The following is a 57,671-nucleotide window of genomic DNA, read 5'->3' on the forward strand; positions in this document are numbered from 1 at the left end:
CTCCGTAGTCTTTAAATTTTTGCCTGTTGGGATTTTCACATCTTGATTTCATCGAACACCAAACGCCATATAGTTCAGGGTAATCACAACACGCTCCGTGAATCCTGTGAGAGTAAGCTTGATATGGCTTTAATTCTTCCATTTCAATCCTCCTTGTCGATTTCCCATGCTGGCTGTGAGATATACAAAGTTCCGTCTATACTGCTGTTTACGTTGCCCCATGCATTTATAGGCTGTCCGTCACACTCAGAAACCCACGCACTCTTGCTGGGTTCAAGTCCGTGTTTTTTCATATCTTCAACATATTTTTCACGACTAAAAACTCTCATTGTTGCTCTCCTTTCCTGTATATTCCCACGGTCTTGTCCAACCTAGCAATCCAGCAGACGGAATCAACATCAATCCGCAAATGCGTGTCCACATGTCAGGCCACAAAAATATGGTCAGTATTACTGCTGCGAGCGTACACAATGCTGCGCTGATATGTCGGCGATAGGGGTTTACTCTCGGGCGGTAGGGCGTATGTATTTTTATGGGTTTCATACTTTTACCTTTCTAATTCCTTGGACTACCGGTTCTATTTCTTCAACAGTATTTCCGCTGGTGATATAATCAATAAGCATGTCCGCATCGACTAGCACTTTTCTGCCAACACGCACAACAGGAACGTTGCCTGACTTGATAAGTCTGCGGATAAAGTGCAACGTGATTTTGGTGTCGGGGTCAGTTTCTTTGATGATTGCCAATACACCCGGTGCGATTCTCATTCTTTTCATGGTTTGCCCTTTCTTTTTAAGCTGTTTTTTCGGACAAAAATTTTTCAATGAAATACTGCTGACCTTTTCCAGTTACTTTTGTCGTTTTGGTTGTAACACTCACTCCGTCACCATTAAAGTGTGTGCTTTCCTTGATGCGAAATAGTTCCATATCCATAGCTCTCTGTGTAGGCAAATTGTAGTTATTGCCTTTCTGACGGATAAGATAGCCATTTTGTCGCAGCCATTCGAATAAGCGGTTCTGACCAATGTCAATGCCATTCTGCTTGAGTAGTTTTGCCAACTGTCCGACAAGGATAGTTGATTGGGAAGTTGCCACAGCTTCAGCAAAAAGGACTTTTGGTTTGTCCTGCTCGATTTTTCCTAAGAGCAAATGATTTTCATCATGGAGAGAAGAAATTTGCGCCTGAGCAATGTTTAACGCTCGAGCCATAATCTTTTCAGGACTATTCCAAGCATTTTCAACAGCCACAAAATATTGTCTCGCTTGTTTGCCCCGCTCGTTTCTCTGAATCATGCAAACTTCTTTTGCCATATCAATGGTAAGTTGATAATCAGTAATTTCTGTCCAAGGATTCTTTGGATTATTGGTCGCTCTTTTTTGAGCGGGCAATTTTGCAAAGTCGCTTAGTTCCTCAAACCCATATTCCGTCATTCTTGGAAACCAGTCTTTGAAAGCAGTTTTTACTTCTAAAAACTGGTGTAGTTCTCGAGCAGAAACAGTAGGCTTGTCCGATTCATAATTAACGGGTATTAAATTATTCATGTGCTTGTCCTTTCTTTTAAAATTTCCTCCAAAGCAGCGTTGAATTTATTTATGTCGCAGAGACATATTCAATGCCCATGTTTCAGCAAACTGTCTAAATAACTCCGAACAGGATTCAGCATCTGAATGTGTCAGAACAAGATGTGTTACATTGGCTCGTCTTCCTGTTATTTGAGAATAAGCACCTCTTGCAGCATAGTCGCAAGAATCAAATAATCCCCATTCAGGAATACGATATTTAGTTGCTGTTTTAGCACAGATTTCTTTGCATAAAAGCTTGTAAACATACGAGGGTGTAAGCCCATATCGCTCACAATCTTTTATTTCAATAGTCAATGTCATACCGTTCTCCTTTCGTTTTCAAACTGCAAAATATCATCTTGTCGAACTTGATACTTCTTGCCAATCTTCATCGCAGGAAGTTTTTTTTCACGAATCCAACGCCACACAGTGACAATAGGAACACTGTATCTTTCAGCAATTTCGTCACAAGTGTATAATTTATCCATTTTGTCCTCCTTTTCTTTGTTAGTTATTGTTAGTTACACATACTTGCAATTACTTTAGATTTGTTGTATACTATCAGTGCTAACTTAAGTAATAAACAAAACAAAAGTATGAACGCAACTTTTAAAGAAATAGAACACATTTCTTTAGTACGCTCATACTATAACACAGCTATCTTTAGTAGTCAATAGGTTTGCTAAAGTTTTATTTAGTATTTCTATTGTTTGTGAAAGGTTGACAAAAAATGTATGAGATTTTTGAAAGAATAATCAGCGAAAAAGGTATAACACCTTATAAAGTATGGAAAGAAACAGGTGTATCTCAAACTACATTAAGTTCATGGAAAAAAGGTACTTATGTGCCTAAATTAGAAACACTTGAAAAAATTGCAAATTTTCTAGAAGTTGATGTTCACTATCTGAATGGAGAGAAACTGCCGTACTGCCATTTGTGCGGTTTGCAGTATCTTATGGATTCTAATGAAGATAAAAAAATTCATAAAATAAAACATAAAAAATGGGAACTTGCAGTAAAAAAATTTGGCTTTTGTTGGCCTTATCGAGTGAGAGAAAGTATAAAAAGTGCAAATGATTCTATCCAGCAGGATGAATCAAAAAATATTTCAGAGCGTTGTGAAGCAGCACTGAGAATGATTAAGGCGTATTTTTCAAGAAGTCTTGAAACAAATGATTATGATTTATCTCACATCTCTTTTGAAGAATATATTCCTTACTTCCTAGGTGAGCAAGTCAGTAGATTTGATTCAGCCGTTCAAAAAGCTTTGACTGAGAAATATGGAAAAAAAGAGGGAATGGAAGGGACGTATTGGAAAATTCCGAACAAGAAAGAATCCATTACCAATAAAATAAAAAAACTCGTCCCCAAAAGGGACGAGCCTGAAATAACTTTTGATGACTTCACTTATGCTTTTTTAGATGAATCGAAAGAGTTAACGGAAGAAAACAAGCAAAAACTCCTTGAAATGGCAAAATTCTTTAAACAACAACAAGAAAAAGATAACTGATTTATCGTGTGAGGACAACGCATGGTTGAATTGAATACTATATTTGCAGACATGGAGAAAGAAAAAGTTAGTCTTTTCCCGTATGAAGTTGGGGAAGAAAAAAGCGTTACTTTGGAAATGAACAATCGGTATGCTATATTTCTTGATACGTTTCGAGTGGAATCACTGTCCGAAACAAAATGGATACTAGCACACGAGCTAGGACACTGCGCAACAGGGTGTACACATAAAGTAAGTAGTTCGCTGGACTTAATAGAAAAGCACGAATACAAAGCTAACAGGTGGGCGATAGAGCGATACATACCTTTTGAAGATTTGAATATTGCCATACAGGGCGGATACACAGAACGTTGGCAGTTGGCTGAATATTTTGATATGCCTGAATCTTTCATTGAAAAGGCATTAAATTATTATTTTGTGACCAAACAGCGAAAGCTGGCTTAAAATAAAAAAAGCCCCCGGTACTGGAATACCGAAGGCTTACTGAATGAAATTAAGACAAGCTTAATAACAATCATCATCGAAGTTATTATACCACTTGTCTTTAGTTTCGTCTACTCAAAACTAAGAAAGACAGGTGATTTTTTTATGCCGATTTATATAAGAAGGATGTGGATTAAACTATGGCTACTGTGAGAAAGCAAGGCAAGGGATATCAGATAACTGCATCCAAGGGATATGATATCTATGGAAAACAACTGCGTGAGTACATGACATGGATACCGGAGCCGCATATGACAGACCTCCAGATCAAAAAAGAACTTGAAAGACAAAAGGTTCTTTTCGAAGAGAAGGTAAAAAACTCCTTTGTTCAAAACGGAAATATTCGGTTGATTGATTTTACGGACGTCTTTTTTAAAGACTACGGTAATTTTAAACTTAAAAGAAAAACTATCCGCAACTACAAAGAACGTATGCAAATCATAAATCAAGCTCTTGGACATATCAAATTAAAAGAGCTGAATGCAAGGCATATCAATTCATTTTATGCAAATTTGCGAGAAAAAGGGATACGCCGTCAAGATAAAGCCTTATGCAAAATAGATTTGGCAACATGGCTTAAAAAACATAAAACCACATCAGTAGCACTCAATGAGAAATATGGTATTTCTATGTGGGCATTTAAACAAGCAAAACACGGGAAACTAATTGATGTGAATAAAGCAAAAGAAATTGCGGTAGCTATTGGTGAGGACTTCAACAAAGTATTCACTGTGCAAAAGGACGAAAGGCCTTTAGAAGGGAACAGCGCCTTGAGTTATCACCGTACTTTATCGGCTGTACTGAGTAAGGCGGTAAAGTGGAATTATATCGAACAAAACCCTGCTGCTAGAGCAGAAATCCCCTCTAAGGGTAAGAAAGAAGCAGCATACTTAGAAGATGATGATGCACGAAAACTTCTTGAGTTGCTACAAGATGAACCTATCAAGTGGCGAACAATCATTACGCTTGATTTATTGTCAGGACTGCGCAGAGGAGAACTACTAGGCTTGTACTGGAACGATTTAGATTATAAGAATCAGCTCGTCAGGATTAGACGTACGCTGAATTATATTCCTGAAGAAGGAGTTTACGAAGATACCACTAAATCAGAAGAATCAGACAGAATACTAAAGCTACCCAAGTCAGCATTCTTGTTACTTAGCAAATATAAGGAATGGCAAAACCAACAAAGAGAGTTGCTAGGTGACGTTTGGGAAGACAAGGACGGAAGAATATTCACATCAAATACAGGTGGCTTTATGTTTCCTGATAGCATCACAAAATGGTTTTCCAGTTTTATTGATCGTAGTAATCTTCCAAAAGTAACGGTCCATTCTTTAAGACACACTTATGCCAGTTTGATGATCGCCGACGATATTCCTATTGTTACGGTATCAAAACAGCTCGGCCACGCACAAGTGAGTACCACAGCCAACATCTATGCTCATGCGATTAAATCGGCACAGGCAAAAGCAGTGGAAGTATTTGATAGGTTTGATGACGTTGTGATTCCTGCTGAAACGGTTGCAGACGAAGAGGACAATAGTGACCCAGCTGAAATTAACGTGAACTGTGGTTAATACGGGTTTTCACCTATACATTTTCTTCTGTATGAGCGTTAAATAAACGTTAATCCTACACTCTAGCCAAAAATCACCCATAATAAAGGCAAGCAAAACCCGCTTAAACGTAGTGTTTAAGCGGGTTTGTTATGGAGCTACTGGTCGGAATTGAACCGACGACCTGCTCATTACGAGTGAGCTGCTCTACCCCTGAGCCACAGTAGCATATTTAGTTTTCTCTTATAAAGGTCTAAACTGCCTAGTTATTATACTAGAAAAACATAAGGCAGTCAATACCTTCCCTTGAATTGAGCATTATTTTAAAAATACAAACCCCATTCTAAACAAAAATAAAGAGAGAGCGGAATCATTTTCCACTCTCTCTTTATTTTATGGCTAATTTTCATTTTCCTCAGAGAAAAGTTGAAATCAGTAAAGATAACTCTAGGGTTTAAATCAAAAGGCATTTCCTTCGTTATTGTCTGTTAAACCAAAAAACTCTAAAGATTTTTGCAAGCTCAAATCCCAAAAGCGCCACTCATGCGCATAGCCTTCTGTTTCCTCAAAAGTTGCCTCTAATCCGATTTCTTCAGCATATTTTTGGAATTTCACATAGCTATCATACAGGAGGGCATCTTTTGTACCACAGCTGAAATATAAGCGTGGTAGTTGTGGGTCATTTGCCTTTTCTTTTGCTAAACGCCACGTGTTTTGAACCCCGTCTAAATAGGCTTCTAATCCTCCTGTGTTTTGCAGCTGGTTCACCTTGCGGTGTTCAAACATTCCTCTCGCAGGGTTTTCATCATCGGCGCCCATATCCATTGGACAGCCTGACATTGCACTGGCAGCTGCAAATTTTTCAGGGTGATTGAGTGCATAAATGCAGGTGCCAAATCCACCCATCGACAGACCAGCAATGTAATTGTCTTCTTTTTTATCCGATGCTGGAAACCAGTTATAAATCAGTGGCATGAGTTCTTCTGTCAAATAATCATACATATTATACCCCAGACCAAACCCTGGCCAATTGGCATAATCAGCATTCAATCCGCTGGGCATGACAACAATCAAATTTCTCTCGCATGCATACAGCTCAACGTTCGATTTTCTAATCCAATCCGTATAATCGCCAAAAGTACCATGCAGTAGCCAAAGGACTTTATATTTTTTGCCGTTCCCATAAAATTCACTTGGTGATTTACTGCGCTCTCGGTCTGGCAAAATAACGTTAATATCTGTATTTCCGTTTAAATATAGACTTTCAAAATTCAAATGAACTAATGCCATACTCTTAATCTCCTAAAATTCAATATTTATTTTTATAAAAGAGCTCGTGTATTATTTGCTCTTTTCTACTATCTTTTTCTTGAGCTGCTCCTCAAAGTCAACCGGCACATCAGCAAAACTAGCCAAACTATGAATGGGAAATCCATCTAGCATAGCCAAAATAGCGGCCTTGCTTATCATAGCATCCTCGTTTTCCTCTTCTTCATTGGAATCAATCCCAAAGGCTTCACCCATAGAACGAAACGACTCTTGCATTTCATCTTGAAAACCGGATTGTATTAAATCTCCTATGGTCGTCCATTCATTCCATTCAAATTTTTTCTCTTGAGCAAGAATGGTTACCGTCTCTTTTAATAACAATTCTTCTACAGAAAATCCTAGTGCAACCGTATAGTCTCCTGCTAATTGATTCCAATCCTGAATAGATTCGTCATAATACGAGAAACTTCTCTTGTCTAATGTGAAACTAACCTTTTGTGTTTCACCCGGCTGCAATTTAATCTTCTCAAATCCTTGCAGCTCTTTTGCTGGCTTGAATCCTAGCAAATTTTCAGGCGGCATAACATAAAGCTGTACAGCCTGTGCCCCTGCACGCTCACCGACATTTGTAAGATCCACAGATACTGTTATCGTATCATTGCTGTTAAATTGTGTCTTCGAAAGCTGCATATTTTCAAGAGCAAACTTCGTATAGGTAAGTCCGTGACCAAAAGGGAATAAAACCGGCATATGACGGCTTTCATACCAACGGTAACCTACATATACACCTTCTGCATATTCTACTTGATGATTGTAACCGGGAAAGTTCAAATAACAAGGCGTATCTTCCAAATGTAAGGGGAACGTTTCTGCTAAATGCCCTGACGGCGACAACTTGCCAAACAGCAAATCAACGGTTGCTTGACCGACTGCCTGACCACCTAAATACATCTCTAAAATAGAAGAGACTTTATCTTTCCATGGCATTGCAACAGGGCTTCCATTGTGAAGCAAAACGACTACATTTGACTGTACTGCACAAACTGCTTCTATCAATTCATTTTGATTTTTAGGCAAATGCAAGTGTGTGCGGTCATATCCTTCACTTTCAAAGCTATCGGGAAGTCCCGCAAATATAACGACAGTATCCACTGTTTGCGCCAGCTGAACAGCTTCTTCAAATAATTCATTGTCATGTTCTTCGCCGTGGTGGCTCCAACCGGCAGCATAGCTTACATTCACCCTATCCTTGACTGCTTCTACGGCACTGGTCGTCTTATAGCTATTAATATGACTTGAGCCTCCACCTTGAAAACGCGGTGACTTAGCAAAATCTCCGATAAAAGCAACTTTTGCCGACGGTGGTAACGGAAGCAGCTCTCCCTCATTTTTCAGCAAAACAGCACTTTCGGCCGCACATTGGCTTGAGAAATTATGGTGTTCTTCTTTGTCATAGGGCACACTCTCTGCGTCCTGTAAACCTTTTTCAATCCATTTAAGCAGCTCTTCTACCGAATGATTCAGCTCCTCTATTGTGAGTGTACCGTCTTCCACTGCTTTCAGCAATTTTTTATCATTGTAGCCTTTACTGGCGGGCATTTCTAAATTCAAACCGGCTTTTAGTGCATCAACACGTCGGTTCATGGCGCCCCAGTCCGTCATTACAATGCCGTCAAATCCCCACTCTTTACGCAACACATCTGTTAACAGCCATTTATTTTCGCAGCAATATTCCCCATTAAGGCGATTATACGCACACATGACTGACCATGGTTTTGCTTGTTTAACTGCCTTTTCAAAAGCAGTGAGATAAATCTCTCGCAAAACTCGTTCACTGACAATAGTATCCGTACTCATGCGGTGATATTCCTGATTGTTGGCCGCAAAATGTTTGATAGAAGTACCCACCTGGCGGCTCTGCACACCGTTAATATAACTGGCAGCCAGTTCTCCTGCCACATAGGGGTCTTCAGAAAAATATTCAAAGTTCCTGCCGCATAAAGGACTTCTCTTGATATTAACAGCCGGGCCTAAAACCGTATGTAAGTTTTCTGCTCTCGCTTCTTCTCCCAAATGTTCACCAACCTGTCGCAAAAGCGCACGGTCAAAGCTAGAAGCCAGTGTAGCGCCAGACGGAAAACAAACGGCTTCGACACTGCCATTGATCCCTATATGGTCGGCCTCTCCAGCTTGTTTTCTCAATCCATGGGGCCCGTCACTGACCATAATAGAAGGTACACCCAACCTTGCAACCGCTTTTGTCCACCAAAAACCAGAACCCGAACATAACCCTGTTTTTTCTTCTAACGTAAGATTTTCCAAAAGATATTGAATGTCTAGTTTCATATACATTCTCCTTTATGGTACACGTGTACTATAATTTTATACCTTATATTATAATACAGAAAAATTGGTGAGTCAAGCTATATTTTCTCTGGTATAAAACTATTTAATTGGTGGTTTTATATAAGCCATCAGCATCATTAACATATCTTCTAAATATTCTTCTGCATAACCCTGCTCTTGCCGAATTAACTTTGCACGAGGCAAAATTCGTTGCGATAAACCAAACAGCACATTCATCAGAAATTTAGACGTATATTCTGCATTTTTAATCAGCTGAACTTCTCCCTCTTTGGCCGCTTGCTCTAAAACGACTTTTAAAGAATCATGGCGATTTCTTAATCTTTGAATATATCCTTCAGATAAATTGGGTGGATATTCGTGATAAAAACAGCTGTCGAAATCATCTAGAAATCTGACTGAAGGAATTGAGTCATACATTTTCTCGATATAAAAAGTTAAGCCGATTCTAACTTTTTCATAACCGGATACTTCTGCTTGAATGGCTTGATCAAATTCTTGATTCATTTTGTCGAGTAATTCGATAACTAACTCTAGTGCAATGGCCTCTTTCGATTCGAAATGGCGGTAAAGTGAGCTTCTGCCGATTTGGCTTTTGTCTGCTATTTCTTTCATTTCTGTTTTGGCAATTCCCTTTTCAAAAAAAAGGTCTTTTGCCACTTCCAATATGGTTTCACGCTTGATATTGGCTGGTCTGGCCATAGAATCTCCTTTCTCATGGTTGTGCACGCATGCTCTGTTCTCCCCCACAAACACCATAAAAGAAAAATTTACCGCATGCAACCGCAAACGGTAAATTCTTCATTTATGAATCAATCTTCATCTTTCTTTTTAAAGCCCTCTGTGTAGCTTACAGGCATTGTAAAAATAACGCCCGTGTCATGGTTTTCTAAACCGCCTGTGACTTCGTTGACAATTTGAGAAACCAACGGCACTTTTTCATCTTCAATCACAACAAAGATGGTTTTGTTTTGAGGGTGAAAAGGTCTCATCAATGTATACAGCGAATCCATAATGGTGGTCTCGCTGTCCTCATACAAGTTTTGCGCCATGCCTTGGCTTTCTAAAATTGTAGCGCCCAAGATTCCCTTTTCCATAAACTGCTCTAACAGTTCACTGAGACACTCAATCTTGTTTAAAACGATAAATACCACCTGCATAGTGTTACACCTCATACAATTTTTTATCATGATAAAAAGCGAACCTCAAACCTAAAAATCAGAGCCTCTTATTTTATTTCTTGTCACTGCTGTTTTTAAGCTCAAAGCCCAGCCTTCTATTCCACTATAAAAACGAACCACTATCCTTGTCTAAAGACCACTTGGCTAATGGGTGAAGCCATTATAGCATGACAAACACATATTGGCAAACTTTGTTTTATCCAAAAAAGAGTAGCTGCTGTCTGCATTTTCAAGTCATCTATCTCATTATTGTCAGCCGTTATTTCCATTTTCTTTTATGAAGCTTGGGTAGCGGCTGCAAATCTTATCCTTGAATATTTGGTAACGATTGATATGCTCATGCATAAGTGTTTCGGCCGCGGCTATATTCTTCTTTAAAATGGCTTCCAAAATTAAACCATGTTCTTCAAATGTTCTTTCTGTCTGCCCAAAAGCCAGTGACATGGCTCTCACCCTGTCAAAATGAACCAATATACTGCTAATATACGGAAACACCGTGGATAAATCTGCATTTTTAAAAAGTAACTGATGAAATTGATTGTCCAAACTCCAAAGTTTATCCTGATTCCACGGATTTTGATAAAATTGCTGCAATCGAATATTTTCTTGCAATGCTTCTAGTATTTCAGGCTTAATTCCATTTTCGCAGCAGCGCTGTGCTGCCGCAATCTCTAGTTTTTCTCGCATAAAACAAGTTTCTGCAATTAAATCGTAATCAATTAAGGCAATGAAGCTGCCTTTTTGAGGAAAAACCTCCACAATCTTAACCTTTGTCAAATCAATGAGTGCTTCTCGAACCGGACCTCTCGACAAGCCCAGCTCGACAGCTAATTCCATTTCACTGACTTTGCTGCCTGGCTTTAGTGTGAGATGAATAATATTTTCTTTAATCGTACGAAGTGCATAATCTTTGGCATACTCTTGGGGCAGTCTTTCTGATAAAACCATGTGATTCTTCGCTTTCTATTTTTATTACTTGGCAGCCTTGCTGTTTTCTTTTTCGATTGCTTCCCACAACCCATTGAGATAAGTTGCACCCAAGGCACGGTCATATAAACCATAACCGGGTCTTCCCTTTTCACCCCAAATCATTCTGCCATGATCAGGTCTGACATAAATATCGGGAGCTGTTTCGTAGATAGCTTTCACAATGGCATGCATATCCAGGCTGCCGTCCGCTGATAAATGACTGGATTCACGGAAATGATGATGGCCCAAAATCTTAACATTGCGAATATGCATACAAGCAATGCGGTTCATCTCTCCAAAATGGCGCACAATGGCCGGAATATCATTTTCAGGGTTAGAACCCAGTGAACCTGTGCAGATACAAAGGGCATTGCTGGGAGAATCTACCATCTCAACCAACTTGTCATAATCATCTTGGCTGTGTGCAATACGGGGAAGTCCAAAAATTGGCCAAGCCGGATCATCAGGGTGGCAAGCCATTTTCACACCGCATTCTTCACAGACTGGTATGATTGCAGAAAGAAAATACTTGAGATTTTCTCTCAACATATCTTCGGTGACAGATTCATATTGTTTGAGCACGATTTCTAGTTCGGCCAAACGCTCAGGTTCCCAACCAGGGAGCGTAAAACCACCCATTTTCTTTTCAGTTTGCTTCACTAGCTCGACCGGTGTCATTTCTGCCAATTCTTTTTCGTCAAAGTAAAGGCTGTTGGAACCGTCTTCCGGAATTTCTCTGGCTAAATCGGTTCTTAGCCAGTCAAACACTGGCATAAAGTTATAGACAATCACCTTGACGCCGAATTTGGCAAGATTGCGAATGGTAATTTTATAGTTTTCAATGTATAAGTCTCTAGAGGGCAAGCCAAGCTTTATGTCTTCATGTACGTTGACGCTTTCAATGACTTCACAGGCAAGTCCTGCTGCCTGTACCTCGTCAACATAGCGTTTGATTTCGTCTATCTCCCAAATCTCACCAGCTGCTTTATAGTCTAAAAACCCCATGATTCCTGTTGTGGCAGGAATTTGCTTTAGCTGCTGCAATTGTACTGTGTCACTATTTGAACCAAACCAGCGGAATGTCATTTTCATAATAAAACTCCCCCATGCGATAATAATCGCAGAATCTTTTTCTTACAATATAGCACTTATAAGTAAACTAGTCAACTAGTCTACTTATAAGTGCTATAAATTAGTTTTGGTCTTATATTATGCTTAAAAAACCATAAAAACTAGAGGCACAGAAAATCCATGTCTCTAGTTTTTTATGGTTTTTTAAGCTTTATTGTTCTCTCATACTTTTTTATTCAAAATTCTTTTCAAGATATCAATTTTGTTCTGGTCTTTATAACCGCTTTTATTTGCTCTGTAGTTATCCTCTAAGGAGCGCGAATAAACCTTAAAGTATTGTTCAGGTGTCATTAATTTATAGAACGCTCCGTCGGTTTCTAGGATTGGGATTTCCCTCACATCAATATCTGCAAAAACCTCTAAAGACGGTATACCGCCCTCGCCATCAATGGCAGCAAAATTAATTTCAATTTCGCCTTTTTTGAAAAAGTGTTCATGCAAATCCGTTAATACATAGCCCTCTTTCAGCATAAATGAAAGCAGGTCATTCCACCTTTCAGAAAATCGATATAAGTGCTGAGGAAGAGCAATGTCAATGTCGTCGGGATTCAAGTCGTCCTCTACCAACACGCTAAGGCCAAGCGAACCCTGTAACAGCGGAATCACAGAAAATTTCTGATTTAACTTTTTCGCCAAATCGAGGAAAACCTCAAACTTCTCTTGATTATTCATAACCATACCTCTTTTCAAGTTTTAAAATTATTTTCACCCTGAAAATCGATGCAGTTATACTGACAACAAATTTATGTCCTCTCGATGCAATCTGCTGACAGATTGATAAACTGCACCGAGAAGTTATCTCGCCGGTTCATTCTCATAGACCCCTTACCTCTTTTCTGCTACTAAATCAGTAATTTGCCATTCAAAACTTAAAGGTCATCGACCAACGCACCGCTTTTGGCATAAGCTGTACTGCGTGCTTCAAAAAAGTCTGTTTTAATGGTATTGGCATTGCTGTATTGGCTCACCCACTGCATAGATTCAGGCTCTTTATCATGTCCCTCATACAGCTTTTCAAAACCAAGACTTGTACAGCGGAAGTTACCCAAATACTGCACATAATCAGTCACCATTTGCTTGGTGAGCCCTGGCATATCATCGCCAATGGCATAATGTCCCCAAGCAATTTCTTGCTCACAGCCCTCACGAATCATAGCACGATATTCTTCCACCAATTCGGGTGTGAAGAGTTCCGGGTTTTCCTTTTTCAGCTCTTGAATCATGCTGCGGAACAACCACAAGTGCGTATTTTCATCTCGATTGATATAGCGAATCACTTGCACAGAGCCCGGCATTTTATTGTTTCGTCCAAGATTATAGAAAAACATAAATCCACTGTAGAAATAAATACCCTCTAAAATATAGTTGGCAATAACCGCTTTCATCAGGTGATAGGCACTTTTCTCACGCTGAAAGGCATTATACTGCTCACCAATAAACGTGTTTCTTCTCAAAAGATGCTCATCATCTTTCCACTGATACAGCACCTCGTCACGGGTTTGCGGGTCACAAATCGTGTCTAGCATATAACTATAACTTTGGCTGTGAACAGCTTCTTGATACGTTTGAATGGCTAAACACAAATTCACTTCGTTGGCTGTAATATATTCACCCACATGAGGTAAATTCGCTGTCTGCATACTATCTAAAAAGATGAGAAAAGATAAGACCTTGTCATAGGCACGTCTTTCAGGCGGCAAAAGCTTGGGGTAATCTTTGATATCGGTAGACAGATTAACTTCCTCGGGAATCCAGAAATTGTTCATCGCTTGACGATACCAATCACTGACCCATGCATATTTCATATTGTTAAAATCATTCAAATTGGTGGTGTTGCCGTTAATCATGCGGCGCATTTCGACAGAAGTGTCACCATCTGGATTAAAGAGTGCTTTTCGGTTAAGTGTGTCCATTTTGACCTCCTATTCAACATTTATTATTGATCGCTAACTGTCCCTTCAGTATAAACTGAATCAGCTGCTCTCACAACATCTATTTTAAAAAAAGATGACTTTTATGAGGAACAAACCTCACATTCTTCTACCTCTAAGCTCTTACTTCTCACATAATAAATCGTTTTTATGCCCTGCTCAAAAGCCAGAATATATAAACCTAAAACCTGTCTAAAGCTATATTCATTCGTAATATATAGATTCATACTCTGCGATTGGTCAATATGCCGCTGACGAACACCGGCCGCACGCACTGACCAAGACTGGTCAATATGGTGTGCATTTTTGTAATACCACAGGGTGTCAATACTCAAATCGGGTGCCACTCGAGGCATGAGCCCGTTCTTCTTTTCTTCTAAGAAGAAAAGGTTCATAATCGGGTCGATTCCCGCTGTTGTGCCAGAAATAATACTGGTTGAACTGGTCGGCGCAATCGCCATCAAATACCCATTACGCAGTCCTTTTTCAGCAACCTCACGGCGCAAAGCATTCCATTTTTCTCCCGTGTAATTTCGTTTGTCAAAGTAAGCTCCCGTCTGCCAGTCACTGCCTTCAAATACATCATATGCTCCTTTTTCTTCTGCATTATGACAGCTGGCAGCAATGGCCGCATAGTTGATTCGCTCAAATATCTTGTCCGCAAACGCAAGATGTTCTTCTCTCTCCCACGAGATTTTGTGCTTGGCGAGCATATGATGATAGCCGCTGACGCCCAATCCAATCGGACGATAGTGCTGATTGTTAATCTTCGCATAAGGCACAGGGAAAAAGTTGAGGTCGATGACGTTATCGAGCGCACGAACGGCACTCTCTGTCAGTTCTTCCAGTTCACCCTCTTCATCCACATCAATTTTGCCGAGTGACAAGCTTGCCAAGTTGCACACCACAAAGTTACCCGGTTTTGTGACCGTGACAACGATTTCTTCGCCGTCGACGATTTTGACCGTCTGAGAAACATCATCAATCGCACTCATATTTTGGGCGATTTCTGTGCAGAGATTGCTGCAATAAATCACACCTTTGTGTGAATTGGGATTCATTCTGTTGACGGCATCACGGTTAAAGGCAAACGGTGTACCCGTTTCTACGGCACTCTTCAAAATCAAGCGCACCAAATCTTTGACAGAAATCACTCGTTTTTCAATGCGTTCATCTTCTACGCAGTCACGATAGCGTTCTTCCCATTCGTCGCCCCAGCTGTCTTCCAGGCAATAGCCTTTGACCGTCATAATTTCATGAGGGCACATCAAATACCAATTGCTGTCGAGGTTTTCTCTCGCCATTTTCCAGAACAAATCTGGGTAGCAAACCGCCGGAAAAACATCGTGTGCCTTCATGCGGTCGTCTCCGTTGTTGGTTCGCAGTGCCAAAAATTCGGGCAAATCCTTGTGCCACGCGTCCAAATAGACAGCTACTGCTCCCTGTCTTACCCCCAACTGGTCAACCGCAACGGCTGTGTCATTGGCAAGCTTAATCCAACGAATGACACCGCCGGCTGCTCCCTTAAAGCCTCGAATCGTACTGCCTGTCGCACGCACTTTACCGAAATACATGCCCATGCCGCCGCCAAACTTACTAACTTGTGCAAAATTATCAATACTGCGGTAAATACCCGTGAGGCTATCGGGTACGGTATCAATAAAGCAAGAGGAAAGCTGATAGAACGGCTTTCTTGCATTCGAAAGCGTCGGCGTAGCCATGGTCACTTTCAAGGTGCTGAGCATATCATAAAAACGCTTGACCCACCCCATGCGGTTGTTCTTTTCTTTCATCGCTAAGTGAAGAGCAATTCCAAGGAACATTTCCTGCGGTGTTTCAAAGATTTCTCCTTTTGTACTACGAATGACATACCGAGAGAGTAGCAGAGTCAGACCCGAATAAGACAGCAGTTCGTTACGGCTATTGTCAATCAACTGAGCTGCTTGATTTAGCTCTTCATCGGTGTAATGTTCAGGAATATAGGCTCCGTAAAGGTTTTCTACCACCAAAAAATGGACTTTTTGCGCAAAGGTATCAAGCTCATATTGCTCCAAAACGGCGGTCAGGTCGCTGTCAAATTGCACAAACTGCAAGCGAGCCGAAATAAGCTCCCACTGCGGAGCTTCTTGCGTTGTCAATTCTACCGCTGCTTTGATGAGTGCCGCCAATTTTTCTTTCTCGGTCATAGAAGGCTTTTTGAAGGAAGAAAATTTACTCTGTAGTTTTTCGAGGGAGTATTCCTCTGCTGCAAAGTCGATTTGAATACCTTTTAAAATGTTCGATAAGGTCTCTGCTTCAGCAAATGATTCTGCCAATCTTCGGCGAATTTCACGTCGCTTGGCATGCTCATTACGGTATAAAATATAGTTTTTGCTGACTTCATAATATCCCTGTTCCATCAGCGTGGCTTCTACCAAATCTTGAATCGTTTCGACCTGCACCACGCCATCATCTTGTATTAGCTTAGCTTCTACAAGAACTGTCAGCTCATTTAGACGACTTTGCTCAACTTCTGCAGGAACACTGGCAAACGCTTTTCCAATTGCCGTTGTAATTTTATCGGACAAATACGCTTCTGTTCGCCCGTCGCGTTTAATAATCTCCATACTTCTCATCCTCTTTATAGGGGCTTTCTGAAAAGCCGCTGTTTTTATATTGATTAAATTGTTTCCAACTAGGAATTCTCTGTTATTCCACAACAATTTCTATTGTTTTGTTAGTATACCACAATATACAGTATGTTTCAATACCCAACGGGTATTGTTTATTCCTTAACATATTTTATCTATATCATTTGTAAACCCAACTTTTACGCTAAAAAACAAACAATGCTCTGCAGGGTTTCATCCCCACAGAGCGTCGTTTGTTTTTATTGCTATTTTATGAGATTACACCGGGAATACCACCGGGTACCATAGGCATTCTTTTTTCAAAGTCACTGGTTATTTCTGTCATGCCGCCTTTTTGCAAGCTGTCCATTACTTCCAGTACATGCAAAGTTTGCTGACAATCTGCACGGAAATCACGATTTTCTGTTAGGGTTTTGGCCATGTCTGCAATGCCCAAGCCTCTCGAGTTCTCCGCATAACCAAAGCAAAGCGGCATTACTTTATAACTGCCGTCCTGTGGCTTCAGCAATTTGATTTCACCGCTGAAGAAATTGGGGTCGGGAACAATCAAAGTACCCTCTGTACCATAAATCTCCAGTCTTGCCTGTGCCTCATAATAAACATCAAAGGTAGTAAGAATCGTACCTACTGCACCGCTTTCAAAGTTTATAATACCATTGACATGAGTAGGAACTTCTACCTTAACGGTCTCTCCAAAATGCTGTTCACTGGTTATTGTTCTTGTCTCAAAGTTCGACTTAGCCACACTCATGGTTGATGAGACTCTCCCCAAAAGATTTACAAGTGCCGTAACATAATAGGGTCCCATGTCCATCATCGGGCCGCCGCCATGCTGATAGTAAAAAGCGGGGTCTGGATGCCAGTTCTCATGGCCATGACAAATCATAAAAGCTGCTGCGCCAATCGGTTTCCCGATAAATCCATCGTCAATCAATTTACGGCAGGTTTGAATGCCAGCACCCATAAACGTATCAGGTGCACCACCCAGAAGTAAATTCTTTTCTTTGGCAAGCGCTACCAATTCTCGGCCTTCTTCTAATTTCGCCGCCAATGGTTTTTCGGAATAGACATGTTTTCCGGCTAAAAGAGCAGCTTTGCTTACCTCATAATGTTCATACGGACGAGTTAGATTTAAAACAATATCTACCTTTTCATCGTCGAATATTTGCTGCATATTGTCATAAATCTTAATAGAAGGATAAGTTTCTTGTGCTTTCACCGCTTTTTCTTTTATCAAATCGCAGACGGCATAAACCTCTACTTCTTTAAAAAGCTCTGTCAGATTTTTTAAATAAATACCGCTGATATCACCAACACCGACAATACCAATTCTTACTTTTTCCATATGTATACTCCTACTATCTCAATACATTTTAGCTTCATTTTCAAAGCGTTCTGTCGTCAACTGGTTCTCTTTTGTATACGCCTTGCCTTCTCCCGACCAGACCATGCCACGCTCCATAAGCACCTGTGCGTTCGGAGATTTGTCAAACACATCGTCATGATGGCCTAAAGAAAGATAGAACACTCTGCCGTTGCCCCAATATTTTGTCCATGCAACCGGCATATCTACCGGCTTATTAGAGATATGGTAATACGGCACAATGGGGAATCTCGTGGTTGCCAGCACTTCTACGGCTGGATCAATATGCAAATAATAATGTTCGCTGCACACAGGGAAGTCTTCCAGACCCTCAACGATAGGGCTTGAACCTTTGCAAACATTGACCGTGTAGTCAATGCCATCTCCACCCGGATGACTAACCCACTGGCCACCAGTCATAAATTGCCACTGCACATCTTGACGGAATGAATCGCACATTCCACCATGGCAACCGGCAAGTCCTGTTCCATTAGCGACCGCCTTTGAGATGTTTTCTACATACTCATGCTTGATTTCACCCATTGTCCAGCAGGCCACAATCAAGTCTAGCTCCATCAGCTTTTCAACATCTTCCAAAACATCTAATGTGTCGCTGATTTGTACTGTGTAATCATGATTCTCTAATAGTTTTGCAAATCGTTTGGATGTCAGCTGCGGTTCATGCCCATCCCATCCACCTTGTACAATTAAAGCTTTTTTCATTGTACGATTTCTCCCTCATACTCTTTAGTTAAAAGTTGTCTTTATTTTTACTTTATATCCAAATTTTATTGAATTTTATCATGTAATATAGTAAAATGCAAGACATATCCATTGTATTTGTAGTCAATAATTGCTATCAGGAGAATTTCTTATGCTGCCCTTTTATGAACACCCCATTCATTCTGATTTTAGTGCCCAAGGTCTTTCACTGAGCTTTCCCCCACACCTGCATAACGCTGTTGAATGTATTCGCTGTGTCAGCGGGGAAATTAAAATTCGCATAGACAATCAGAATTACACCCTAACGCAAGGTGAAATCGCCTTTATCTTTCCTAACCGTATACACTCTTATTTTTCAGATCAAAGTGCTGACAATGCCTATGAATTTTTTGTTTCTTCTATTAAATCCAATTCGCCTTTATATGGTATTATTCATGATAAAATGCCATTGAATCCTATTCTAACCCCTGCTACCATGCAAGCTGATATTCCTCATCAATTTCATGAGGTGGTTATGTTATTATCTCAGCAACCAGTAGACCGTCTTCTCACAGAAAGTTTAATTCAACTGATTATAGCAAGATTTTTAAACGAATTGGCACTTGTTTCTATTGAAAGTAAAATAAATGAAGACTTAATTGGAAAAGCGATTACTTATATTAGCCGCAATTTCAAAACTAATATTACACTTGAAAGCACCGCTAAATATTTGGGTATCAGCAAATATTATCTTTCTCATATGCTCAAAGCTTCTCTAGACATGGGAATTTGTTCTTATATCAATAATATGAGGATTGACTACGCCAAAAATCTCTTGCTCACAGCCGATTTATCTATTTCTGACATTGCTTTAGAAAGTGGCTATGAAAATATGCGCACGTTTAACCGTTGCTTTAAAAATGTTACCGGCTTTTCTCCGAGCCAATTCATTAAGATAAACACTGATTTAGCATAACTATTTTGAAGGAATGGATGGATACAAGCAGTGCCCAAAAAAAGAGAAGCTCCCAGACAAAATCTTGTCTAAGCGCTTCTCTTTTTTTGATGACATTATCATCCTTTATTCGTACAAGTCAGTTTCTGCCAGATTAAACTCTCTCACATCTTGCTTTAAAGATTGTGCTTGCGCTGCTAATTCTTCGCTGGACGCAGAGCTTTCTTCTGCCGTCGCGGCATTCGTCTGCACAACATCAGATACCTGTGACAAACCCGTGTTAATCTGTTCAATGGTATTAAATTGTTCCTCAGAGGAAATTTCTATCTGTTTAACAGCTTCAATGACCAAACTGGTTTTCTCTTCTATATCTTTTAAAATCTTATCTGTTTCTTGTGTCATTTTACTGCCCTTCAGAACAGCTGAACTTGAATAGTCGATTAATTCTGCTGCCTGTTTAGCAGCTTCAGCTGACTTGACCGCCAAGCTGCGCACTTCATCAGCAACAACGGCAAATCCTTTGCCAGCTTCGCCGGCACGTGCTGCTTCTACCGCTGCATTCAAGGCCAATATGTTGGTTTGGAATGCGATATCTTCAATTGTCTTGGTGATATCTTTGATTTTGTCTGAAGAAGTCTTGATATCTTGCATGGCAACTGTCAAATCGTCCATTTTCTGATTGACTAGGTCAACCCCTTCTCCTGTTGAGATAACATGTTCAGTTGCCTGTCTAACATTTTCAGCGTTCTTCTGTGCTTGACCGGCCACAGCTGTCACCGAAGCCGTAAGCTCTTGAATAGAAGCTGCCTGTTCCGTTGTTCCAGATGCTAGAGATTGAGCTGCCCCCGCTACTTGTTCTGCGCCTTGGCTCACCTGTTCAGCGGTGACATGGATATGAGAAAGTATTTCACTTAGCGATTCTGAAACACCCATCATGGCTGTTTTAATCGGTGCAAAATCTCCAATATAATCTAAATCAACCTGAAGATTCATATCTTTCTCTGAAAGCTGTTTCATTTTACTTGATATATCTAATATGTAACTTCTTAGAAAACTTGCCATGTTGCTTAATGCTTTTGCTAGAACGCCAACTTCGTCTTTAGCCGAATAGTTGATCTCCGCATGTAGATTCCCTTTAGAAAGCTCTGTTGCTACCTCTGACATTTTTCGCAGCGGCTTAGATACCAATTTCCTGATGAAATAGGTGGTAATCAGACTCATCAAGCCCGCCACCAAAATACTCACTGACGCGGAGAAAATAGATGTATTTCTAACAGCAGCTTTAGAATGTTCTAAAGACATACCCGCAAATAATATGCCGATTATTTCACCCGTGCTATTGGTCAAAGGTTCATAGGCCGTAGCATATGGTTTTCCTAAAATACTCGCTTCTCCAAAATACTCTTTTCCTTCTTGTAGAATCGTTTTGGCAATTCCAGCATCTAATTTAGTGCCAACAGCACGTTCATTATTTTCTATAATGGTCGTGTTAACACGCTCGTCTCCGATAAAAATAGTGATGTCGCTGCCGGTTATCTCTTTCATATTGTCAACGAATTCAGGTTTTACCAGCGAATAACCCGCCGAAACCACACCAAGCACTTTACCGGACGGGCTCAAAACAGGCGCGCCTGTTCTAATACTCAGTTTGAATTCCGACCCAAAATCAATTTCTGTTGATGTTTTTCCTTGCATGGCAAGAGATATATCGCCTTGATCACTGATTGAATCGCCTACCTCATCACTATGTGTGCGGGCAACCACAGTACCCTCGGCATCCGTAATGGTTACAAAGTCAACATCCATACTCAGTCTTTCAATCATGAGTTGCGCCGTTGTTTTTGTTCCGTTTTCATTGCCCGTTTGCACAGCGCTGACAATGGATTTATCAGAAGCCAAATTTTTAGCAGTCTGAAAAGATTTCAGCTCATAATCTTTAAAAATCGAGTTTACTGTCGTGAGCGTCTTTCGGCTATTATCTGTATCTAAATCATTGATAACTTTTTCGTAGGACAGTGACAAATAAGTCGTTGAAAAGGCTGCCATAATTAAAATTCCGACAACGGCAAGGATGACAATGCGAAAGCCCAATCTCTGATGCACAGGCAGAGATTGACCCAAAGAAAAATTTTGTTTGATTTTTTTTGATTTCTTTACCTTTTTCATAATATTCCCCTCATTTTAAACGATTAATAGAATTTTGGTTGGGCTCTCGTCCTGATGCACGCTGGGGTTTCCGCTTGAAAAAACTGTTTTATTTGTGGCATAAACCAAAGTAGTTCTATCTCTACTGGTCCGCAACTTTTATTTCACAGCGGTTTTAATTATTTCGCGCAATTTCGACTAATAACTTTTTTATATACTACTTCATATTAAGATATTCTATATTTTTTGAGTTTTGAAAGCTTATTTCTACTTTTCTTTTATTTTTATCCCTTATAATGATAATAAAGAATTTTATTTTGCAAAGCTGGGAGTTCTATCCCCTCTAAAATAAGAAAAAACTATCGCCCCTTCATAAAGTCAAATGACTAAGTCAAATGACTAAGTCAAATGACTGACAGGAAGAAACGGTAGTTTTCATTCTATCCAGTAATTATGTAGCTTGATGATATTTCCCTATTGGCACAATAAGAGGCGAACCTGCCACAGGATCCTCAATAACTTGGCAATCTAAGCTAAAAACTTCTTTCATGAGTTCAGAGGAGATAATCTCTTGGGGCGTTCCCTGCACGATTAATTCGCCTTTTGCTACAGCAAACAAATAGTCTGCATACCTAGCAGACAAGTTAATATCATGCAGTACCATCACAATGGTTGTGCCTCGTTCTTGATTCAGCTTTGTCAGCAAATCCAAAATTTCAACTTGATAGGCAATATCCAAAAAGGTAGTTGGCTCGTCCAAAAGCAAAATGTCGGTCTGCTGCGCAAGAGCAAGGGCAATCCATACTCTTTGGCGCTGCCCGCCTGATAGTTCATCTACACTGCGGTTGGCAAGCTCGGTAATGCCCATGATTTCCATCGCTTCTTCAACTGCTTCAAAATCTGCTTTGTTCATTCCTTTCATCATCGTGCGATAAGGAAACCGTCCCCTGCAAATTAAATCGAATACAGTTATGCCCTCGGGCACCACCGGTGACTGCGGTAATAGTCCCAATTTCTGCGCCAATGACTTCGACGGATACGAGCTTATCTGTTTGCCATCCAAGACAATATCCCCACTGGTGGGTTTAATCAATCTGGCAAATGTTTTCAGCAGCGTTGATTTCCCACAGCCGTTTGCTCCGATAATTACACTGATTTTATTGCTTGGAATGACAAGGTCAATTCCATCAATAATGACTTTTTTATCATACCCTGCAACAATTCCTTCTGCTGCCAGCAAATGTTCATTCATGATACACTCTCTCCTTTTTTATTCATACGCACCAAAAGGAACAGCATATACGGTGCCCCTAAAATACCTGTAATAACACCAACAGGATATCTTGTTCCCAAAGCGAATTGTCCGATTAAATCAGAAGCCAACACAAGAAGAGCACCTACTAGCCCTGCCGGTAACGTGTTCACTCTCCCTTTTCCAATCAACCGAGAGGCTATCGGACCCGATAAAAAAGCAACAGACGCTATTGGACCGGAAACTGAAGTCGCAAAAGCAATTAAGAATACAGACGCAAATATTAAACCAATATAAGCCACTTGCACTTTCACGCCCAGTGTAATCGCAGAATCATCGCCAAGCTGCAAAATTTGCAAATATCGCCCGAGCATGACAATGGCTATTGTCATCGTGACCACTGTTACCAAAAGACCGGGTACACGATCTAATTTCACTCCATTTAAGCTTCCGTTCATCCAACGCAAGGCTGTTGGAACATCGTACTCTGAACCTTTTAATAAGACAAAAGAAGTCACGGCATTTAGCATAGCTTGCGCACCAATACCGATAAGAATTAATCTGCCTTTCGAAAACCCTTTTCCAAAAGAGAGAAAATAAATCACACCGGCAACCAAAAGACCCGCAAGCAAAGAAATAACCGATACAGCTGTGCCGCTCATATGTAAAATCAGTATGCAAAATACTGCCGCTGCACTAGAGCCGGAGGTAACACCAATAATATCAGGACTTGCCAAATCATTTCGCAGCAAGGTTTGAAATGTGTTGCCAGCTACCCCAAACGCCAAACCGGATAATAATCCAACCAACAGTCTTGGCAGCCTAAGTGTTTTAATGGTAAACGTAGCTCCTTTGATTTCTTCCCCTTTTAAGACACGGAAGACGGTATCAAGTGAATAAACCGTGTTGCCGAATGTCATCATCACAACTGCACAAAGAGCAATCAGAATAATCAAAACAGTTGTTATAACAGCGACTCGACGACGTCTTTTTTGATAGCCTTCCCAAATGAAGGCATTTTTATTTGACATCATAAAGACTTCACCTTTGCCTTTCTCGCCACCATAATAAATACGGGTGCGCCCAGAAAAGCAGTCACAATGCCTACTTCCAGTTCTCCCGGACTTCCTGCCAGTCGTCCCATGACATCAGATATCACTAGCAAGCAAGCTCCGCCAAACGCTGACATAGGCATGATATACTTCAAATCAGGGCCAAACAAAGAGCGCATGAAGTGAGGAATCATGAGTCCCACAAAACCAATGGGTCCTGCCAAAGCGGTGGTTGCTCCACAAAGCAAAACACCTGCCAAAGCACCTAACCCTCTCGTCAATTTTGTGTTGACCCCTAAAGAGGTTGCCATTTCATCTCCCAAAGCCAAGCTGTTTAGTGACGGAACTAGACATATGGCAATGACAAAGCCAAATAGTAAGTACGGCACAATGATTTTGATGTCATCCCAACCGGCCCCGCCAATACTGCCAACTTGCCAGAACCTAAAATCATCCATTACATTGGATTTGGGTAGCATGACGGTGCTTACTAAAGAACCAAATGCCATACTGACAGCGGCACCCGAAAGCGCAAGCTTCAAAGGGGTTGCACCCTCGCCGCCAATTGAGGCAACCGCATAGACAAATGCGGATGTGAGCGAACCGCCCACCAGTGCAAACCAAATATACTGCTGCGGCAGATTGATGTTGAAAAAAGCAATGCCGCAAACAACAAAGAGCGAAGCCCCAGTATTCACTCCCAGAATACTAGGGTCCGCAATTGGATTTCTTGTGATAGACTGCATGAGGGCGCCTGATACGCCAAGCGCCGCCCCTGCCAGTATACCGAAAATTGTTCGGGGAATTCTAGTTCGCACTACATCCACATTAAAAGAGTCTCCGCCTTTTCCTGTGAGAATATCAATAATCTCAGCAAACGGAATAGAACGAGATCCCCATGCCAGTGAAAGTAAAACGCAAAACAGAATTGCCGCTAAAATCGCGATAAATAGAACCAGTTTTTTTCTTATCTTCATTTTACATTTTCAGCTGCTTTATTCAGCACTTCAAGATATTCATCTAGGGTTGCTTGAATGGAAAGCACCGATGAAGTGGTAGAAGCAGACAAGTCTGATGTTTCATCAAGCATAACCATCGCGCCATTGGCTACTGCCGGAATCTGACCGACCAAAGGATCAGCTTGCATGGCTTTCAGTACATCATCATTGCCATAGCAAACAATAATATCAATATCTTTTAGTGAATCAATATTTTCTGAGCTCATGGTCAAACTAAAAGCTGTTTCGTCATCTGCCAAATCCAAAACACTCTGCGGGAAAGTAAGTCCTAGATCCATGAGGAAAGAAGCTCTTGGGTCAGTGGGAAGATAGATGTAGAATGTGCCAAAGTTAGATGCATCAAAATAGAAGAATGCGGCTGTTTTGCCTTTCAGGCTCTCATAGGCAGCCGTTTTGGTTTTAATCATTTCTTCGGTTTCAGCAACCAATTTTTTAGCTTCTTCTTCTTTGCCCATTCCTTTTGCATTCAAAAGAGTTTGATCTCTCCAATAAGTTTGCCACGGATATTCAGGATAAGCCACAACCGGAGCAATTTCACTTAGAAGATCGTACTCTTCTTGTGTAATGCCGGAATAAGCAGCCAAAATAATATCAGGATTGGTGTCGCTGATTGCTTCATAGTCTAGGCCGTCTACATCATCAAACACAACAGGATTTTCAACACCTAGTTCCTTATAAGCAGCAGCCGTCCAAGAAAGAAGGCCGTTTTCGTCTACAGGGCCAAAATTAGCTTTTGAAATACCAACAGGAACAACGCCCAATGCCAACGGTACATCATGATTACCCCAGCCGATTGTTGCAATACGCTCTGGCTGCTTCTCAATGACAATTTCACCTAATGCGTGTTTAATTGTCATTGGATAGGTAGCGGTTGAATCGGTACTCTCTGCAGCTGAACTGTCTGTGCCTTCAGAAACAGCAGAAGTCTCTGAAGTTTTGCTTTCAGAAACAACCGAACTTTCCTCTGCGGGTTTCTCCGTAGAACATGCTGATAAAACGCCTACTGACATGACTAAAGCCATGATCGCAGCACTAATTTTTTTAACCTTCATTTTATGACCTTCCTTCTTTCAAAAGTTTGCGTTTAATGAACTTGAAGTTAGACACTTCTAACCCAGAGCTTATTATATAGGCAGGCATAAAATTTGTCAACTTAAATAACTAAAATAATTAAAATAAATTTAAGTGTCACTTTAAAAAACAAGTTGTCAATAATTAAAACTATCATTTAGCAGCAGTTCACAAGAATAATGATAGTGCATAGCCTTACTCTCCTCACCGTCTGCTAAATGCAGTGCCATATCAAAGGCCTTTATGGTAATTTCATTCAGAGGACGAGCAATCATAGATAATGAGGGAATGTAGTTACGGATATGGTCAGCATCTCCGGAAGAACCAAAACACAACAGTTCTGTATGATAAGGAATAAAAAAATTGTGGCGGGCTAGAACAGGAATAACACCAAAGGTTAAAGGCATATTCATGCAGATAATCATTTCGGGGCGCTTTTCTTGATTTAATATTGTTCTTGCTGCAATCGCTCCACCTATCATAGAATCTTCTGTGCGGATAAAATTTTCTTCTGTCAGTGTAATTCCGCTTTCTTCACAATTTTGCTGCAGTCTGTTGAAAAACTCGTCGCCTTGCTCTAAATTATGCTGACTTGTTAAAATTCGGATATCACGATACCCCTTAGCGACAATCATTTTCACTGCTTGTGAAATCGCTTCATCAGCCAAACAGGTTATCCCCGAATAAGCCTCGCTAATACGGTCATAAAGTACAATAGGTACATCTAGTGAAAGAGATTCCAGCTCTTTCAAATCACTTTCGCTCTGCACACTGACTACTGCTGAATCAAAAAAATCAAGCTGTTTATGAGATAACTTAGCTGCCAGTGCGCCGGGTTCATAAGGGCACAAAGTGACATTATAGTCTCGTCCTGTTTGACTAATGTGCTGGCTTATCGCTGCATAAATCGCACTCATATCAAACCGCAACGAATTAAGCGGTAGATAAAAAGCAATATTACGTTGCCTTTTCTGCACTGTCTCCATGTTCTTAAGCGATGAGTTTATCTTATATCCCAGTTGTTTGGCCGCTTGATATACTTTTTTAGCGGTACTTTCTGCCACCTTATGTTCTTTTGCTGTTCCGTTCAGCACAAAACTAACTGTAGAAATCGACACTCCCGAAAGCTTTGCTACATCTTTCATCACAGCCATATTCTTGCATTCCCCTTGTCAAAAATCTTTATTTCATAAAACCTAAATCAATACACAATTTTTTAGAGCGTACCACTTATTTTTGGTGCACGCCCTTGTCCGCAATAGACAACCTCTATTTTAAATACATTTACGTTACAATATAGTTCTTTTTTTGCTTGAAATAATTCTTATTATGATTAATTAAAGTTATTTTAATTAGCGCAAAGAAAGGACAGCATAAGCAAACTTACACTGTCCCCTTTTTATTGACATCATTTTCTGTTTATGAATTTTATTTTTTGCTCATAAGTTTAACTGAGCCTGTGAAATATTGTTTACCGCCTTCTTCTAGGCAAATTTCAACTTCTCCCTGTCCATAGGCAAACTTCATGTCTGCTCCATATCTTGAGAGTGCTTCTTTCTCTAAGACAATGGACACTTTTTTGCTCTCGTGAGCGGATAAAGACACTCTCTTAAAGGCTTTTAGCTCTTTCACGCGTCCCACAATTTCACCTGTTTTCCACTGAATGAAAAGCATAGGTACGGCATCGGCAGCAATATCGCCAGTGTTCTCAATTTCAAATTCAGCGATTACTGATTCTTCTTGCTGAATGAATGCTACATGAGAGATAGAAAAATTTGTATAGGAAAGTCCATAGCCAAAAGCATACACCGGCTCATGCGGCAGATTATAGTAGTTCATCGCAGCATAGCTTGCTTTTGCATTATAATAGCAAGGCAGCTGTTCTGCGCTATACGGCAAACTGACTGGCAGTCTTCCGCTGGGAGAAATTCTTCCGCTAATAATATCAGCAATCGCTTTGCCGCCACAAGGGCCTGGATAGAACGCATACAGCAATGCTGCTGAGTTCTCTTTTAATTCAGATACATTATAAGCTCTGCCGCCTTGCACCACAGTAATTACTGTTTTCCCGGTGGCTATGATAGCTTCTGCCAATTTCATTTGATTGCCGGGCAGATTTAAGCTGGCACTATCAATGCCCTCGCCACAATCCATCTGCACTTTACTTTCTGCCAAAATGGCACCGTTGATATCAAATTCAGCTCCTGAAAAACGGCTCGAAGAACCGCCCAATGTCAAGATAACAACATCACTTTTTTCTGCCAGTGTGACGGCTTCGTCCAGTTCTGCCTGACTGCCAGCTAAAATAGAAGTACCTTTTGCATAGGAAACCTGCTCGGCACCAAACACTTCTTCTAACCCCTCTAAAATAGTCTGACCACTTTCAACAGGAGGAGTGTAGTCACCCAATTGATGATAAATGTCATTGGCCACCGGACCAATCACAGCAATTTTGTGGTTTTGAGTCTGAAGGGGCAAAGCACCGTTATTTTTGAGCAAAACAATGCTTTCTTCTGCCAATTTTTGGCTTTGTGTGTATTTTTCATGCGTGAATTCAGGAAGCTCAGTTTCTTCTAAATATGGTTTTTCAAATAGGCCTCGTTTGAACTTGAGTGTCAGCACACGTCTGACCGCCTCATTTAATCTTTCCTCGTCCACAAAACCTTTTTGAACAGCCTCTTCCAGTTTTGTGAAAGCTTGATCCCATAAGCTGACATCAACACCACTTTTCAGCGCCAATGCCCCCGAAGCCGCATTATCACCGGTGATGGTATCCAAACGGTCAATGGCTGTGCCGTCTGCCATGACGATTCCTTCAAAGCCCAACTCATCTCGAAGATATTCTTTCAGCAGCCACGGATTGGCATGACAAAACACACCGTCAATCTCATTATAGGCAGCCATAACACCGACTGCTCCGTTTTGAATAGAAGATTTAACCGCCGGCAAATGAATTTCATACAGTTCACGCTTGCCGATGGAAGCAGCACTGGCATTTACACCGCCGGTTGTCTGTCCTTGCGCACACAAGTGTTTCACAACAGCATCTACACCTTTTTCTTGACAGCCTCTGACCGCAGCGCCTGCCATTGAAGCACAAAGATAGGGATCCTCGCCAAAGCATTCTTCGCTTCTGCCCCAACGAGGGTCACGCAGAACGTCCAGTACCGATATAAGGGCAAAATCCACTCCCTGTGATTTGATTTGCTCGGCTACCACGCCAAAAGCATCTTGCACCAATTCAGGGTCAAAGGTCGCCCCCATAGAAAGTGACACCGGCAGCAAATAGCCTCCCACTGCCTGATGACCATGCGGACATTCAGTGCTCATCAAAGCCGGAATGCCAAATCGAGATTTCTCGATGACAGCACGCTGTACCTGATTATAGATTTTGGCCGATAATCTGGGTGGAATTCCTGTTTTTTCATCTTTTTGCGACCACGGGTCTGCACGGTATAGGCCATATAAAACGCCAATACCGCCCCAATATTCGTTTTCTTTACAAAAATCTTCTGCTAGATGAAAGTCATCGTTCTCTCGTTCATAAGCAGAAAATCCATATAAATGCTGATTGACCTGTCCCACTTTTTCACGCAAATTCAACTTCTGCAGCAAATCTTCTGCTCGTTCTTCCGGTGACAAAGCTGTATTCAAATATTTTTCCATTTTTAATCTCCAGTTATCTTTTTACCTACTAACTCATTACAAGTTGACTATGACTGCTATTTTACGATAGAAATAGCACCTACGTCAATCCATTTTTCTTTTTATTCTTTTATCTATCATAATTGACAATTATCAAAACAAATAACGGGTTTTATAACCAAAAAAGTCATAAAACCCGCCTTATCGTTCAAGAAAATCTTGCCTATTATTAGCTATGTTTTATCCAATAGAGGTACTTTGAATATAATGGTCAATGGCATCGGCAACACGTCGAGAAACCTTTACCGCTTCAACAACCGTTTTCGCCCCTGTTACAACATCACCTGAAGCAAAAATACCATCACGACTGGTTCTTCCCTCTTCATCAACTGCGACTAGACCCCTCTGCGTAACATCAATACCTTCGGTAGAAGAAACCACCACGGCTCTGGGGCCTTGTCCAATGGCAATGATAACAGAATCTACAGGGAAAAATTCAGCTGACTCTTTATCGATGACCACTTTCTTTCCCTCTTCCGTTTCTTCAAAGTGCGTATCTGCCAGTAAAATGCCCTCTTCCTGAATCTCTGTTACTGCCTTAAAGTTCATGATTCTTGCACCGTCAATTTTAGCATATTCTACTTCGACACTTCTTGCCGTAATACCTGTCTCGTCCATATTATTAAGAATGTAAGCATGAGAACAACCATTTCGAATGGCCGTTCTTGCCACATCCATAGCTACGTTTCCGGCACCAATGACAGCAACACTTTTGCCTAGATGATAGACAGATGGGTTCCGCAAATAATCAATGGCAAAATGAACATGGCCAAGGCTCTCTCCCTTAATTCCCAGTTTATTGGGGTGCCAGACACCCGTTCCCATAAAGATTGCCTTAAAGCCATCACGAAAAAGATCATCCACTGTCAAGTTATTGCCTATGTTCGTGTTTGGACGAATTTTTACACCAAGATGAATCAAACGCTCGGCCATCCTATCTAAAATTGATTTAGGCAAACGAAATTCAGGAATACCATAGCGCATAACACCGCCTATTTTGTCGTGACCTTCAAAAATGGTTACTTGATAGCCCCGGCGCAGCAGGATAAAGGCAATCGTGATACCCGCAGGGCCAGAACCGATAATGGCAACCTTTTCTCCTTTTGGGGCTGTAGGCAACACTTTTTTATCTTCTAAATTCAAATAATAGTCCGAGACATATTTTTCAATTTCACTGAAATGAACCGGTGACCCTTTACGACCTAAGATACAATGTCCCTCACATTGATTTTCTTGCGGACAAACATGGCTGCACACCAGTGACAACGGGTTATTCTCAAACAAAATCTCTCCCGCTTGTGTTAATTCACTGTTTAAAAAAAGCGAAATAACATCAGGAATTCTTGTGTTAACAGGGCAACCTTTTACACACATTGGATTCTTACATTGTAAACACCGCTTTGCTTCTTCCATTACAAATTTACTCATATTTTCCCTCACCTGTTCATTTGATTCTCTTATTTCTAAGTATTCTCTACTGAAATTGAATTTCTTACCCAATAAATAAATTTTTAACAATTTATTCTTTATATTTTTGTTTATTATACCATATAATTTGTTGGTTTATCTAGAGTAAAATGAATTTTTTAGAATAGAATTTTGGTCGATTGTATCCTGCGCTTGTATGTCCTTATTTTATTTAGTATTTGCTTTTTAAAACGTAGTTCTTCGTTTTGAATGATCGCTATCTAAGTAGATTTAAGTCGATTTTAAAAATTTGTTATAGTTTTAATTTGTCAAATTTTGGAATATCAGGTATACTACTCGCTGATATTAAAAACCTTAAGTATATCAGGAGGAAAACAAATGGGCAGATTGGACGGAAAAGTAGCCATTATCACAGGGGCAACTTCAGGAATGGGAAGAGATACCGCATATGTTTTTGCTGAAGAAGGGGCTAAAGTAATTATTACTGGTCGAGATGAAGAAAGAGCAAAAGAAGCCGTAGATTCGTCAAAAAGGTGGCGAAGCTTCTTATGTAATTGCTGACCTTGCTGACAGATCCCGCTTAGACAAAATCGTGGATGAAACAATCCAAAATTATGGAACGGTTGAAATATTGTTCAACAATGCAGGTTTACTCAGCATCCAAAGCACAATGGATATTACAATTGAAGAATGGGATAAAATGATGCAGGTCAACATCACTGCAGCTATGATTTTATCTCAAAAAGTCGCTCCTATTATGAAAGCAAAAGGTCAAGGCTATATCATTAATACCGGTTCTGTTGCAGGCACAGCATCCAAATGGGGTGCCGTCGCTTACTGTACTTCAAAACATGGACTCAATGGACTGACAAAAGCACTTGCTCGCGAATTAGGCCCGGAAATCCGAGTGAACGCTATTCTGCCTGGTGCTATTATTACAGCTATGTTAGACAGCGTTGGCGGCGAAGCAGCTGTAGAAGGCATGAAACAAATGTCTCCACTTAAAAGAGCTGGCCAAGGCAGAGAAATCGGTACCGCTGCTTTATTCCTGGCTACCGAAGATTCTTCTTTCATCACCGGACAACTATTACGTGTTGACGGCGGCATAGATTGCTAATTGTTTTTTCCTGCTAAAAATGGTATATAGAAAAGCAACCCCAGAATTTAGATTTTGGGGTTGCTTTTCTATATAAGTGTCTTACATGTTGCCTGTCTCTTGTTAGCAAAAAAGAAATAATTCCTGTATGCCATAAAATCATATAAAAATCGTGGATAAACAAAAAGAAAGCCACACAACCCGCATAAACACTGGGTTGTGTGGCTTTTTGGCGGAGAGGATGCGACTCGAACGCACAATGCCTTGCGGCACACCACATTTCCAATGTGGCTCCTTACCAATTAGAATACCTCTCCATAACGCTTTACTATTATATCAGAAAAAAATGAAAAATCAAGTCCTATCCGACAAAAAATCATTTTTTATTAAACAAAAGAGAAATGGCAAATAGACGCCATTCCTCTTTATACGGTTACTTAACTCATGCTTTATGATTTTCTGCAAAAATTTTCATTGATTCTGCAAGAAAGGCAGATAGCCCTTCTCTAAACTGGTCAATATTCTTTTGAAATCTTTCATCGGTGATGTAGAGTTGACCTACTCCGGCAAACGCTTGGGGGGTATACTGATATCCAAAGCGACTGTTAAAGAAGGCAAACATTTTTTTCATCGCTTGCTGTGTTTCTTCCGAATCAGGTTCTGCTGTTATCTGGGCCAGTTCGATAAACAAATTTTGCATATCCTCTCCCAAATCCATTTTTCCCTCTGTCGGAAGTTCATTCACATGCTGAACAGCTTGCTTTCCCCATAAGTTTTTGGCCTCTTCTTCATACGGATTTTGCGTAAAATCGAATCCGTCAAATTTTTCTTTTTGTGACATGACAATCTCTCCTTTTTGGGCTTGCATCGTTTTATTTAATGTTTTCAGCATTTGATCAATTCTCTTTTTTTCGTGCAAAAGAAATTTCTTTTGCAGTTCAAATGCTTTTTCTTGATTAAAATCAGGTTGCTGCAAGAGGGCTTTTATTTGGGTTAATGAGAATCCGCATTCTTTGAAAAATAGAATCTGCTGCAAAGCATCAATATCCTCTTCTCTATACTCTCGATAGTCATTTTGCGGATTTCTCTGTGGACATAGCAATCCAATTTCATCATAGTGGTGGAGTGTGCGCACACTTACACCAGAAATAGCGGCCACTTCTTTTGTGTTCATTCTTCTTCCCTCCTGACAAGATAGATTGTAATCTATACCGTAACGTGAGTGTCAAGTCGTTTTTTTATTTTTTTGTTTATTTAATATTCTACCACTGTAAAATGATATCTTTCCACTAATATAAAGGAAAGGTCTTGCAAGGGTAACTCACAAAACCTTTTTCTATTCTAATTATAACACAAATTTATTTTAAAAGACCAATTGCACCAATATCATATACGCAACGGTGCCACCTGCAATGCTTAAAAGTACATTGCCTTTCCATTTATGAAGAATCACAATTAACACAATCGCAATCATTTCAGGCAAGGCATGCGGTGCAGCCTGAAATGAAATGTCCTTTAGACAGTAAATGATTAATAGTCCCATCATGGCCGCAGGCAACACTTTTCCTAAATACGTAACAATCTTAGGAGTTTCTTTGCCTTCTGGAAAGAGAATAAAGGGCGTAAAACGAGTCATCATCGTGCCCAACGCGATTACCAAAATCATAATAACAGTCTGCCCAGCTGTTAACGTCATATTTTCTTCCTCCCTAAGAGCAAAACTAGCAAAATAATCACCATGGACGGTATGACCATATTTTCTGCCCCAAACATCAATCGTCCTACAATAGCCGCCAGCAGACCAATCACACCGGCTGTTTGGTTTTCTTTCTGTTTGGTTTGCTCAAGGAACAAAACAACAAATAAAGCTGTCAAAACAAAATCTAAACCAGCTGTATTGAACGTGATGAACCCACCAATCACGCTGCCTAAAAAGGTACCGACAGCCCAATATAAATAGTCCAAAACAGAGATAGTCAGAAAAAAATATTTGCGGTTCACTTCTTGAGGGGGTGCTACACTAGATGAAATAGAAAAAGTCTCGTCACTGAGCATAAAAATAAGAATCGCTCTTGCCTTACCCAATCCTTTATATTTGTCAAGCATTGATATTCCATAAAACAGATGTCTGGCATTCACCATCAGGCTTAACAAAAAGGCTTGCAAAGGGTTGAATACTGACGTCAGCAAGGCAATAGCCGCAAACTGCATGCTGCCTCCATAAGCCACTAAACTCATCAAAACCGACCAAAACGCCCCATACCCTTTTGTCTGCATTAAAATACCATAGGCCATGCCTAAAATCAAATAACCGGTCAGCACCGGAATAGTATGAGGAAAAGCCATAAGAACCGCTTTTTTGATTTCTTTTTGTTTGCTAGCTGTCATATTCCCCTTGCACTCCCTAAAAAAATCGTATATTATATAGTTCAATCATTCAATATATTTTACTCTATTAGTTTACGATTCTCAAAGTGAATTGTCAATCCTGATAGGAGGATTCATGGAAATTATACAAATTATTGCCCAAAACCTGAAAAGATTAAGGACAGAACGAAACTATAGCCTTGGTCGGCTGGCAGAACTTTCTGGCGTGAGTAAAGTTATGCTGTCACAAATTGAAAAGGGCTATACCAACCCCACCATTAACGTCATCTGGAAAATTGCCAACGGGCTAAAAATCCCCTATACCTCTTTATTAGAAGAACATAAACCTGAAAATCGAATTGTCCGAAAAAAAGATTTGAATGTTCAAGCAGATGATGTCAATCACTACCGTATTTACTGTTATTATCCCAGCACGGTTGAGAGGAATTTTGAGCTGTTTCAAATGGAAATTGATTCGGGATATAGCCATATTTCAATTGGTCATTCCGAAAAATCACAAGAATATGTTATGGTTTTAGAAGGTGTATTAACGCTCACCGTTGATCAAAAAAATTATGTTTTGTCTGCTAATGACGCACTTTGCTTTTCCGCTACCACAGAGCACAGCTATCAAGCCGGTGATGAAAGCATGGTAAAGGCGATTGTCATCAACTTTTACCCCCTCTAAAATCCCTTTGGCACATATATTAATCGAGCACCTGCATTGACAGAAGAATTGCTTTCTCCTGATTTTTTGAAATCATAGCCAAACAACCCCGCTCGTGCCCCCGATTGCCAATCTCCGCCATACTGCATGAATTGATGTTCCGCTATCGAATTCACTGGTGTATAAAAATAATCCTTTATTCCTTCTTCTACAATACTTGTTTTAGACGGCAAAAAAAGCCAATCAAAGCTTTCACTATAACCAAAAGAAGAAATCCACCCCGAGATATTGGCTGTCATAAATCCTGTTCCAACATAATTGTCTGTTGTCTTATTCTCTGCAAAATTGTAATCTTTGCAAATATATGGTTTTCCGCCTTTCATCGCTCCGTCAGCAAATAAATTGATTCCATTCACTAACTTTGCCATATTCCCCCATGGGTTTTCCATGCCACGATAAGCGATGGCACGTTTGCCATTTGATGAAGGTATCTCAATCGGCTCGCCTAAATACTCTGTTGGCGTGGCCAAATCATAAATAAGTGTGACAGGATTAACAGCAAGCCACGCCTTAAATTTGCTTATCTTTGTCGCTCTGCTATCTCCCGTAGTTATACCCACTCTACTGTTAGATACTGTAAAATATTTTGATACGTTTGACGGATGGTCGCTAAACCCCTCACCTTTTGAGCCGTCCCAAACAAGGTTGATATTTTTAAACCTGTCACATATACTCAAACCATATCCAATTTTTGTGTCAGCAACATTCGTGTAAAAAGTGGTAACTTTATCTGCGTTTGTGGGTTCTACATAGTCCCCCCACAATTCACTTCCATCGAACACCACCCTCTTTTTGACGTGTTTTTCTCTGCTTTTTGCCACACCTCCGACTAGCACTTTTGTTTCAAAAATGTCTTCATTACAGAGAGGTTCTTTCAGTGGGATTAATTTATCTTCTCCATTGACTATTACTCTTGTGGCATACTGCTGTCCTTCTTTATAGGGTACCCACGGCTGGGCGGTATCTCCATAGTTCAGCATGGGGTAGATAGTTGTGTCAGTTATAGTATCTTTTTTAACAATCAGTATCGCTCTAAAATTGTCACCAGTGGTCAAAGATAGATTTCCCGATGGATTTGTGTAGGTTAACACATCTCTCAAATTGGTATTTCCACTATATTCGTTTATGTATAATCTCATACCTGCTTTGTGTCCAGACAAAGTGCAATAGCCTCTTGCAAAAACATTAAATCCAAAAGCGTAACCGGTGTCAGCTGTAGCCGTTCCTTCCATTTTTATGCTTCCGTCGGGTTGGGGCGTAAATATAATACCTCCTGCAATATGTGTCCCGGATTTATTGCTTACTAAATTATCACAATTGCCACCTGTTACAATCGCTCTAACATTATCAGGTGACGGCTCGCCGCTGCCTAGTTGTTTTTCAGAGCCATACAGCACTTTCTCTTTGACTATCAACTCCGCGCTTACAATGCTGATACTTTCCTGTGCATTTCCGCTTGCATTGCCAAGAGTGGTGGTACTGCCTGTGTAAGCCGCTCCATTTTTTCCTTGTGTAGTTCCAATGTCTACAATGCCTTTTTCCAAGGCAGACTGCAAATCCAGCGTTGCATATTCAATCATCATTAAAAGCTGATTGGCTGACAGCGTTTGAATGGTTTCGATATGCCAACCAGCCCCTCGATTTTTTGCCAATTTTTCAGCATTGCTGCGAGAAAAACTTTGTGTAGTTCCAGAGGTAGGTTTGCTTTTCGCTGTGCTCACAAGCAAATCTGTGTTAACATTCAGGCTTTGTTCATCATGCCTTAAAAAAGAACCTGTCACCGAGTTAAATCCTGATCCCTCATATGCTGACAAGAAAACATGGTTGACAGGTTTTCCTGTTTCATCATAAAAAGCAGGGTGAAGTTTAAATCCGTCTAGCGGCACTTCTGCTACATAATATTTAGCTTTCCGCAAATGGTAGCCCGCTCCGCCTGTAATGGGTTCGAGTTTTAGCGGTTCAACTTTATACCAAAAAGCAGGCTGATAAACCATACAGGAACCACCCGCACTACCGTCATCCACATAATTACTGTCTCCATACCAAGAAGTAATGCTTCCGTTTGTACCCATCATGCAGCGTTTTCTGCCTCCAAACATGGCAAACCGATTGAAATCGACCCCTGCATTTAATTCTTTTGTTATCCCTAGCCGAGTGACTGTTTGGGTTTCATAATCAACTTCAATGCCAATTGCTTTATTTAATTGAGCATTATGCTGATTTAGCATTTCCTCCACTTGCTCTTTAGAAATCGCCTGTTCAATTTTCTGCTTATAGCTGTCATCAAAGTTGTAATCTGATAATACTTTCCCCTCTTCTTTATTTACTTTTGATTCCTGCAATTCTCGTAAAGATTGCCATAATACGTCAGCCGTTATTTTTTCTATGTTTTCGATATATTCATAGTCAGAGGGTTTTTGTCTTTCTATTACCGGTATTTGGAGCGTATGGCCTGTCTTCCCAGTATCCATATTACTTTCATAAACATATAGCGTAATGTGAAACGGTTCTTGCAGCAAGACGTTTGGCACGGCAACCTTAATCGTGCTTTTATCTATCCTTTGCGCCACAACATTTAATGTTTCTCTTCGAAAGTGGTTGGTAAATTGGCATACCAAATCCGTTATGCCTTCCATTTCTTTGATGGTTATCACGCGATTCATATCCCATTGTGTTAGATAGGTCAGCACCTCTCCTGTTTCATCATACATTTTAATCTTATTTAAGTTACTCAAATTCTTCTCCCCTTTTGTCTATTTTTCACACGCTGTCTCCCATAAATATAAACCTTTGTTCTGTTTTTATTTTAGAGTAAGTATGACTATCTGGCAATCAAAAGGGTACTTTTGTTCCTCTTTTAATTCTTTAACCGCTGTTTCTTAAAAGGCACTTTTTTCTCTTTCTTCTTTGTGATATAATAGAATCCACCTTCGGTGGATTCATCAAAAAAATGAATTCTCGGCACGATTATTAAACAAAACTAGAGATTTTGAGTAGCTATCTACAAAATTGATTTTGATATAAATAACATGACTATAAATGATAAGAATGATAATAGATTAAGGATGATAATATGCAGTATTCCCTTGATATGGGGCTTTGGCGGTCTGTTTTTGCTGTTCCCAAAGACTTAGTTGAAAAACACATTAAACTGGCAGGAAAAGAACAGCTCAAGACTATTTTGTGGATGCTCAGCCATAACGGTGAACCAATTTCTGCCCAAGAAATAGCCTTGGCAACTGGCATCTCTTTAGAAGGTGCAGAGGATTCTATTCAATATTGGCTAAACTGCGGCTTCATCTACCCCACTGACGGAACAGCTACACAAAAAGCACCTAATCAAAAAACAGTGAAACCACAGGTGCAGTCTGTGCCTGCACAAGAGGCTACCCCTGCCAAAGAAGTTTCTTTGCCAAAAAGAAAACAGCTCATCAAGCCAGATGGACATTATGTTGCTACCCGCATCAATGAATCACCTGAAATACAATATCTCATTCACGAGTCACAAACTGTGCTGGGTAAGACAATTTCTCCGGCTCTTTCCTCTACTTTGCTTGCTATTCATGAGGATTTTGGCTTACCTGTAGAAGTCATTATGATGTTGATTCAATATGCCAAAGAAAGTGGCAAGACTGGAACAAACTACATAGAAGCGGTCGCCAGAGACTGGTATGAAAGCAATATCTTCACACTGGAATCAGCCGAGCAAAAATTGCTTGAGCTCAGTCAAATGCGCCTAGCATGGAAAAAATTTGTCAGCTCAATCGGCATTCATGATAGACCCCCCAGCAAAAAGGAAGAACAGCTCACCTACACTTGGGTCTACACTTGGAAAATGACACCCGACTTGATTGCCGAGGCCTATGACCGCTGTGTAAATGCAACCGGAAAACTCAGCTTGTCTTATATGAACAAAATCTTTGAAAAGTGGTATGGCTTAGGCTATAAAAATATCAGCGATGTGGAAAAAGCTGAAAACCGCCGTAAAGAAAAAGCCGCTGCCACAAAAAGCTATGACATCGATGAAATTGAAAAAACCGGATTTTTTGATCCTGTGGAGGACTTTTAAATGGGATACGGAAAACAAGTGTATAGCAAGGCGCTTACCGAGCTTGAGAGTCGACGCAGAGATGCCATGCAAAAAGCAGACGCACAAGTCAGCTACTTTTTCACGCTTTGCCCCCGTGCCGAAGAGATTCGGCAGAAACAGGCTTCTAACGGTGCAAAAGTCGCCAAAGCGGTGCTATCGGGTCAAAGTGCCAAAGCTGCTTTGGAAAAACTCAAAAATGAAAACTTGGCTTTACAAGCTGAATTTGATAAGCTCGCCAGAGAACATGGATTCACCAACCACCAGTTAAACCCACAATATTCCTGCACTAAATGTGATGACAAAGGCTTTATTGACGGCAAAATGTGCAGCTGTCTAAAAAATCTACAAAAAGCAATCGCTTATGAGCGCCTAAATGTCAATTTACCCCTTGAGAACTGCTCGTTCTCTGCCTTTTCTCTACAATATTATCAAGGCGAGAGTCGCCAACATATGCAGCGTATTTTCGATTACTGCACCCGTTATGCCGCACAATTTCACGAGAATGCTCCCAGCCTTTTCTTTAAAGGGCGAACTGGTTTGGGCAAAACTCATTTGGCACTGGCTATTGCCAATGAAGTGATTGCCAAAGGCTATGGCGTTATCTATAGTGCTGTACAGAACTTTGCTGTTTCTCTGGAAAAAGAACGTTTTGAGCGTGGCAACGATTGGGAAACCTCTGACACCAACAGTCAACTTCTATCTTGTGACTTGCTCATCATTGACGATTTGGGAACCGAATTTTCTTCCTCCTATGTCAATGCCGCTCTTTATAACCTCATCAATACTCGCCTGATTGCCCGCAAGCCGACCATCATTAGCACAAACTTAAGCATGAAAGACCTCGAAGATCGTTACAGCGAGCGTTTTGCTTCTCGCATTGCCGGACAATACGGAAGATTCGAATTTGTCGGCAACGATATTCGTCTACAAAAAAAGGAACAAAGAAAATAAATGAAAACAGTTACCATCACAAAAAATGACAGCGGCCAACGTCTTGATAAATTTCTCACCAAATCTTACCCCGACTTGCCGCAATCGATGATGTATAAAAGCATTCGCAAAAAAGACATCAAGCTCAATGGCAAACGCTGTGAAATCTCCACTCGTCTGCAAGAAGGCGATGTACTTTCCATGTATCTTAAAGATGAGTTTTTTGAGCGTGACCCGTATGAATATGAGTTTTTGAAAGCACCCGCCAAACTCAACATTCTTTATGAAGATGAAAACATCATGATTTTGGACAAGAAGCCCGGATTGATTGTCCACCCTGATGAGAATTATCATTTTGACTCTCTAATTGCTCGTATTCACCGTGTTTTGTTTGAGCGAGGCGAATATAATCCCGAGCAGGAAAACGCCTTTGCCCCTGCCCTCATTAACCGCATTGACCGCAACACAGGCGGCATTGTGATGGCAGCCAAAAATGCAGAAACGCTGCGCATTATGAATGAGAAAGTTCGTCTGCGCGAAATTGATAAGTTTTATCTGTGTATTGTCAATGGAAAAATGCCGCAGAAAGAAGCCCTGCTGAAGGCTTTCTTAGAAAAAGACACGGCAAAAAATCGGGTTTATGTTCATGATAAACCGCAGGCAAATACCAAAACAATTCTAACCAAATATAAGGTTCTCAAAGAAAAAAAGGAGTTTTCACTCTTAGAGGTAGAGCTTCTTACTGGGCGCACTCATCAAATTAGGGCTCACCTTTCTTATATTGGTCATCCTTTGGCAGGCGACAGCAAATATGGTTTAAATGCTGTTAACCGCAAATTAGGCATGCCTTATCAGGCTCTTTATTCCTATAAACTTCACTTCGACTTTCAAACCGATGCCGGTATTCTCCAAAACTTAAATAACATGACATTTTCTGCCGGTGACATTTGGTTTTTAGAAGAATTTGAGTCTTGGAAAAACTAACCCCCTATCTTGCCTATATCTTTAATAAAACAAACCATAACCTCTTTTTGTGGTTATGGCCATACCGAAATTTTTAAATCCTCTGCTACGCTTTAATAAAAACACAGCAGAGGATTTTTAATTTGCTTATTCTGATTTTGTTAGAAACGCGTAAGGTTCAATTCACTTGCCATTCATTTTGTTCTCCCTTATAATAAATATATTACATAAAATTTATATGCAAGTTTAAAAGGAGTTAGCTCATGAAACTGGTTATTCAAGACCTTCAGAAAACTTTTGACAAGAAAGTAGTCCTATCTGGTGCGTCTTTCACTTTTGAAAAAGGAAAAATTTATGGTTTGCTTGGCCGAAACGGAGCCGGAAAAACTACTTTTTTCAACTGCATAAATGAAGATTTAAAGGCAGATAGCGGCAGTTTTGCCATAGAAGAAAACGACAGCCTCAGACCTGTTACAGCAGAAGATATCGGGTATGTTCTCTCCACTCCGGTTGTGCCAGAATTTTTAACTGGACGAGAATTTTTAAAATTTTTTATTGACATCAATCAGCATAAAATTACGAATCCACAAAGCATTGATGAATATTTTGAATTGGTTAAAATTGAATCGGAAGACAGAGATAAGCTTTTAAAAGATTACTCTCACGGTATGAAAAACAAGATGCAAATGCTGGTCAACTTCATTGCTTCTCCCGGCATCTTACTCCTCGATGAGCCCCTCACCTCTTTTGATGTTGTGGTAGCTGATGAAATGAAACAATTGCTGCGACGTATTAAACCAGAGCATATCATCATTTTTTCTACTCACATTATGGAATTGGCCCTTGATTTATGTGATGAAATTATTATCTTAAATGAAGGCATACTGGAAAAAATCGAGAAAGAAAACTTAGATAACACTGCTTTTAAAGACAAAATCATTGCGGCACTGCGAGGAAATGAGAATGATTAACACCTTTAAACAGGCTTTTAAATTAAGGAATACCTATAAGGCTAACGGTTTCATCTTTGGGTTGAAATCTATCCCTCTTATCAAAAAGCTATTGCCTAATTCACTTTACGCCAGCCGTGTACTTAAGACCTTTGCTGACATTATCGGTGTACTCTTTGAGCTTTTTTCTACTTTTGTGGGAAAAGCCGTCTATCTTCTCTCTATGATTATTTCGGTCATTCAAGTTGCCAAATTACCAAGCACTAACACTTTTTTGCAGATTTTCTTTTTTCTGACAATAGTCGGCGGACTCTTAAACACACATTTATTTAACCCCAGCAAAGATAAATATTATGCCCTGATTCTCATGAGAATGGATGCGCGCACCTTTCTCTTATCAGACTATTTGTACTTTCTAATCAAGACTTTTATTGGGTTCTTGCCTTTTACGCTTCTATTTGGAATTGGTGTTGGCCTTCATCCTATTACCTGCATTGTAATGCCCTTATTTGTTTGTGCTCTAAAAACCATTGTCAATGCCTACGCACTCTTTGATTCTAGAGACGGTGAAAAGGTAAAAAACGATAGCCTACCTTCTGCTATTGTTATTGTAATCAGCATTGCCATGCTTACAGCTGCTTATTTGCCGCCTTTTTTCGGCTACAGCATAACCGAACCTGTTTTTTTGATTTTAAGTGCTCTCGTCATAATCGGCGGTGGATTCAGCTTTGCTTATATATGGCATTTTCAATCTTATTTGATGATTTTCCGCACTCTATTGAAACCGGAAAATATCATGATTACCAACAAAGAAAACACCTCGCAAACCTTGCGCCAAAATTATCATAAAAAAATTACAGCCAATTTGACACTGACTAGCAATAAAAGTGGTTACAAATATTTTAATGAAATTTTCATGAAACGCCATTCAAGAATTCTCACTAAGTCAGCTAAAATAATTTCTCTGATTGCCTTTCTGATTATATCCACCGCTATCATTATTTGTCTTCTGGTTCCTGAAGCAAAAACTGCCGCTAACTCTCTGCTGTTGAACGCTTTGCCTTTTTTCCTCTTTGTTATGTATTTTATTAATCGAGGCGAAACCATTGCGGCCTCTATGTTTGCCAACTGTGACCATAGCATGCTAACCTATCGCTCTTATCGTCAGCCAAAGGCAATTTTATCTCTTTTTGCAGAGCGTCTAAAATATATCGTGGCCATTAATGCCATGCCTGCAGCCGTAATCGCTTTGGGTCTGCCATTGCTTCTCTTTGCTTCAGGCGGAACTGAAAACCCCATAGAATATGTCATTCTCTTCGTTTCTATTATGGCAATGTCCATCTTCTTTTCCGTGCATACTTTGGTTTTATACTATCTCTTGCAGCCTTATAATATTCAAATGGAGAGTAAAGGGCCTCTCTATGCGGTGGCAAATTCTTTTACCTATTTTGTTTGCTATTTCGCCATGGGAAAAGAGATTTCAACCTTTATTTTTGGCCTTGGTACTATTCTATTTTGTGTTTTATATATTGGCATTTCTCTTCTATTGGTCTATCGTTTAGCTCCAAAAACTTTTAAATTGCGAAACTAACTTGCAATCGTAACCCCGCATAAGTTGTCTTTTATCGTCCTCCATATGACCTGTTAAATCCCTCTTAAAATACGTTAATTCTGCTTTTTTATTCTTAAATCGACTTTTTACTATTGACAATTATTAGCATAAATTGTAGTATTAGTGGTAGAAATTAATTTTAGAATAGAATAAATATAGTAATAATTTAGCAGTTATATTTCTTAATCTTGGGGGAATGGTTGTGAAACGTTCAAAAAGATCAAAGGGTGTGTCTATATCGACAATTATCGGTCTTGCCATTGGTATGTTTTGTGTTGTATATGGTATTATGGGAGCAGGGCATATTGGCTCATTTATTAATGCACCTTCTTTCTTTATTATTGTCGGTGGTTCAGTTGGCAGTGTTGTCACTTCTTTTCCGGGCAGCAAATTGAAGAACTTCGGTGCTGTTTTAAGAAGTGCTTTTTATACACCAAAAATTAATCTTCCTAAAGACATTCAAACTCTAGTTGAAATTAGCTCTTTTGCAAGAAGCAAAGGAACTTTAGCTTTAGAAAACTTGGCTGATGAATATAGTCATGATGCCTTCTTACATAAAGGTATTCTTATGATTGCTGACGGTACAAGTAAAGAAACTCTCGTCACAAATTTAAAGAGCGAAATTTCATACATGAAAAAACGCCATACTACCGGTCAAGCCATGGTTAGCATGTTTGGTGACAATGCAACTTCACTTGGTTTGCTGGGTACTTATATCGGCTTGATTCCCATGCTTGAAAACCTTGAAAACCCTGCTTCTTTGGGCCCTTTGATGGCTCTTGAATTGGTTAGCTCCTTTTATGGTGCATTCATTTCTTATGTTGTCTTCACACCACTTGCTAACCGACTCAAAGCTTTTTCTGCTGATGAAGTTTTACGCAATAATTTGATTATTGACGGCTTGGTTTCCATTCAAGAGGGACAAAGCCCCAGAGTGGTTGAAGAAAGACTCTTAGGCGCACTCACCAAAAAAGAAGCAAAGAAAATGTCAAAAACGAAGCAGAAAAAAGACCCTATTAAACTGAAGGAGGTTGCATAACTCCTATGGCCCCCAATAATAATGACACCCACTCCTTTGAGCCGGTTGAAGTAGTCGACATCGATATTGGCTTTGATGAAGAAGACGACGATGATGAAGACGAAGGCGGCGAAGGTTGGCTAGCCAGTTATAGTGATATGATGACTGACCTCATGGCTATTTTCGTTATTTTATTTTCATTTGCCATGATGAATCAATCTCAGCAAGCTACGATTGCACAAAAAGCAGAGAGTGCTTTAGAAGAAGTGCAGGGAGAAATCGCTGAGGGTGTTGGGTCTGGCACAGGAAATTATCAGCTTGAATCCGAATTTGATGAAATTTTTGAATTAATCCGCCAAGAAATTGATGAAAGCGGCTATTCCGAATCCATTCAACTCGAAAAGAGTGATGGTTTTATTACTTTTAGATTTAAAGATAATGTGCTTTTTTATCCCGACAGTCCTGTCATGCGTGAAAGCAGCTCTGGTATTCTTCAATATATGGGTGATTTACTCTTGAGTGTTGACGCTGGTATTGATTCAATTGAAATCAGTGGTTTCACGGCCAATGTCGGCAATAGCGATCCTTCCAACTTCTTTTCATGGGAGCTCTCTTCTGACCGAGCTATTTCTGTGTTAAAGTTCTTTGCCCTTACTTGTAATCTTCCAGAATCGAAAATGTTTGTTTCTGGTTATTCTCACTACCGACCCATTGCTGGAAATGACACAGAAGAAGACCGCTCACTTAACCGACGTGTAGAAGTGAAAATTGTTAGAACTAAAGCAAGCGATGTTCAAATTTTAGATAAATAAAGTGATGCTCATAAATGCAGAAATTACTTTTAAAGTGATTTCTGCATTTATTTTTTTAGTTTTCATCTTTTTCTAAACTTACTAGCTTTTTTGGTTATACTAGCCATATAGAATTTTTGCCCTAAAATAAGGAATATAATTCTGCTTATCTGTCACTTATTTTCAGTTTTTTCCTTGCGTAAATGTTCTTTGGTTTTTCGGCCAAACAAAATTTTTTTTCCATATTGACAAAGTGATTTTTTAGGGCTAAACTTAGTCAGTTATTAAATCAATGGCTAAGTTTAATATACAAAGAGAAGATAAAAATTTGAGGTAAAAGAAGGTTTTTTTCAATGTCTTGGAAAAGCGTAAAAAAGGTTTTGCTCGGCAAAACTTTAAAAAATGATGATTTGGAAAGTGAGAAATTAGGCCGCCTTTGGGGTGTTCCTATCATGGCAAGTGATGCTGTTTCTTCAGTAGCCTATGCAGTTGAAGAAATGCTGATGGTGTTAGCCCCAGTTTTGGGCGTTTCTGCCGTGCATTCTCTTGGTTATGCCGCATTACCCATTGTTTTGCTATTTATCGTTTTAGCATTTTCGTACTCACAAATTATATCGGCCTATCCAAATGGTGGCGGTGCTTATGTTGTTTCAGCTGAAAACATTGGCAAAAAGGCGTCTCTCATCGCCGCTGCTGCCCTATTGGTCGACTACGTTATGACTGTTGCTGTCAGTTTGTCTGCCGCTACTTCTGCGCTGGTTTCTGCATTCCCTAACATTGCCCCTTTTAGAGTGCCCTTGGCTCTCTTGTTTTTATGCGTGATTACGCTTCTCAATCTTCGAGGTATGCGTGAATCGTCAAAGGTGTTCGGCATTCCTACTTACGCCTTTATTTTGATTATGGTGGCTTTAATTGCAACCGGGTTTATCAAATTATTCAGCGGGAATTTACAACCAATTACCTATTCAGCAGATATACAGGCAATCCACGCTGATACGATGGGTTCAGTATCTATCTTTTTACTGCTCAAGGCTTTCTCAGCTGGATGTTCTGCACTGACGGGGGTAGAAGTGGTGAGCAATGCTGTTCCTACTTTCAAGGAACCTTCACAGCGCAATGCAAAACAAGTTCTTTTTATTCTTGTTGGCATCATTATGACAATTTTTGGTGGAACCATTCTTCTGACCATATCACTTGGTGCCATACCGATTGAAAATAAAACCGTCATCTCCCAGCTTGGTCTTGCCGTTTTTGGCGATGGACCCATGTTCTATATTCTGCAATTCGCCACTTCGCTCATCTTATTGCTTGCTGCTAACACTGCCTATAACGGTCTGCCCACTCTATTGGCTATTCTGGCAGAAGATGGCTATATGCCCCGCAAATTCATGCATCGTGGCGCTCGTTTGGGCTTTTCTAATGGTATTATTTTCATTTTTGCTGCCGCTGCTCTTCTTTTGATTATTTTCAAAGCAGAGACACATCACCTAATTCCCCTTTATGCTGTCGGCGTATTTCTTTCTTTCACCCTATCACAGGCTGGCATGGTGATTCATTGGAGAAAATCGAAGGAGAAGGGCTATCGCCACAAGCTAGTGATTAATGGGCTTGGTGCACTGATGACTGCCACAGGCACTGTCATCGTTTTCATGACAAAATTTGCGCAAGGCTCTTGGCTTTTGGCAATTGTTATTCCTGTTGTGGCCTTTATCATGTTTCATATTGAAAAACATTATGAATTCGTCGCTAGACAGCTTACCATTGATGATTTCACCGCACACTATCGTAAGAGTATCAGCACAGACGACAATTTGTGCTTGGTGCTGGTAGGCTCTATGAATCGCTCTGCTTTAAAGGTTTTAAACTATGCTAATTTGATTAGTAAAAATGTCATTGCACTCAACATTGCTACTGATGATAAATCAGCTGAAAGATTAAAAGAAAAGTGGGCCGCTAGTGGAATTGATATTCCTTTAGAAGTCATTGACTCTCCCTATCGCGAGCTGATTGAACCTATTGAATGCTATCTCGAGAAATGTGAGGCTGATTTGCAGCCCACACAAATGATTACCGTTCTAATGCCCCGCTATATGGAAAGCCATTGGGCGGCCAATATGCTTCACAACCGAAACACCTACTATATCGAAAAAAAATTGCGCTCCCATCGAAATGTCGCCACAGTTTTGGTTCCTTATATTTACAGCCCTAAATTTAAGCCCGCTGAAAAAAAGATACCAGAATCATAATTTAGATAAGGTAACTTTGCTTAGCAACAAAATAAAAACTTTTAAGCCTGAGCAGATACTCAACAAGTATGGCTACAACAAAATAAAAAGAGACAGCAGTAAGTTTAATATCTTGCTGCTGTCTCTTTTTATTGCAAAGAAATTTTCTCTTTTTCGCAAAAAACTTTTCAACTTTCCCTATATATGTTATACTAAAAAGTAGAATTACTCATAATTGACCAATTTGGTTATTAAGGAGGTGAAACTATGCCCGACTGGAATTATCTGATGTCTTTTGCAATATCGAGCTTAATTACTGTTTTTATTATTATCTCTGCTCTGGTATTGTTTTTGACTTTCCTGAATCGTTCGTTTGCAAAACTGAACAAAAAAATGCGCAGACAGAAAAAATAACTTTTTCTAGTGCAACATTCACCCCCCCTATGGGCATTAAATTAAAGAAAGAGGGATGTAATGTTTGAGATTATCTTAGACTTTATGAAAGAAGTATTTTTACGGTCCGGATACGCACAATTAACTTGGCAAAATGGGATTATGCTGCTAATTGCAGTTCTCTTGATACTATTAGCTATTCTAAAGAAATTTGAACCCCTGCTATTGCTGCCAATGGGTCTTGGTATGTTAGTGGCCAATATTCCACTTTCAGGCATGACAGCGTTTGACGATGGCAAATTCTTAAATATCCTATATCAGGGTGTCACTTGGGAAATTTTTCCTCCCTTGATTTTCTTGGGAGTTGGTGCAATGATTGATTTTGCGCCTCTAATTGCCAATCCATCCAGTTTCTTAATGGGAGCATCTGCTCAAATCGGCATCATGATTACGTTTTTGCTTGCCAATCTTGTTGGGTTTACTTCGCTTGAATCTGCCGCATTATCCGCAATTGGCGGCGCAGATGGCCCTACCACTATTCTATTGACTACTAGGCTGGCTCCTCATTTGCTGCCAAGCGTTGCCATTGCTGCCTATTCTTATATGGCTTTGGTACCTTTAATTCAGCCGCCTGTCATGAAGCTTCTCACCACGAAAAAAGAGCGTTCCATTGTTATGAAACCTCAACATCAGGTAACAAAAATTGAAAAAATTATTTTTCCTATCGTAATTATTACGGTGGTTTGTCTGCTTGTTCCTGATTCTACCCCGCTTATCGGAAGCCTGATGATTGGCAACTTAATTAAAGAATCTGGTGTGACCGAAAGGTTGGCAAACACACTGCAAACTCATTTGCTGAACACTGCTACGGTTTTCCTCGCCCTCTCTGTTGGAGCTAGTGCAACAGCCGAGCGCTTTTTAACCACTGACACCTTACAGATTATTTTCTTAGGATTGTTTGCTTTTGTTATTAGCACGGCTTGTGGGGTACTTTGCGGCAAAGTAATGTGTTTTGTTACAAAAGGTAAAATCAACCCCCTCATTGGTGCCGCCAGCGTTTCTGCTATGCCTATGTCCGCAAGGGTAGTGCAGAAGGTTGGCCAACAAGAAAACCCCGGCAATCACCTTCTCATGCACGCTATGGGTCCCAATGTTTCCGGAACAATCTCTACTGCTATTTTAGCCGGTATTATTTTAGGGAAACTAAGCTGACTTTAGTTTTGTAGAAATTATGATTCATATCAATTCATTTGATACTTACAACGACTGACTCTTATAATTTACTTATAACATAAACAAAACTCTCCTGTTTTTCATTAGACAGGAGTGTTTTCTATTTCTATTTAATATTTGTATTTATCTGAACAATGGGAGTAAAGTGATGAGTAAAGCTGCTATTATCGCTGCAGCTATTACGGCGCCTTTTTTATCCCTATATTTATTTTGCAAAAAATTGCTGCCTTTCATAACAATCACCCCTTTTATTTATATATTATCTAAAAGAGAATGATTCTTCTATCTTAAACCGGTAAAGCTTCTGTTAAATATAGTCAAAGTTAACTGCTCGTGAAAAAAGAGTCACACAATCCCATTTCAGTTTGGGTTTGTGTGACTCTTCATTTCTTTATTTCATCAGTGTTACAAGTACCGCTTTTTGAGCATGCAAACGATTTTCTGCTTCTTCAAAGATGAATTTTTCGTTTTTCTCCATGACTTCAGCGCTAATTTCTTCTCCACGATGAGCAGGCAAACAGTGCAGAACCATTGCGTCTTGATTGGCAACACTCATAAGTGAATCATCAATGCAATATCCGGCAAATGCTTCTTCTCGTTTCTTTCTCTCTTCTTCTTGGCCCATCGACGTCCAAACATCCGTAATGACTACATCTGCACCTTTGGCAGCTTCTGCCGGCTGATCCGTCATCAAAAAATTGGGATAAGCAGCGGCAAATTCCAACACCTCATCTGCTGGGTGATAACCGTCAGGGCATGCTACTGCAACGTCCATTCCCATTTTTAACCCACCGACAATCAAAGAATTCATCATGTTGTTTCCGTCGCCGATGAAACACATCTTCAGGCCCTCTAGCTTACCTTTGAACTCTCTTACCGTCATTAAATCAGCTAAAACCTGACAAGGATGAGCAAAATCAGTTAGCGCATTGATAACCGGTATGCTTCCGTATTCCGCTAGCTTTTCCACTTCTTCTTGTGCAAAGGTACGAATCATAATGCCGTCTAGATAGCGAGAAAGCACTCGTGCCGTGTCTTCCACAGGCTCTCCTCTGCCAATCTGTAATTCGTTTCCTGACAAGAACAAGGCATGACCGCCCAGCTGATACATTCCAACCTCAAAAGAGACTCTAGTACGGGTAGAAGCCTTCTCAAAAATCATGCCTAAGGCTTTTCCTTTTAGCAGATGATGTTCAATGCCGTGCTTATTTTCATATTTTAGCTGATCGCCAAGATTCAAAATATCTGTAATTTCTTCTTTTGACAAATCCAATAGTTTCAATAAATGTCTCATTTTATTGTTATCCTTTCGCTGAGAGTGGGATGTTAATACAACTTATACGCAACCTGCTGACAGCGCAAAAACAAGATTTGTCTGCAAGGAGATTCAAACTTTCTTCATGCGGCTGTTAACTTTAAAATATGGTTTCAAACTTATAACATAAATATCGCCAAACTGACTATCGCGACTAAATTCTCACTGATTATTGGACAAAACCTCTTTAAAGATTACCAAACCTTTATCTAATTCGTCTTTTGTGATTGTGAGCGGTGGCAAAAAGCGAACTAAATCTTTAGCCGTTAGAATCAAAAGCCCTTTTTCAGCACATTGCAGCAAAACTTCTTTGGCATTTTTACTCTTCAGTTTTATGCCTAGCATAAGACCTTTTCCCCGAACAAATTCTACTTCATCGACACTATCTAAGACTTTTTTGATATAGTCTGATTTCTCGTTGACTGCTTGTAAAAATGCAGGCTCGGTTACATAGTCAAGCACTACTAGCGCTCCTGCGCCTACTACCGGATTACCCCCGAACGTAGAACCGTTCATACCAGGCTTGAAAATGTCTTGCAGCTTTTCATTCACCAAACACACACCAATGGGAAGACCGCCGCCAAGCCCTTTTGCCGCCGTAACAACATCGGGCGAAATATCAAAATCTTGATAGGCAAAGAAACTGCCCGTTCTGCCAATTCCCGTTTGCACCTCATCGATAATCAGCAGCACGCCCTTTTCATCGCAAAGCGTGCGTAAATCCTTGACAAACTGTTTCTCCAGCGGAATCACACCGCCCTCGCCCTGAATCAATTCAATCAATACCGCACAAACTGTGCCATCCAGTTGTTCTTGTACGCTGGCAATACTGTCTTTATCTGCATAAGTAAAGCCCTCTGTCAAAGGGAGAAAATCTTGATGAAAAGAGTCTTGCCCCGTGGCCGACAAGGTGGTGATGGTTCGCCCATGAAAAGAATCCTTCAGTGTCACAATTTTATCAGCACCAAACGCTTCTCCATATTTTCTGGCAATTTTTGTGGCGCATTCATTCGCTTCTGCACCTGAATTACAAAAGAAAGATTTGCACATTCCGGCCGCTTTCGCCAAACGTTCGGCCAGTTCTGTGTTGACAGGACTGTAATAATAATTAGAAATATGCTGAATCTTACCGGCTTGTTCCTGAACAGCCGCAACCCATTTTTCGTTGCAGTAGCCCAGCGAATTCACGCCGATACCAGAAGTAAAATCAATATAAGTCTTACCCTCAATATCTTGAGTCGTGGCATTCTTGCCTTCTGTCAAAGCAATATCCACACGACCGTATGAATGCATAATATATGTATTTTCTTGTTTTTTGACTGCTTCAAAATTCATTGCCGTAAACTCCTTTTCTCAAAATTTTGCTTTTACATTTTGTAAGTTTAAATCTTACTTATTCTGCATAAAGAACCGATGTCGCTATCGGAATATTTATTTTCGTTTTCACTCCGGCACTTGTTAATATAGCATGGTTCCAATGCCCTCATCCGTAAACAATTCAATCATAATTGAATGCGGTGTTCTGCCGTCAATAATATGTGCACGGCGCACACCACGACGAATCGCATCAACGCAACAATCAATTTTAGGAATCATACCACCGCTGATAATACCTTCTTTTTTCAAGCTGCTGACTTCACCGACATTGACTACCGGAATCAGTGTAGATTCATCTTCTTTGTCTCGCAAGAGTCCTCGAATATCCGTCATCAGAATCAATTTTTTCGCACCTAAATCAGCGGCAATTCTTGCAGCTGCTATATCCGCATTGATATTATAAACCTCACCATGATATCCAGATGCAACCGTAGAAATAATCGGCACATATCCGCTTTCGATTGTTCGGTGAATGATATCACAATTGACTTCACGAATCTCACCCACATAGCCCAAATCATCAGCTGCCACCAATTTATCGGCTTTCAGCATAGAACCGTCAATGCCGCACAGACCAATTGCTTTTCCGCCGCCATTCTCTAAAAGCTGAACCAAGTCTTTGTTTACTTTTCCTGCCAGCACTTGTTGCACAATGCACATGGTCTCTTTATCGGTATAACGCAGGCCATTGATAAACTTGCTCTCTTTTCCAATTTTATTTAGCATATCGTTAATTTCAGGACCGCCGCCATGCACGAGCACAACATTGATTCCCACTAAATGCATCAGCACGATATCGCTCATAACGGCACTTTTCAGTTCTTCGCTGATCATGGCGTTACCGCCATATTTAATGACCACGGTTTCTCCTGCATAACGCTTGATGTATGGTAATGCCTGCACTAAAACAGAAGCTCTGTCATTGTTTGAAATTATCATTGCCAATATCCTTTCACATTTCCTTTTATCTTACTATTATTCTGCCCCAAACAGAAAAATGGATCGATTATGCCCCAAAAAGCAGCAGCAAAAAAGCACTGGCAATCAACAAAAAATTCATTGCCGTCACAATAATCAAGGAAGTCTGCCAACACTTTTGAACAGGCAATATTTTAGCCGCTAAATAATAGAGCATGCACAAAAGCAAAACAATCATATTGGCAAAAGCCAAGGTCGGCTCAATCAGCATTGCGCTTCCCGTTAGCATTAGCACCACATAGAAAATCAAAAACATGGCCGTTAGAACGGTTAAACCGGCGGCAATGCCATCCCACCGGTTTAAAATCTTATTTTTTATCTTTTTCACAGCTCTCCCCCGATTTAGGTTCGATAATCTCCATTGATTTTTACATAGTCATACGTCAAATCACAGCCATATGCTTCTGCTGTATTTTCACCACTATGCAAATCAACCTGTATGGTGATTTCGTCAGCTGAAAGCACCAAAGAAGCCTGATCTTCTGAAAAATCAATGCCAGCGCCTTTTTGGCAGACACTGACTGTTCCTTTTCCCGAAACAAAAGCGACATCAATCTTTTGCACATCTACATCAGCACCTGCATAGCCAATCGCACACAGCACACGACCCCAGTTGGCGTCTTCACCAAACATCGCCGCTTTCACAAGACTAGAGCAAATAATGGCTTTCGCCACTGTTTTGGCAGTTTGTTCCTCTTTTGCACCGCTGATTTGAGCAATCAAAAGCTTGGTTGCCCCCTCACCGTCCTTTGCCATCATCATGGCAAGCTTCTTGCAGACGGCTTCCAGACCTTCTACGAACAGACTAAAATCTTCATTTTCTTCGGTGATTTCAGGGTTTTCTGCCAACCCATTTGCCATAACGGCATAGGTGTCGTTGGTGGAGGTATCACCGTCCACACTCACCATATTAAACGTGTTATCTGTCACAATATGGATTGCCTGATTCAGCATTTCAGCAGAAATCGCACAGTCTGTTGTGGAAAATCCAAGCATGGTCGCCATATTCGGGTGAATCATTCCGCTGCCTTTGGCGATACCACCGATATGTACCGTTTTACCGCCAATTTTAACCGAAACTGCCGCTTCTTTGGCAAAGGTGTCAGTCGTCATAATTGCCGTTGCCGCCAAGTTCGACCCATTCTCATCTAACCCATTATACAGCTCTTTTGCTGCGTTTTCAATTGGTTCAATCGGCAAAACCTGACCGATAACCCCCGTTGAACCCACAATCACATCGTTCGGCTGAATATGCAGTAGTTCTGCCGCAATTTCGCACATTCTCTCTGCTTTTTCAATACCATCGGCATTGCAGGTATTGGCATTGCCCGAATTCACAATAACAGCCTGTGCTCTGCCGTCTGTCAAGTTCTTTTGCGTGACCGTTACAGGAGCACCTTTGACTAAATTCTGCGTATAGACTGCCGCCGCCGTACAAGGCACTTCACTGGCAATCAGTGCCAAATCAGCTTTTCCTTTATTCTTACGAATGCCGCAATGTATACCATTCGCCTTGAAACCTTTTGCGGCTGTAACACCACCCGTTATAAACTCCATTAAAAACACCCTCTCATACGGCGACGAGTCGCCGCTGACACGTCGCGATACTCGTGCTTCGCACTTTGCACTCGCTATTTTTCTCAGTTTTGCGCCCACGCTGATAACAAATGTAAGTCTTACTTCAAATATGATTTTTCCTACCACAACTCTGACTATATAAAAACTGTCTTTTAGAAAGCTGGAGGAACAAGCAAAAGTCCTGCTGTTTCGTCTAACCCAAAGCAAAGATTCATATTTTGAATCGCCTGCCCGGCCGCCCCTTTTACCATATTATCAATCGCTGAAATCGCTACCAATGTACCGGTTCGGTTGTCTACCTGTACAGCAACATCACAGTAGTTGGTATACCACACGTGGCGAATATTCGGCACTCTGCCAGACGGTAAAAGTCGGACAAATTTTTCATTGCCATAAGCGTGCTGATAAATTTCTTCCATCTCAACTTGCGTGACTTCTTTGGTCAACCTCGCATAACAAGTTGCCAAAATGCCACGATTAACCGGTAACAAATGCGGTACAAACGTAAGCTTTATGTCTTCCCCTGATAAATTACTTAATGTTTGCTCCATTTCAGGTGTATGACGGTGAGAAGCCACTTTATAAGCATAAAAATTTTCGTTTAACTCGGGATAGTGATTGGTTTGGCTCGGCTTGCGCCCTGCTCCTGTTACCCCCGACTTGCAGTCAGCGATAATTCCCTTGGTGTCAATAAAACCAGCTTTGAGTGCCGGTGCCAATGCCAGCGGAACAGCCGTTGTATAACAGCCAGGGTTTGCAATCACCGTTTTACCCTTGATTTGTTCACGATAGAATTCAGGCAAACCATACACTGCTTTTTGGTGCAATGCTTCATCGTCGAAAACACCGTTATACCACTCGGCATAGGTGTTTTCATCTTTCAAACGGAAGTCTGCTCCCAAATCAATGAAAACCTTACCGGCTTGGTCACACACTTTGGCTAAACCTTGCGATAATCCATGCGGAAGTGCCGCAAAAATTACGTCTGATTTTGCCACTGCTTCTTCCTGCGATTCACAAACCAAATCACATATTTGATAGTAAGACGGATAAACCTGTGAAAGCTTCATACCCTCAAAACTGACTGAACTAATGGCAGCAATTTCAGCCTGTGGGTGTCCCATAATCAAGCGGCAAAGCTCTGCTCCGGCATATCCTGTTGCTCCAATAATTCCAACCTTTATCATTTCAATTCCTCAATTATAGTCATTACTCTTTTTACTTGATTTTTTACGTTCTCGGGTGCCGGGCCGCCCAGAACCTTCCGTTCGTTCACACAAGTGTCCAAAGAAATCGCATGATAGATTCCCTCGTCAAAAGCGGAGCAGACAGCTTGATAACTGGCAAGCGGCAATGTTTCGAGTGTCAGGTTTTCAGCAATACACAGTGCCACCAATTCGCCTGTGATTTTATACGCATCACGGAAAGGCAATCCCTTTTCAGCGACAAGATAGTCAGCGCAATCAGTTGCATTGATGAATCCTTTAGCGGCCGCATTGCGCATATTCTCTGTTAAAACCGTCATGGTTTCAATCATCGGAATCAGCGGTGTTACACAAAGCTTTAATGTGTCCACAGCATCAAATACAGCTTCTTTGTCCTCTTGCATATCTTTATTATAAGCAAGCGGCAAGCCTTTCATCATGGTGAGAAGTGCTGTTAAATCACCGAAAACACGACCGCTTTTTCCTCGTATAAGCTCTGCAATATCAGGGTTCTTTTTCTGCGGCATAATACTGGAACCTGTGGAGAAAGCGTCATCCAACTCAATAAACTTGAACTCCCATGAACACCAAAGAATCAGTTCTTCACAAAATCGAGATAAATGCACCATAGTCATAGAAACCGCAAAGGCAATTTCAACACAGAAATCACGGTCTGAAACACCGTCTAAGCTATTCTGACTGACCGCAGCAAATCCCAAAAGTTCTGCCGTCATTTCACGATTCAGCGGATATGTTGTGCCGGCCAGTGCACCACTGCCAAGCGGCATAACATCCATACGCTTTTCAGCATCTTCAAAGCGCTCAAAATCACGCAGCAACATTTCACAGTAAGCAAGCAAATGATGTCCAAACGTAATCGGCTGCGCTCGTTGCATATGTGTATAGCCCGGCATAACCGCATTGCTATAGGCTTCTGCTTTATTACAGAGCACCTGAATCAAATCTTTCAGCTGTCCTTTCATCACTTGGCACTCTTTTTTCAGCGTCATGCGCACGTCTAATGCCACTTGGTCATTTCGGCTTCTGGCAGTATGCAGACGCTTGCCTGCATCGCCGATTCTCTCTGTCAGCTCGCCCTCTACAAAAGTATGAATGTCTTCTGCATTCGGGTCAATAATTAGCTTACCGCTCTCAATTTCCTCGCTGATTTTTTCCAGTTCTGCGCAGATTTTGTCGCCCTCCGATTTCTCGATAATCCCACTGGCGGCAAGCATCGTTGCATGAGCGATACTACCCTTAATGTCCTCGGCAAACATACGGCTGTCCACCGAAATAGAGGAATTAAAATCATTGGTTTTTGGGTCAACTTCTTTTGCAAAACGGCCTTTCCAAAGCTTCATGTTTTCACCTGATATCCTTATTCTTGAATTAAACCTTTTTGTCCCTGCACTTTCATCGGCAGACCAAACAGATTGATGAAACCTGCTGAATCGTTTTGATCATAAACTTCATCTTCATCAAAAGTGGCAATTTCTTCATCATACAGTGAGTACGGTGATGTCACGCCTGCATCGATGATG

At 40.5% G+C, this 57,671-nt stretch carries 51 protein-coding genes, 2 tRNA genes and 1 pseudogene (1 of these 54 running past the window's edge); 15 read left to right on the forward strand and 39 right to left on the reverse strand.

The genetic code is table 11. The annotated features are described in order from the left end of the window. Window positions 1-143: 143 nt before the first annotated feature. The 6 genes from CS931_RS04595 to CS931_RS04620 are packed head-to-tail and all read right to left on the reverse strand — an operon-like array spanning window position 144 to window position 2,051. Window positions 144-329 (reverse strand): hypothetical protein, encoded by a 186-nt coding sequence (locus tag CS931_RS04595; protein ID WP_099204612.1) that lies wholly within the window; start codon window positions 327-329, stop codon window positions 144-146. Beyond that, a complete protein-coding gene (locus CS931_RS04600; protein WP_099204613.1) occupies window positions 316-543 on the reverse strand; it encodes a hypothetical protein in 228 nt (75 codons plus the stop codon). The genes CS931_RS04595 and CS931_RS04600 overlap by 14 nt, the downstream gene beginning before the upstream one ends. Next, window positions 540-776 carry a helix-turn-helix domain-containing protein gene (locus CS931_RS04605; protein ID WP_143826229.1) on the reverse strand — a complete coding sequence of 79 codons (237 nt, stop codon included), beginning with the start codon at window positions 774-776 and terminating at the stop codon, window positions 540-542. Before CS931_RS04605 ends, CS931_RS04600 begins: the two co-directional genes overlap by 4 nt. Window positions 777-792: 16 nt before the next feature. Next, on the reverse strand, window positions 793-1,542 hold the full coding sequence (locus tag CS931_RS04610; protein ID WP_099204615.1) for a phage antirepressor KilAC domain-containing protein: 750 nt from the start codon (window positions 1,540-1,542) through the stop codon (window positions 793-795). A gap of 45 nt (window positions 1,543-1,587) precedes the next feature. Beyond that, window positions 1,588-1,884: a hypothetical protein gene (locus tag CS931_RS04615; protein WP_099204616.1), complete on the reverse strand. Its 297-nt coding sequence runs from the start codon at window positions 1,882-1,884 to the stop codon at window positions 1,588-1,590. Next, window positions 1,881-2,051, reverse strand: coding sequence for a helix-turn-helix domain-containing protein (locus tag CS931_RS04620; RefSeq protein ID WP_099204617.1), 171 nt, complete (start codon window positions 2,049-2,051; stop codon window positions 1,881-1,883). The genes CS931_RS04615 and CS931_RS04620 overlap by 4 nt, the downstream gene beginning before the upstream one ends. 242 nt (window positions 2,052-2,293) lie before the next feature. Here CS931_RS04620 and CS931_RS04625 point away from each other — a divergent pair, with 242 nt between their 5' ends. The 3 genes from CS931_RS04625 to CS931_RS04635 all read left to right on the forward strand — a co-directional run bounded on the left by CS931_RS04625 (window position 2,294) and on the right by CS931_RS04635 (window position 5,136). Next, window positions 2,294-3,073 carry a helix-turn-helix domain-containing protein gene (locus CS931_RS04625; protein ID WP_099204618.1) on the forward strand — a complete coding sequence of 260 codons (780 nt, stop codon included), beginning with the start codon at window positions 2,294-2,296 and terminating at the stop codon, window positions 3,071-3,073. A 21-nt stretch (window positions 3,074-3,094) separates the two neighbouring features. Then, window positions 3,095-3,517 carry an ImmA/IrrE family metallo-endopeptidase gene (locus CS931_RS04630; RefSeq protein ID WP_099204619.1) on the forward strand — a complete coding sequence of 141 codons (423 nt, stop codon included), beginning with the start codon at window positions 3,095-3,097 and terminating at the stop codon, window positions 3,515-3,517. A 179-nt stretch (window positions 3,518-3,696) separates the two neighbouring features. Further along, complete coding sequence (locus CS931_RS04635; RefSeq protein WP_099204620.1) at window positions 3,697-5,136, forward strand: tyrosine-type recombinase/integrase; 1,440 nt, start codon at window positions 3,697-3,699, stop codon at window positions 5,134-5,136. A 132-nt stretch (window positions 5,137-5,268) separates the two neighbouring features. On the opposite strand, the gene CS931_RS04640 is transcribed toward CS931_RS04635, so the two are convergent. From CS931_RS04640 to CS931_RS04695, 12 genes are all read right to left on the reverse strand, one after another. Next, a tRNA-Thr gene (locus CS931_RS04640) sits at window positions 5,269-5,343 on the reverse strand. Window positions 5,344-5,574: 231 nt separating this feature from the next. Then, window positions 5,575-6,405 carry an alpha/beta hydrolase gene (locus CS931_RS04645; protein WP_099204621.1) on the reverse strand — a complete coding sequence of 277 codons (831 nt, stop codon included), beginning with the start codon at window positions 6,403-6,405 and terminating at the stop codon, window positions 5,575-5,577. Window positions 6,406-6,456: 51 nt separating this feature from the next. After that, window positions 6,457-8,730 (reverse strand): glycoside hydrolase family 3 C-terminal domain-containing protein, encoded by a 2,274-nt coding sequence (locus tag CS931_RS04650; protein ID WP_099204622.1) that lies wholly within the window; start codon window positions 8,728-8,730, stop codon window positions 6,457-6,459. Window positions 8,731-8,829: 99 nt separating this feature from the next. Beyond that, window positions 8,830-9,450, reverse strand: coding sequence for a TetR/AcrR family transcriptional regulator (locus CS931_RS04655; RefSeq protein ID WP_159459737.1), 621 nt, complete (start codon window positions 9,448-9,450; stop codon window positions 8,830-8,832). A 110-nt stretch (window positions 9,451-9,560) separates the two neighbouring features. Continuing rightward, window positions 9,561-9,908 (reverse strand): hypothetical protein, encoded by a 348-nt coding sequence (locus tag CS931_RS04660; RefSeq protein WP_099204624.1) that lies wholly within the window; start codon window positions 9,906-9,908, stop codon window positions 9,561-9,563. Between the two features lie 273 nt (window positions 9,909-10,181). Next, the gene (locus CS931_RS04665) at window positions 10,182-10,877 is read right to left on the reverse strand and encodes a GntR family transcriptional regulator (protein ID WP_099204625.1); all 696 of its coding nucleotides are present in this window, start codon (window positions 10,875-10,877) and stop codon (window positions 10,182-10,184) included. A gap of 24 nt (window positions 10,878-10,901) precedes the next feature. Then, window positions 10,902-11,990 carry a mannonate dehydratase gene (gene uxuA, locus CS931_RS04670; protein ID WP_099204626.1) on the reverse strand — a complete coding sequence of 363 codons (1,089 nt, stop codon included), beginning with the start codon at window positions 11,988-11,990 and terminating at the stop codon, window positions 10,902-10,904. Between the two features lie 201 nt (window positions 11,991-12,191). Then, on the reverse strand, window positions 12,192-12,701 hold the full coding sequence (locus CS931_RS04675) for a hypothetical protein (protein WP_099204627.1): 510 nt from the start codon (window positions 12,699-12,701) through the stop codon (window positions 12,192-12,194). Window positions 12,702-12,898: 197 nt separating this feature from the next. Continuing rightward, on the reverse strand, window positions 12,899-13,942 hold the full coding sequence (locus tag CS931_RS04680) for a ribonucleotide-diphosphate reductase subunit beta (RefSeq protein ID WP_099204628.1): 1,044 nt from the start codon (window positions 13,940-13,942) through the stop codon (window positions 12,899-12,901). Window positions 13,943-14,043: 101 nt separating this feature from the next. Then, window positions 14,044-16,566, reverse strand: coding sequence for a ribonucleoside-diphosphate reductase subunit alpha (locus CS931_RS04685; protein WP_099204629.1), 2,523 nt, complete (start codon window positions 16,564-16,566; stop codon window positions 14,044-14,046). Between the two features lie 274 nt (window positions 16,567-16,840). Next, complete coding sequence (locus CS931_RS04690; RefSeq protein ID WP_099204630.1) at window positions 16,841-17,935, reverse strand: Gfo/Idh/MocA family protein; 1,095 nt, start codon at window positions 17,933-17,935, stop codon at window positions 16,841-16,843. Window positions 17,936-17,953: 18 nt separating this feature from the next. Beyond that, window positions 17,954-18,676: a ThuA domain-containing protein gene (locus tag CS931_RS04695; RefSeq protein WP_099204631.1), complete on the reverse strand. Its 723-nt coding sequence runs from the start codon at window positions 18,674-18,676 to the stop codon at window positions 17,954-17,956. A gap of 151 nt (window positions 18,677-18,827) precedes the next feature. Between CS931_RS04695 and CS931_RS04700 the strand changes: the two genes are divergently transcribed. Further along, window positions 18,828-19,631, forward strand: a complete 804-nt coding sequence (locus CS931_RS04700) for an AraC family transcriptional regulator (RefSeq protein ID WP_099204632.1) — start codon at window positions 18,828-18,830, stop codon at window positions 19,629-19,631. Window positions 19,632-19,736: 105 nt separating this feature from the next. On the opposite strand, the gene CS931_RS04705 is transcribed toward CS931_RS04700, so the two are convergent. The 8 genes from CS931_RS04705 to CS931_RS04740 all read right to left on the reverse strand — a co-directional run bounded on the left by CS931_RS04705 (window position 19,737) and on the right by CS931_RS04740 (window position 31,294). Then, window positions 19,737-21,776: a methyl-accepting chemotaxis protein gene (locus CS931_RS04705; RefSeq protein WP_099204633.1), complete on the reverse strand. Its 2,040-nt coding sequence runs from the start codon at window positions 21,774-21,776 to the stop codon at window positions 19,737-19,739. A gap of 430 nt (window positions 21,777-22,206) precedes the next feature. After that, the gene (locus tag CS931_RS04710; RefSeq protein ID WP_099204634.1) at window positions 22,207-23,007 is read right to left on the reverse strand and encodes an ABC transporter ATP-binding protein; all 801 of its coding nucleotides are present in this window, start codon (window positions 23,005-23,007) and stop codon (window positions 22,207-22,209) included. Further along, window positions 23,004-24,041 (reverse strand): FecCD family ABC transporter permease, encoded by a 1,038-nt coding sequence (locus CS931_RS04715; protein WP_099204635.1) that lies wholly within the window; start codon window positions 24,039-24,041, stop codon window positions 23,004-23,006. Before CS931_RS04715 ends, CS931_RS04710 begins: the two co-directional genes overlap by 4 nt. Continuing rightward, window positions 24,038-25,036, reverse strand: a complete 999-nt coding sequence (locus CS931_RS04720; protein WP_099204636.1) for a FecCD family ABC transporter permease — start codon at window positions 25,034-25,036, stop codon at window positions 24,038-24,040. Before CS931_RS04720 ends, CS931_RS04715 begins: the two co-directional genes overlap by 4 nt. Beyond that, a complete protein-coding gene (locus CS931_RS04725) occupies window positions 25,033-26,130 on the reverse strand; it encodes an iron-siderophore ABC transporter substrate-binding protein (RefSeq protein WP_099204637.1) in 1,098 nt (365 codons plus the stop codon). Before CS931_RS04725 ends, CS931_RS04720 begins: the two co-directional genes overlap by 4 nt. Window positions 26,131-26,286: 156 nt before the next feature. After that, window positions 26,287-27,303: a LacI family DNA-binding transcriptional regulator gene (locus CS931_RS04730; RefSeq protein WP_099204638.1), complete on the reverse strand. Its 1,017-nt coding sequence runs from the start codon at window positions 27,301-27,303 to the stop codon at window positions 26,287-26,289. Window positions 27,304-27,577: 274 nt separating this feature from the next. Further along, window positions 27,578-29,815: a glycoside hydrolase family 3 N-terminal domain-containing protein gene (locus CS931_RS04735; protein WP_099204639.1), complete on the reverse strand. Its 2,238-nt coding sequence runs from the start codon at window positions 29,813-29,815 to the stop codon at window positions 27,578-27,580. A gap of 219 nt (window positions 29,816-30,034) precedes the next feature. Beyond that, window positions 30,035-31,294 carry an NAD(P)-dependent oxidoreductase gene (locus CS931_RS04740; RefSeq protein ID WP_278277653.1) on the reverse strand — a complete coding sequence of 420 codons (1,260 nt, stop codon included), beginning with the start codon at window positions 31,292-31,294 and terminating at the stop codon, window positions 30,035-30,037. 417 nt (window positions 31,295-31,711) lie between these two features. Here CS931_RS04740 and CS931_RS04745 point away from each other — a divergent pair. Further along, window positions 31,712-32,399 (forward strand): annotated as a pseudogene (locus CS931_RS04745) (SDR family NAD(P)-dependent oxidoreductase). A 209-nt stretch (window positions 32,400-32,608) separates the two neighbouring features. On the opposite strand, the gene CS931_RS04750 reads toward CS931_RS04745, so the two are convergent. The 4 genes from CS931_RS04750 to CS931_RS04765 all read right to left on the reverse strand — a co-directional run bounded on the left by CS931_RS04750 (window position 32,609) and on the right by CS931_RS04765 (window position 34,766). Next, window positions 32,609-32,695, reverse strand: a tRNA-Ser gene (locus CS931_RS04750). A gap of 125 nt (window positions 32,696-32,820) precedes the next feature. Continuing rightward, entirely contained in the window at window positions 32,821-33,552 is a 732-nt protein-coding gene (locus tag CS931_RS04755) for a MerR family transcriptional regulator (protein WP_099204641.1), read from the reverse strand. Between the two features lie 189 nt (window positions 33,553-33,741). Beyond that, entirely contained in the window at window positions 33,742-34,074 is a 333-nt protein-coding gene (locus CS931_RS04760; RefSeq protein WP_099204642.1) for a branched-chain amino acid transporter permease, read from the reverse strand. After that, entirely contained in the window at window positions 34,071-34,766 is a 696-nt protein-coding gene (locus CS931_RS04765) for an AzlC family ABC transporter permease (protein WP_099204643.1), read from the reverse strand. Before CS931_RS04765 ends, CS931_RS04760 begins: the two co-directional genes overlap by 4 nt. A 115-nt stretch (window positions 34,767-34,881) precedes the next feature. Between CS931_RS04765 and CS931_RS04770 the strand changes: the two genes are divergently transcribed. Beyond that, entirely contained in the window at window positions 34,882-35,433 is a 552-nt protein-coding gene (locus CS931_RS04770; protein ID WP_099204644.1) for a helix-turn-helix domain-containing protein, read from the forward strand. Here the strand turns inward: CS931_RS04770 and CS931_RS04775 are convergent. Next, window positions 35,430-38,207: a DUF4795 domain-containing protein gene (locus CS931_RS04775; RefSeq protein WP_099204645.1), complete on the reverse strand. Its 2,778-nt coding sequence runs from the start codon at window positions 38,205-38,207 to the stop codon at window positions 35,430-35,432. The genes CS931_RS04770 and CS931_RS04775 overlap by 4 nt on opposite strands. Before the next feature lie 338 nt (window positions 38,208-38,545). On the opposite strand from CS931_RS04775, the gene CS931_RS04780 reads away from it, so the two are divergent. The 9 genes from CS931_RS04780 to CS931_RS04825 all read left to right on the forward strand — a co-directional run bounded on the left by CS931_RS04780 (window position 38,546) and on the right by CS931_RS04825 (window position 49,656). After that, on the forward strand, window positions 38,546-39,541 hold the full coding sequence (locus tag CS931_RS04780; RefSeq protein WP_099204646.1) for a DnaD domain protein: 996 nt from the start codon (window positions 38,546-38,548) through the stop codon (window positions 39,539-39,541). Further along, window positions 39,542-40,513, forward strand: a complete 972-nt coding sequence (locus CS931_RS04785; protein WP_099204647.1) for an ATP-binding protein — start codon at window positions 39,542-39,544, stop codon at window positions 40,511-40,513. Further along, window positions 40,514-41,476 (forward strand): RluA family pseudouridine synthase, encoded by a 963-nt coding sequence (locus CS931_RS04790; RefSeq protein ID WP_099204648.1) that lies wholly within the window; start codon window positions 40,514-40,516, stop codon window positions 41,474-41,476. A 242-nt stretch (window positions 41,477-41,718) separates the two neighbouring features. Beyond that, window positions 41,719-42,426, forward strand: coding sequence for an ABC transporter ATP-binding protein (locus CS931_RS04795; RefSeq protein WP_099204649.1), 708 nt, complete (start codon window positions 41,719-41,721; stop codon window positions 42,424-42,426). After that, window positions 42,419-43,996, forward strand: a complete 1,578-nt coding sequence (locus tag CS931_RS12890) for a hypothetical protein (RefSeq protein WP_099204650.1) — start codon at window positions 42,419-42,421, stop codon at window positions 43,994-43,996. Before CS931_RS04795 ends, CS931_RS12890 begins: the two co-directional genes overlap by 8 nt. A 223-nt stretch (window positions 43,997-44,219) precedes the next feature. Beyond that, window positions 44,220-45,056 (forward strand): motility protein A, encoded by an 837-nt coding sequence (locus tag CS931_RS04805; protein WP_159459738.1) that lies wholly within the window; start codon window positions 44,220-44,222, stop codon window positions 45,054-45,056. 5 nt (window positions 45,057-45,061) lie between these two features. Next, the gene (locus tag CS931_RS04810; RefSeq protein WP_099204652.1) at window positions 45,062-45,847 is read left to right on the forward strand and encodes an OmpA/MotB family protein; all 786 of its coding nucleotides are present in this window, start codon (window positions 45,062-45,064) and stop codon (window positions 45,845-45,847) included. Window positions 45,848-46,179: 332 nt separating this feature from the next. Further along, complete coding sequence (locus CS931_RS04815) at window positions 46,180-48,072, forward strand: APC family permease (RefSeq protein ID WP_099204653.1); 1,893 nt, start codon at window positions 46,180-46,182, stop codon at window positions 48,070-48,072. 453 nt (window positions 48,073-48,525) lie between these two features. Next, a complete protein-coding gene (locus CS931_RS04825; protein ID WP_099204655.1) occupies window positions 48,526-49,656 on the forward strand; it encodes a sodium ion-translocating decarboxylase subunit beta in 1,131 nt (376 codons plus the stop codon). A gap of 412 nt (window positions 49,657-50,068) precedes the next feature. On the opposite strand, the gene argF is transcribed toward CS931_RS04825, so the two are convergent. From argF to CS931_RS04865, 8 genes are all read right to left on the reverse strand, one after another. Next, the gene (gene argF / locus CS931_RS04830) at window positions 50,069-50,971 is read right to left on the reverse strand and encodes an ornithine carbamoyltransferase (RefSeq protein WP_099204656.1); all 903 of its coding nucleotides are present in this window, start codon (window positions 50,969-50,971) and stop codon (window positions 50,069-50,071) included. A gap of 183 nt (window positions 50,972-51,154) precedes the next feature. After that, window positions 51,155-52,327 (reverse strand): aspartate aminotransferase family protein, encoded by a 1,173-nt coding sequence (locus CS931_RS04835; RefSeq protein ID WP_099204657.1) that lies wholly within the window; start codon window positions 52,325-52,327, stop codon window positions 51,155-51,157. A 123-nt stretch (window positions 52,328-52,450) separates the two neighbouring features. Then, window positions 52,451-53,308 (reverse strand): acetylglutamate kinase, encoded by an 858-nt coding sequence (gene argB, locus CS931_RS04840; protein WP_099204658.1) that lies wholly within the window; start codon window positions 53,306-53,308, stop codon window positions 52,451-52,453. A gap of 67 nt (window positions 53,309-53,375) precedes the next feature. Continuing rightward, complete coding sequence (locus CS931_RS04845; protein WP_099204659.1) at window positions 53,376-53,675, reverse strand: hypothetical protein; 300 nt, start codon at window positions 53,673-53,675, stop codon at window positions 53,376-53,378. Between the two features lie 14 nt (window positions 53,676-53,689). Further along, on the reverse strand, window positions 53,690-54,904 hold the full coding sequence (gene argJ, locus CS931_RS04850) for a bifunctional ornithine acetyltransferase/N-acetylglutamate synthase (RefSeq protein WP_099204660.1): 1,215 nt from the start codon (window positions 54,902-54,904) through the stop codon (window positions 53,690-53,692). Window positions 54,905-55,077: 173 nt separating this feature from the next. After that, window positions 55,078-56,112: an N-acetyl-gamma-glutamyl-phosphate reductase gene (argC, locus tag CS931_RS04855; protein WP_099204661.1), complete on the reverse strand. Its 1,035-nt coding sequence runs from the start codon at window positions 56,110-56,112 to the stop codon at window positions 55,078-55,080. Beyond that, window positions 56,109-57,491 carry an argininosuccinate lyase gene (gene argH, locus CS931_RS04860; protein ID WP_099204662.1) on the reverse strand — a complete coding sequence of 461 codons (1,383 nt, stop codon included), beginning with the start codon at window positions 57,489-57,491 and terminating at the stop codon, window positions 56,109-56,111. Before argH ends, argC begins: the two co-directional genes overlap by 4 nt. Before the next feature lie 17 nt (window positions 57,492-57,508). Next, window positions 57,509-57,671, reverse strand: the end of a protein-coding gene (locus CS931_RS04865) for an argininosuccinate synthase (protein ID WP_099204663.1). Its footprint extends 1,070 nt past the window's final position; the window shows 163 of its 1,233 coding nt (coding positions 1,071-1,233); its start codon lies off the right edge, out of view — the gene reads right to left on this strand; the stop codon is at window positions 57,509-57,511.

Source organism: Scatolibacter rhodanostii, assembly GCF_900197595.1.
In the GTDB taxonomy this organism is placed as follows: domain Bacteria; phylum Bacillota; class Clostridia; order Oscillospirales; family Acutalibacteraceae; genus Scatolibacter; species Scatolibacter rhodanostii.

Excerpts from the sequence above, each read along its gene's own strand:
- CS931_RS04595 (WP_099204612.1), bottom strand. The coding sequence starts at position 329 with ATGAGAGTTTTTAGTCGTGAAAAATATGTTGAAGATATGAAAAAACAC.
- CS931_RS04600 (WP_099204613.1), bottom strand. The coding sequence starts at position 543 with ATGAAACCCATAAAAATACATACGCCCTACCGCCCGAGAGTAAACCCC.
- CS931_RS04605 (WP_143826229.1), bottom strand. The coding sequence starts at position 776 with ATGAAAAGAATGAGAATCGCACCGGGTGTATTGGCAATCATCAAAGAA.
- CS931_RS04610 (WP_099204615.1), bottom strand. The coding sequence starts at position 1,542 with ATGAATAATTTAATACCCGTTAATTATGAATCGGACAAGCCTACTGTT.
- CS931_RS04615 (WP_099204616.1), bottom strand. The coding sequence starts at position 1,884 with ATGACATTGACTATTGAAATAAAAGATTGTGAGCGATATGGGCTTACA.
- CS931_RS04620 (WP_099204617.1), bottom strand. The coding sequence starts at position 2,051 with ATGGATAAATTATACACTTGTGACGAAATTGCTGAAAGATACAGTGTT.
- CS931_RS04625 (WP_099204618.1), top strand. The coding sequence starts at position 2,294 with ATGTATGAGATTTTTGAAAGAATAATCAGCGAAAAAGGTATAACACCT.
- CS931_RS04630 (WP_099204619.1), top strand. The coding sequence starts at position 3,095 with ATGGTTGAATTGAATACTATATTTGCAGACATGGAGAAAGAAAAAGTT.
- CS931_RS04635 (WP_099204620.1), top strand. The coding sequence starts at position 3,697 with ATGGCTACTGTGAGAAAGCAAGGCAAGGGATATCAGATAACTGCATCC.
- CS931_RS04645 (WP_099204621.1), bottom strand. The coding sequence starts at position 6,405 with ATGGCATTAGTTCATTTGAATTTTGAAAGTCTATATTTAAACGGAAAT.
- CS931_RS04650 (WP_099204622.1), bottom strand. The coding sequence starts at position 8,730 with ATGAAACTAGACATTCAATATCTTTTGGAAAATCTTACGTTAGAAGAA.
- CS931_RS04655 (WP_159459737.1), bottom strand. The coding sequence starts at position 9,450 with ATGGCCAGACCAGCCAATATCAAGCGTGAAACCATATTGGAAGTGGCA.
- CS931_RS04660 (WP_099204624.1), bottom strand. The coding sequence starts at position 9,908 with ATGCAGGTGGTATTTATCGTTTTAAACAAGATTGAGTGTCTCAGTGAA.
- CS931_RS04665 (WP_099204625.1), bottom strand. The coding sequence starts at position 10,877 with ATGGTTTTATCAGAAAGACTGCCCCAAGAGTATGCCAAAGATTATGCA.
- uxuA (WP_099204626.1), bottom strand. The coding sequence starts at position 11,990 with ATGAAAATGACATTCCGCTGGTTTGGTTCAAATAGTGACACAGTACAA.
- CS931_RS04675 (WP_099204627.1), bottom strand. The coding sequence starts at position 12,701 with ATGAATAATCAAGAGAAGTTTGAGGTTTTCCTCGATTTGGCGAAAAAG.
- CS931_RS04680 (WP_099204628.1), bottom strand. The coding sequence starts at position 13,942 with ATGGACACACTTAACCGAAAAGCACTCTTTAATCCAGATGGTGACACT.
- CS931_RS04685 (WP_099204629.1), bottom strand. The coding sequence starts at position 16,566 with ATGGAGATTATTAAACGCGACGGGCGAACAGAAGCGTATTTGTCCGAT.
- CS931_RS04690 (WP_099204630.1), bottom strand. The coding sequence starts at position 17,935 with ATGGAAAAAGTAAGAATTGGTATTGTCGGTGTTGGTGATATCAGCGGT.
- CS931_RS04695 (WP_099204631.1), bottom strand. The coding sequence starts at position 18,676 with ATGAAAAAAGCTTTAATTGTACAAGGTGGATGGGATGGGCATGAACCG.
- CS931_RS04700 (WP_099204632.1), top strand. The coding sequence starts at position 18,828 with ATGCTGCCCTTTTATGAACACCCCATTCATTCTGATTTTAGTGCCCAA.
- CS931_RS04705 (WP_099204633.1), bottom strand. The coding sequence starts at position 21,776 with ATGAAAAAGGTAAAGAAATCAAAAAAAATCAAACAAAATTTTTCTTTG.
- CS931_RS04710 (WP_099204634.1), bottom strand. The coding sequence starts at position 23,007 with ATGAATGAACATTTGCTGGCAGCAGAAGGAATTGTTGCAGGGTATGAT.
- CS931_RS04715 (WP_099204635.1), bottom strand. The coding sequence starts at position 24,041 with ATGATGTCAAATAAAAATGCCTTCATTTGGGAAGGCTATCAAAAAAGA.
- CS931_RS04720 (WP_099204636.1), bottom strand. The coding sequence starts at position 25,036 with ATGAAGATAAGAAAAAAACTGGTTCTATTTATCGCGATTTTAGCGGCA.
- CS931_RS04725 (WP_099204637.1), bottom strand. The coding sequence starts at position 26,130 with ATGAAGGTTAAAAAAATTAGTGCTGCGATCATGGCTTTAGTCATGTCA.
- CS931_RS04730 (WP_099204638.1), bottom strand. The coding sequence starts at position 27,303 with ATGGCTGTGATGAAAGATGTAGCAAAGCTTTCGGGAGTGTCGATTTCT.
- CS931_RS04735 (WP_099204639.1), bottom strand. The coding sequence starts at position 29,815 with ATGGAAAAATATTTGAATACAGCTTTGTCACCGGAAGAACGAGCAGAA.
- CS931_RS04755 (WP_099204641.1), bottom strand. The coding sequence starts at position 33,552 with ATGAACACAAAAGAAGTGGCCGCTATTTCTGGTGTAAGTGTGCGCACA.
- CS931_RS04760 (WP_099204642.1), bottom strand. The coding sequence starts at position 34,074 with ATGACGTTAACAGCTGGGCAGACTGTTATTATGATTTTGGTAATCGCG.
- CS931_RS04765 (WP_099204643.1), bottom strand. The coding sequence starts at position 34,766 with ATGACAGCTAGCAAACAAAAAGAAATCAAAAAAGCGGTTCTTATGGCT.
- CS931_RS04770 (WP_099204644.1), top strand. The coding sequence starts at position 34,882 with ATGGAAATTATACAAATTATTGCCCAAAACCTGAAAAGATTAAGGACA.
- CS931_RS04780 (WP_099204646.1), top strand. The coding sequence starts at position 38,546 with ATGCAGTATTCCCTTGATATGGGGCTTTGGCGGTCTGTTTTTGCTGTT.
- CS931_RS04785 (WP_099204647.1), top strand. The coding sequence starts at position 39,542 with ATGGGATACGGAAAACAAGTGTATAGCAAGGCGCTTACCGAGCTTGAG.
- CS931_RS04790 (WP_099204648.1), top strand. The coding sequence starts at position 40,514 with ATGAAAACAGTTACCATCACAAAAAATGACAGCGGCCAACGTCTTGAT.
- CS931_RS04795 (WP_099204649.1), top strand. The coding sequence starts at position 41,719 with ATGAAACTGGTTATTCAAGACCTTCAGAAAACTTTTGACAAGAAAGTA.
- CS931_RS12890 (WP_099204650.1), top strand. The coding sequence starts at position 42,419 with ATGATTAACACCTTTAAACAGGCTTTTAAATTAAGGAATACCTATAAG.
- CS931_RS04810 (WP_099204652.1), top strand. The coding sequence starts at position 45,062 with ATGGCCCCCAATAATAATGACACCCACTCCTTTGAGCCGGTTGAAGTA.
- CS931_RS04815 (WP_099204653.1), top strand. The coding sequence starts at position 46,180 with ATGTCTTGGAAAAGCGTAAAAAAGGTTTTGCTCGGCAAAACTTTAAAA.
- CS931_RS04825 (WP_099204655.1), top strand. The coding sequence starts at position 48,526 with ATGTTTGAGATTATCTTAGACTTTATGAAAGAAGTATTTTTACGGTCC.
- argF (WP_099204656.1), bottom strand. The coding sequence starts at position 50,971 with ATGAGACATTTATTGAAACTATTGGATTTGTCAAAAGAAGAAATTACA.
- CS931_RS04835 (WP_099204657.1), bottom strand. The coding sequence starts at position 52,327 with ATGAATTTTGAAGCAGTCAAAAAACAAGAAAATACATATATTATGCAT.
- argB (WP_099204658.1), bottom strand. The coding sequence starts at position 53,308 with ATGATAATTTCAAACAATGACAGAGCTTCTGTTTTAGTGCAGGCATTA.
- argJ (WP_099204660.1), bottom strand. The coding sequence starts at position 54,904 with ATGGAGTTTATAACGGGTGGTGTTACAGCCGCAAAAGGTTTCAAGGCG.
- argC (WP_099204661.1), bottom strand. The coding sequence starts at position 56,112 with ATGATAAAGGTTGGAATTATTGGAGCAACAGGATATGCCGGAGCAGAG.
- argH (WP_099204662.1), bottom strand. The coding sequence starts at position 57,491 with ATGAAGCTTTGGAAAGGCCGTTTTGCAAAAGAAGTTGACCCAAAAACC.